Raw genomic sequence first — 57,671 nt, forward strand, 5'->3', positions numbered from 1 at the left:
CTCCATCCAGTCCATGGTAGCAGTACCCTCATGAGTATCACCAATCTTATAGTTAACACCGGTATAATATAAGATACGTTCTGTCAATGTAGTCTTACCGGCATCAATATGAGCCATAATACCGATATTTCTTGTTCTCTCTAATGGATATTCTCTTCCAGCCAAGATTTTTTCCTCCTATATTATACGCAATTAGAAACGGTAGTGGGCAAATGCCTTGTTTGCCTCTGCCATCTTGTGCATATCTTCTTTCTTCTTTACGGATGCGCCTGTGTTGTTGGCTGCATCAAGAATCTCATTGGCCAATCTTTCTTCCATCGTCTTCTCTCCTCTTTTACGAGAATAGGATGTAAGCCAGCGAAGCGCTAAAGCCTGTCTTCTGTCTGCTCTAACTTCGATTGGTACCTGGTAGGTTGCTCCACCGATACGTCTTGCCTTTACCTCAAGTACTGGCATGATGTTGTTCATAGCCTCTTCGAATACTTCGATTGCCGGCTTGTCGGATTTTGCTGCAACCCTGTCAAATGCTCCGTATACAATCTTCTGGGCTACGCCCTTCTTGCCATCCAGCATGATGTTGTTGACAAGCTTGGTAACCACTTTGTTATTGTATAACGGATCCGCTAATACGTCTCTTTTTTGAGTATGTCCTTTACGTGGCACGGTTCTTCCCTCCTTAAACATGTTTGTGTAATTGTAAATGTTACACTGATTAATTCATCGGTACTCACATGTGTCTTTCTAATGATACTGTGTAGTGCACAGGACATTGATCTATATCCTTGCAACTTACTTAATCATAGTTCTGTTTGTGACTACATCTTCTTAACTAATGAACTTATTTCTTAGCGTCTTTTGGTCTCTTAGCACCGTATTTAGAACGTGCCTGCCTTCTCTTGGCAACACCTGCTGTGTCAAGCGTACCTCTAACGATATGATATCTTGTACCTGGAAGGTCTTTTACTCTTCCTCCACGGATAAGAACAACGCTATGCTCCTGAAGGTTGTGTCCCTCTCCTGGAATGTAGCTTGTTACTTCGATACCGTTAGACAGACGTACTCTGGCGATCTTTCTAAGAGCTGAGTTCGGCTTCTTCGGTGTTGCAGTCTTAACTGCTGTACATACGCCTCTCTTCTGAGGAGCGGATTCGTTCGTACTTCTCTTTCTTAAAGAGTTGTACCCTTTCTGAAGCGCTGGAGCGGTAGACTTCTTTACAGATGTCTGACGTCCTTTTTTTACTAACTGGTTAAATGTTGGCATTCTCTTTCACCTCCTACGATTATAATAAGTTGCTCATTCATTTTACCATGAATATTGGTGCACAAAAATACGATGCATCTTCATGCACGCTAAATTAGTGTATTACGATTCTCTACGGTTGTCAAGTGGTTTCTTGGCAATTTTCTTCTATTTTCCGCGGTTTTCTGCATTGGAAGGCCCTTATGGCCAGACATGCCAGGATGATTCCTGCCGCAACCCCCGCGCTGTCTATCATCACGTCCCTGATCTGCCCGCTGCGCCCCGGCACGAACAGCTGATGGAATTCATCGCTGGCCGCATAAGCCGCCCCTATAAGAAAGCAGGCCAGCAGCTGGCGCTTCCATGGCTTCCTGATATCCATGATAGCGCCTGTAAGCAGGATTCCGAGAAGGGCATACTCCGAGGCATGGGCCGCCTTGCGGACCGGATAGTCAATCTTTGCCGCAAACGCCGCCTGCCTTTTTCCCGGCCATTCCTTATATTCTTTTATGACTGCCTTGCCAATCAGCATTCCCACAGACCTGCTCATCTCCTCCGAATCTTCCGCCACCTTGGCTGAAAATGAGAAAATGACGATCATCCACAGGAGCGCTGCCACTGCAAATATTTTTCTGCGCATAACTACCTTCTTATTATAATCCTAATACATCCGCAATCGCGCCCATCTCTTCCAGTGCCACGTCAATCAAGTCGTCCAGGCTTAAGCCGGTAAACTCGATTGCTTCCATATAATCCCTATTTGCTCCCGCCGCGAATCTTAGTTCATTAAAACGTTTCATCACGGACTTGTGCTTCACGCTGGCAATCTTCTTATCCGGATAGATCTGCGCCACCGCTTTGACGAACCCGCTCATGGGGTCTGCCGCCAGCACCGCGTACTGAAGGGTGGTCTTCGCCTTCATGCCGCTCTTTGGATTGTGGGCGCAGATGGCGTCAAAGAGAATCTTGTCGTCAATTCCTTCTTTCTTAAGTATCTCCACGGATGTGGGGCCGTGGACGCTCATGTCATGCTGCCAGTCGCACTGTTCCTCATCCAGGTCGTGCAGCAGCCCTACGATTCCCCAATACTCCACATCATCCGGAGCAAGCCTTTTGGCGAGGCCTCTCATAATCGCCTCGACCGCATAGGAATGGGTAATGTAGTTCTCGCCCTTCATATATTTCATCAATATCTCATGTGCCTGTTCTCTGTTCATCCTAACTTCCTCCTTTAAACATTCTTGCATATGTATGTTATTGTAGCACACATATTTTTGAATGTGAAGTTACAGAAAATGCAGAATTTGGCATTGCTTTTCCCCGCTTCCTTCCGTATAATCTTTAGAGGAATTACTGAAACTATACTTTTACATGAGAGGAACCTATTATGGAACTAACAATACATACCTTTATCATCGTATGCCCCCTTGTCTTCCTGGCCGGCATGGTAGACGCCATCGGAGGAGGCGGCGGGCTGATTTCCCTTCCCGCCTATCTAATCGCCGGATTGCCGCCCCATGCGGCTGTTGCCACCAATAAGATGTCGTCCCCATTTGGCACCGCGCTTGCCACCTACCGCTTCGCCCGTAATCATCTGATCAATGTAAAGCTGGCCGTCCCATCCGTGATCGCGGCAATCATCGGCTCCTTCATCGGCTCCCATGTCTCTTTGATGGTGCCGGAAAAGGTCATGGCCTATGTGCTGGTGGTGGTCCTTCCCTTGTCCGCGTTCCTGGTATTAAATAAGAAGCTTTTCAATGACAAAGGTTCCAATGAAGTTACCCTTGACAGGCGCACCTATCTGACCGCGGCCATAGCTGCCTTTATCATCGGCTGCTACGACGGCTTCTACGGACCCGGTACCGGCACCTTCCTGATCATCGCGTTTACCGTATTTGCCAGGCTAAGCATCAAGACTGCCAACGCGCAGGCAAAGGTGATCAATCTCACGACGAATATTACCTCCCTGATCATCTTCCTGCTCAATGGGCAGGTGATCATCTCTCTGGGACTTGCCGCCGCGGCCTGCAATATGCTGGGAGGCTATATCGGAGCAGGCCTGGTCATGAAGAACGGCGCCCGGATCGCCAAGCCCAGCATTCTGTTCGTGCTAGTTCTTCTCGGCTGCAAAGTGGCTGGATTCTATTAAGATGATTCTTCCGGAACTACGATCAGCTCCTTCGTAAAATGATTCAGCACTTCGCAGCCATCTTCCGTAATCAGTACCAGATCCTCAATCCGTACCCCCAGATTCTCCTGCGGCAGATAGATGCCCGGTTCCACCGAGAAGCACTGGCCCACTTTGATGATATCCTGGTTCACGGAAGATACATCTGGAAATTCATGATCTTCCAGGCCGATGGAATGGCCTGTCCTGTGGGTAAAGTATTTTCCATATCCTTTTTCTTCTATATAATTCCTGGCCGCCAGATCCACATCGCACATCCGGTTCCCCGGTCTTGCGGCCTCTATGCCGCGCCGGTTTGCTTCTACTACGATATCGTAGATTTCTTTGGCACGCTTCGAAACCTCCCCGATAAATACCGTTCTTGTCATATCTGAGGCATAATTGTCTTTAAATGCCCCAATATCCAGGATTACGCAGTCTCCCCTTTTGCCTTTCGAGTCATCCGTTACATGGTGGGGGTCGGCCGCACCTTTGCCGTAAGCCGTAATCGGGTCAAAGGACACGTCCTCGCACCCCAGTTCCTTATAGATCTGGCGCATCTTGGCGTCCAGTTCCCGCTCCGTAAGCCCCTTTGCCACCCATGGAATGATTCTCTCCATGGCAATGTCGTTAAGCCTGGAAGATTCCCGCATCCGTTCCTGCTCTTTCTCATCCTTTACCGCTCGGATATAGTCAACGATCGGCGAGCCGTTGACATACCGGCTTCCTCCGCCCAATTCCTGCAGACGCAGCAGGAATCTGGCGGGCCAGGTCTTATCGATCCCGATGGCCTTGTCCTTTTCCACAAATCTGCTTAGAATCTCCACGCCGTCTTCTACATCGTCATACCAGACCAGTTCCACTCCGAGATCTTCTTCCTGCGGAAACAGCCTGTTGATCACCAGCCTGTGATTCCCGTCAACATTTAAGTATAATGCCAGCAGGCGCTCCCCAGGGTGAATCCATTTCCCTATCAGGTAGAAGATCGCCACCGGATCCGACACGATCATCTGGGGTATCCCTTGCTCCTTCATTGACTCCAGCACTCTCGCCACTTTGTTCTGATCCATCATTCATCCCGCCTTTCCTTTTAAGCAGCGAAAATCGGCAGTAAGAATACCACCGATTTCCACTGATTCATTATTCTATTCTGCCTATAATCGGCAAATCTTATTCCATTTCCCGGTTATTTTATATCATCAATCGTCTTGGTATGGCAGCTGTGCACGCAACCGCTGCAGCCACAGCCGCATCCGCAGGACCCCCCTGCCTTTTTCTTCTTCCACATGCTTCGCAGGATGAGTACTACGATTGCAAGAATGATTCCTCCCAGGACAGTTGTTGATAGTATACCGCTGATTGCCGCTAATGCCATGTCTTTTCCTTCTTTCTCTTAACTATGCCTTCGCCTTTTTGGCTCGCACGCTTGATATATTTACATTCAGTGTGGCGCTCTCCTTATAGGGCCGCAGAAGCAGATACAGGAACCCTGCCAGTATAAGAACCGCTGCCACAGTGCCAGCTGTAAAACCGCCGCCGGCAAGGAGGCTTCCGAACTGGAATACGCATAAGGACACCGCATAAGCCAGAAGCGTCTGATATCCGATCGCGAACCAGAACCACTTGGCATTGTTCATCTCCCGCTTGATCGCGCCCATGGCCGCAAAGCAAGGCGCGCACAGAAGGTTGAATACGAGGAACGAATAGGCCGCCACAGCCGTCATGCTTGCCGCGAGGGTTCCCCATACTTCTGCCCCATCTTCCGCGACTTCCGCGAATCCATAGAGGATGCCAAAGGTTCCCACCACGTTCTCTTTTGCCACCAGCCCGGTGATCGCTGCCACCGCTGATTTCCAGTCTCCCCAGCCAAGCGGCGCAAAGATCCATGCAATCCCTCTTCCGATCGCCGCAAGGAAACCGTCGCTTAGGTCTTCCACCATGCCAAAGCGTCCGTCTGCCATGCCAAAATTGGAGGCAAACCAGATGAAGATGGTGGATAAAAGGATGATCGTTCCCGCCTTCTTAATGAAAGACCAGCCCCGTTCCCACATGCTTCTTAGCACGTTTCCTACGGTTGGCATATGGTAGGCCGGAAGTTCCATGACAAAGGGGGCCGGCTCTCCCGCAAACATCCTGGTCTTCTTCAGGATGATTCCCGAGCAGATGATTGCCGCGATGCCCACAAAGTATGCGCTAGGCGCAACCCAGGAGGCTCCGCCGAACAGCGCGCCCGCAATAAGGGCAATGATCGGCAGCTTGGCGCCGCATGGGATGAACGTGGTCGTCATAATGGTCATCTTGCGATCCCGATCGTTCTCAATCGTCCTGGATGCCATGATCCCCGGCACGCCGCACCCTGTGCCGATCAGCATCGGGATGAAGGACTTGCCGGACAGGCCGAACTTGCGGAAGATCCGGTCCATAATGAATGCAACTCTTGCCATATAGCCGCAGGCTTCCAGAAACGCCAGGAAGATAAACAGCACCAGCATCTGCGGAACGAATCCAAGCACCGCGCCCACGCCCGCTACAATCCCGTCAAGAATCAGGCTCTGAAGCCATCCCACGCAGTTGACGGCGTCAAGGGCGTTGCCGATGATAACGGGAATTCCCGGAACATCCCTTCCAAACAGGCGGAACCCATCTCCGAATAGCCCGTCATTGGCCCAGTCTGTCGCCCAAGTGCCTACCGTTGAGACGGACACGTAATATACGAGCCACATCACAGCCGCGAATATCGGAAGCGCAAGCCACCGGTTTGTAACAATTCTATCAATCTTATCCGATGTCGTCAACTTTTCTTTCCGCGCCTTTACAAGGCTGTCACGGATCACAGATGCTATGTAATTGTAACGCTCGTTCGTAATGATGCTCTCTGCATCGTCGTCATATTCCTTTTCCACGGCGGCGATGATGCCTTCTACTTCCGGCACACGTTTCAGCTGTTCCTCGATCTTGTCGTCCCGCTCAAACAGTTTGATCGCGTAAAACCGTTTCTGCTCCTCGGGGACTTCTGTCAGCATCGTCTCAATCTCATCCAGAGCCGCCTCCACCTCAGGAGCAAATTCATGCACCGGCGCAGCTACGCCGTTCGCCCTGGCAAGCCGCACCGCTTTGGACGCGGCCTCTTTGATGCCTTCTCCTTTAAGCGCTGATATAGATACCACTTCGCAGCCTAATTTCTCAGACAGTATCTTCGTATTAATCTGGTCGCCTGACTTTTTCACCACGTCCATCATGTTGACCGCCATGACTACTGGTATGCCAAGTTCCATCAGCTGGGTACTCAGATACAGATTGCGTTCCAGATTGGTTCCGTCCACGATATTCAATATCGCGTCGGGACGCTGTCCGATCAAATAGTTTCTCGCAACCACTTCTTCTAATGTGTATGGGGACAGGGAATAGATGCCCGGCAGGTCTGTCACCGTGACGTCCTTGTCGTCTTTTAGCCTTCCTTCCTTTTTCTCCACCGTTACCCCCGGCCAGTTTCCGACAAACTGATTGGATCCGGTGAGCGCGTTAAATAACGTAGTCTTTCCACTGTTCGGGTTGCCGGCAAGCGCTATCTTCACTCCCATTTTCATTCCTCCTGTAATCTCTTTACTGTACTTCGATCATCTGGGCATCCACTTTCCTCAAAGAAAGTTCATAGCCCCGCACCGTCACCTCTACCGGGTCTCCCAGAGGCGCTACCTTTCTGACGAATACCTGGGTTCCTTTTGTAATGCCCATATCCATAATTCTGCGTTTTACCGCCCCTTCGCCGTGCAGCTTTACGACAGATACGCTCTGGTTGCATTTAATGTCTTTCAATGTCCGCATCCTTACCGCTTCCTCCTATATCATGATCTTATTCGCAATCCCTTTGCTGACCGCGACTCTGGAGTCCTTCACCTGCACAATGATGTTCCCCTCATTGCTTGATACGACTCTCACTTCCTCGCCTGTTACAAACCCCAGATTCTCAAGGAACCGCTTCACGTCGTCCCGTCCCTTGATCCGCTTGATTTCAGCCGTCTCTCCAGAATTCAGCATTGTCAGTGGCATCATGATCACTCCTTATCTGTATTGATTTTGATTATCATTTACATTGGTATTATATGTCAATTGAGAACCGTTGTCAATAGTGTATTTTATAATTTTGTTGCAATACTCATCGAAAAGCAAGGGGAAGAAGCATAAAAACGCTTCTTCCCCTTGCTTTTGAGGTAAATATATTACGAAATAAATTTTAAGAAATTGTCATGATAAATCTTCTTGAGGATCTCCGGCGTCAGACCTAGCCCATGCATCAGGCGCTCTTTGCCCTCTGTAAAATAATAGCCGTCGGGAGAAAGGATATAATCCCCTTTCTCTTCCAGAAAACGGGTTGTCAGTTCAAGCCTTGACCGGCTTTCTTCTATAGATAAGGGAATCGGCTCCTCGTAGATCAGAGACCTTGCGCCGATGTCCGTTCCAAAGCAGATCCGATCCTGATACTTTGCGAAAAAGGCCTTCGCCTCCTCTTCCTGGTCGGAAAGGTTGTAGTATAACTCTATCCCAGGCGTTACATCCGTATGTACATTCGGATACCGGTCAAATATAGCGGCCAGCCTTCCCAAGTCTTTTGACAGGAAGAAGAAATGCGGAAACAGAATGCGAAGCCGTGGATGCCTCTTTAATACTTCCTGCATCTGCCTGTACTGATCCTCATTATTTACATAGGTTTCGTCATAAAACCATCCGGCTTTCCTGGCATATTCGGACACTTTGCTCTCATCCCAGAATTCTTCCGGGTCGTTCACATGCATGTATACCGGAATCTGCCGCTTCTCCAGCACGTCCCAATATTCCTCCCAGATCTCGTCGTCAAAATCCGGAATAGGGTATTCCTTGCGCACGTTGGGCTTTCCTTCCAGCATCTTGATGCCGTCGCAGCCCATTGTCATCAGACGGTCGATTTCGCTGGGAAGTGCTTCCGCCATCCGGCCAGAGGACAGGGAGAATATCCTTCTGTCCAGCCCTCCGAATATGTATACCGGCACGCTGCTTTGCCGCTTGAATGAGAAAGCATCCTCTTCCACCGGTATCTTTCCGCCTTTTGGAATGCACTGAAGCGCTACGCCGCTTAAGCCATAAGCCTCAATTATGTACCGCAGCCTCTCGGCCTCCAAACTGTCTGCATAGTGAATGTGTCCATCAATCATCTTAGTATTCCACCTCTACTGGAAGGCCTGTATCTGCGGATTCGTGGATAGCAATGATCGCCAGCGCCGTCTTTCTCGCGTCTTCCAGCGTCACCCGGAACTCTCTGCCGTCTACCAGGCGGTCCACGAAATCGCGGATGCTTTCATAGGACAGTCCCTTGCAGCGGTCGAATACCATATTGGATACAAGGATATCCGGCACGCTTGCCTTCTCTTCCGTCACCTCTTCAATCAGATTGTGGCTGGAAAGATCCAGGCTGATCATGCCTTCCGTGCACATGACGCTGCAGCGGAAATCATTGATATTGCGGTTGCCATTGGGCGTCACCCACCCGTTTTCCATATGGGCCACTCCGCCCTTCTCGAATTCGATGGTTGTCAGATAGATGTCCGGGGTATCCACGCCTAATTCCTTTAATATGCCTTCTTTTTTCACAGAATACACCCTTTTTACCTCGTCGTCAAACAGCCATCTGAGGGAATCCAGGCTGTGGCTTCCTAAGAACCACAGGATCGAAGATTTGGAGGCCCAGGACAGCATGTCTGTGGCCACCCACTTTACGTCGCTGTGACGGATATAAGCGGTATACGGCGTTCCCAGCTTGCCGGAGGAGATCTCCTGCTTTGCCGTGTTAAACGGCGGGTTCCAGCGGTTGTGCAGATCCACCATGCAGCGCACCTGGTTTCTGTTGACTGCCTCGCAGATCCTTGCGATATCTTCCTTCGTGGTTGCCAGCGGCTTCTCGATCAGTATATTCTTCTTTGCGTCCGCCATGGCCACCGCGATATCCGCATGGGCAAAGTCAGGGGTAACGATCGCAACCGCGTCCACTTCCTCATCCGCCGCCAGGTCATGGTAGTCCGTATATACTTTGCGGATGCCATATTTGTCGGCTATGGCCCGCGCTCTTTCTTCATTCATGTCGCAGATGGCCACCGGATCCGCAAACAGATGCTCCGCATAGATGGAGGCATGTGTCTCGCCCCAGGTTCCGGCACCTACGATGCCCATTCTAATCTGTTTCATTTCCATGACTATTCATCCTCTTTTCTTTCCATTATTGTTTCACTGCTCCGGCAGTCATTCCGCCCACCAGATGCTTCTGAAGCGCCAGGAACAATATGACTACAGGTATCGTGATCAGAACCGCCCCAGCCATAAGCGTTCCCCAGTTGGTAGCGTACTGCCCCTGGAAGCTGGCAATTCCGATTGGCAGCGTCCAGTTCTCATAACTCTTCATAAATGTGCTTGCAAACAGGTACTCATTCCATCCAGTGATGAAGGAGAACAGCCCCGTGGCTACCAGCCCCGGAATGGTAAGGGGCATGACCACGGTAGCGAAGCACCGGAATCTTCCGGCCCCGTCCACCTTTGCCGCCTCCTCAAGGGATACCGGTATGGAATCGAAGAAGCCCTTCATCATCCAGGTACAGAACGGAACGGAGAATGTGGCGTAAGCCATAACCAGTCCCATCCTGGTATCCAGAAGCTGCATGTTGCCCATGATAATATAAAGCGGTATGATCAGCAGCGATCCTGGAAGTACCTGGGTTGTCAGTATGATGTAGGAAAGCGCGTTCCTGCCCCGGAACCGGAATCTTGAGATTCCATAGCCTCCCAAAGTAGCGATTACCATGGAAAACAGCGTGGTAAGCAACGATACGATGACACTGTTCACCGTCCACTGCATGAAGTCGAACGTGGTGGACTTGGTGGTAAGCATCTCTTCATAGCCGTTAGCCGTCGGATTCTTCGGTACGAAGCTTGGCGTGCTGCTATACACTTCCTGCGCCGGCTTGAAGGAGGTGGATATCATCCAAACAAATGGAAATAGCGCGAATATGCATACGATGATCACCAGGATTACCGTTATTATTTTTCTGCCGTTTTTCTTTTTCATGCCTCATCCTCCCCCCGATTCACAACCTTGAAATAGAAGAATGTAAATACCAGCGATACCAGCAGCATGAGCATTCCTGCGGCAGCGGCCTTACCAAAGTCAAAGTACTTAAATCCAGTCTGCTGCACATAGATCGTCAGTAGCTCCGTCGCCCTCGACGGCCCGCCCTTGGTCAATACATAGGCGATCGCATAGTCTTTGATCGTCCAGATGATTAGCAGCAGGAATACGATAGTAGACACGGACTTGATGGATGGAACCGTAATGTAGCGTATCTTCTGGAACGTGGTTGCCCCATCAATATCGGCTGCCTCGTACAGGTCTGACGAGACGCTTTGCATGCCTGCCAGAAGCATGATCGCCACGAAGGGGAATCCCTTCCATATGTTGACAACCATTGCCGCCGGCAAGGCAACCGAGACATCCTGCAGATATGCGATGTTCTTCGACAGGATTCCCGCATTGTTCAGCAGGAAATTAATGATTCCATAGTCCTGGTCGTACATCAGAATCCAGACCAGGCATGCTACGACTTCCGGAATGGCCCATGGGATGATGATCAGCGCCCTGGCAAGGCCTCTTCCAAGAAATTTGGTATTCAAAAGCAATGCCGTTATGAATCCCAGCACATATCTTCCCAGCACGGTCACCACGATGTAGATCAGCGTTACCTTTACGGAATTGAAGAAATAATCATCCCCCAGCACTGCCTGATAGTTCTTAAGTCCCACAAAATAGTTTCCGGCTGAGGACGGCTTCGCTATGTAATAGTACTGGAAGCTCATGATCGCAGCCTTTACGATGGGAACGATGAGAAATACCAGGATGATCAGAAGCAGCGGTACCAGGAAGGCATAGGGCTCCATTTTCTTTTTAATTTTTCTCTTTTTACTTATGTTCATCTATGGACCACTCCCTGTGTAGTTTTCTTATTCCTGCCTGCTCATTACTTCCTCGATCTGCTTCTGCGCATTATCCATCTCGGTCTGTACGTCCGCCGCCTGCTCTGAGAACATCTTCTGCGCCGCATCCAGCATTACCTGGGAGATCTCTCCTAGCTGGGCAATATTCGGGTCTGCGATCAGTTCTGCGTAATTATTCTGCATGAAGCCTACGATGGCATATTCTAACTCATGGTTCTTGATGTACTCGTCGCTGGTGGAGTAATCGGTATTGCTTGGGATCATTCCGCAGTCCGCGATCAGCGCCTGGGCCTCATCCGTAGTCATCCACTCCAGGAATGCGTATGCTTCATCCGGATGCTCGCAGTTCTTGCTGATCATGGTTACCAGCGGATAGTTGGTCGGATTTGGCTTATAGGTCTCTCCCTCATAGGTCACATCAAACTGTGGAATGATTCCGATATCATCCATCAGGGACTCATCTCTTTCCTTGGACATTCCCACGAACCATGGGCCATCCATGTTGAACGGAACTTCGCCGTTCCAGAACATCTCTCTGGAATCCTTCTTATCGGTTACCAGCTTCGCAGCCTTGTCCTTCAGTATGAAGTCCTGCCACCACTGGGCTGCCCATACGTTTTCAGGCGCATTGACATTGACATTGTCCGCCGTATATGGCTCTGACTCTCCGTTCGGGAAGTACAGTCCGCCGGATACCGGCCTTGCGATCAGACGGCTCCACTCGCTTACGGTAAACGCGTGAGTTCCGGATACGACGCCCATGGCGTACTTGCCGTCTTTCGTGAACTTCGCGCATGCCTCACGGAAATCTTCCTGTGTCTTGATAGACTCTGGATCGACTCCTGCATCCTCAAGCATGGATTTGCGGTAGAAGATACCTGTGGTTCCCCATGCATAACTGGAGATCGCCAGCGTCTCCCCATTCACATCGCACATATCTTGTCCTACCAACTTACCCTTCAATTCATCGCTCATGTAGTCTGACAGATCGATGAACGTGCCATCCTCCCTGATGGCATGATAGGTGGAGATGTTCTCCGGATACACCTGGATCATGTCGCTTTCGTTGTTCGCCAGGATCTCTGTCGTGATGTTGTCCCAATATCCGTCGTATCCTGCGCCTAAGATCTCGATCTCAACGTCTGGATTTTTCTTGTTGTAAGCCTCCAGCAAGGCATCGATCGCTTTCTGGTGTGGCTCCTCTACATACACAGATGTAGAAAATGTAAGCTTGATCTTCCCGTCGTTCTTGGCCTCCCCCTTGTCTTCCTTTTTGCTGCCGCATGCAGATAATCCTGCAACCATAGCAACGCACAGCAGTACCGAGAGTAACCGCATTCTTTTTTTCATAACCTTTCCTCCTTTTCTAATAGGTTTCCTCTGATTAAAATTATATAAATTTCTACTTTTATATAAAATGTAAATTCCTCAGTTTGAGTGTGTTATTTTATGAGCATTTTACATTTTATCTGATAACTGGTTTTTTTCGCCCTCATCGTTTGATATTTTCTTAACATTTCCACATATCTATTGCACATCTCTCCCCGAATCATGTATACTTAGACGTGCGTAAGCACGCCTCCCGGAAGAGGCATGTATTACGGAAGGGAGGAGTTTTAATGTACAAAGTGATTATAATCGATGATGAGCCTTGGACAATTGTAGATATTGAGCAGACATTTGCACTAGATGATATGGGATTTGAGATTATTGACTCCTTCCGTACGCCGCAAAAAGCGCTGCCCGCAATCGTGGCAAAGAAGCCGGATCTTGTCATTACAGACATCCGGATGCCTGGCATGACCGGTCTTGAACTAATGCAAAAGGTCAGGCAGCAGCATATCAGCTGCGAATTCATCGTCGTCAGCGGATACAGCGATTTCTCCTACGCCAAGGAGGCGATTGCCTACGGAGTCGCCGGATATTGCCTGAAGCCTCTGAACCCCGACGAGACGGCCCTGTGCCTGAAAAGAGTCCGTGAATCCCTGGATAAGCGCGGCGCGGTCCCGGAACTTCCCACCTACATTGACAATAATTTCGAGAAAATATTGAACTATATGAACACTCATTTTTCGGAAAAAATTACCTTGAAATCTCTGGCCGCAGAGTTTGATATGAATCCCAATTACTGCTGCTCCCTATTCTCCAAATACTTGGACAAGACCTTCTCCCAGCATTTGACGGAACTGCGGATAAACGAGGCCCAGTCTCTCCTTAAGAACAGTTCCTATTCCCTGGAGCAGGTAGCCTCCCTGGTTGGCTATAGCGACTACTTCTACTTCAGCAAAGTCTTTAAAAAGCAGTGCACCTACTCCCCCAAGGAATATCGCAAACTATTCTCAGCCACAAAGGAGAGCAGCCAATGAAAAAATCCTTATCAAGCCAGTTTGTCGCCATTCTTCTGATCCCGCTCATCCTCATACTGGCAACCAATTACTATATTATCACAGAGATCCGCAGGGATCAGAGCCAGAGCCTGAAACGCTATTGCAGCACTACTCTCGACAACATCGAGATCAATATAGCCTCTATGGCAACCAGCATGAAGAAGACCTCCACCATGTTCTCTTCCAAGCAGGAGACCCAGTCCTATCTTCAAAGCGCCTCCACAGACACCCATCAGCTGCAGCGCCAGTCTTTCTCTGACTTGATCGGCATGTCCCAGTCCTATACGCCGGATCTGGTGGACATCATCGTATGGGATAAGAATTCGCCAACCAGCATGATCAGCTATATTCCCGCCGACATGGAGAACTTTACCGTAGAACGTTTTCGCAACTCTGCCATGAATAAGCAGAGTTACTTTGAGTTCTATATACAGCCTGCCACCCGCGAGCCTTTCCTGATGTATTTCAGCCCCGTTTTTATGACCACATTTTCTGAGGATTTTGGAAAATATATTGGGAACATCGCCATTATCTGTAAGACGGAGACCCTAAGCAAGCTGGTGAACTCCACTTCTGATATGCAACTGCAGATTAAGGATGAGGCAAGCCGAAAAATCTTGTATTCCAACAATTATACGCTGCCGAAGCAGGAGATTCCCAATCCTAAGACATATGAAGAGACGCTTCGCATTCCGAACACCAATCTGTCTGTGGATGGCACTGCATATGCCAGCCAGGTCAGCCTTCTCAATGACAGCCGGTCCGGCCCCCTTATACTGTTCGCCCTGCTGTCCTTATTCTACCTGGCTTATATTGCCTTTGCCGTGCACCACATTATAATCAGGCCTATCCATAAGCTGAATCAGGAAATCGAAGCTATCGATTATGAGCATGACAAGCCGCAGATACGTACTTCGCTCAAGAATGAGATCGGCTCCATCGCCTCCCATGTAAATACGCTACTAGAGAGAGTTTACTCTCTCAATCAGCACAACATCGCCTCCCAGGCAAGGCTGTATGAGATGGAGCTGAGCAAAAAGCAGACGCAGCTCTACGCCTATCAGAGCCAGATTAATCCACATTTCCTCTACAACATGCTCCAATGTATGAGAGGCATCTCACTGATGCACGGAATCCGGGAGGTCGCCCAGATCTGCACCAACATGGCAGACCTGTTCCGCTATTCTATCAAGGGAGCATTTCTGGTATACCTGGAAGACGAGCTGAGCATTATAGACAAGTATCTCTATATGATCCGGGTGCGTTTTCAGGATAAGATCACTTACAGCCTGGAGATTGCCGAGGATACGAAAAAGTGCAAGATACCCAAGATGATTCTGCAGCCATTGGTGGAGAACTCCATCTTCCATGGCCTGGAATCCATCGAAGATAATGGCTTCATCCATATACGGACCTTTCGGGAGGGGGACGGCCTGTTCATTACCATCCAGGATAATGGCATCGGGTTTGACGAAGTTACATTAAAAGAACTGGAGGAACTGCTGTCCCAGGATATTCCCAGCGACATCAATGCCACCTTCAACGAAGCCAAAGGCCTCGGCATCATCAATATCCACAATAAGATCCGCCTATATGAAGGGACAGAATATGGAATCAGCATTCTAAGCAGGCCGTCCGATACCTTGGTCACCATCCGCCTGAATGCCAGGCAGCCAGATGGCTCCTGATATTACAAAAGCCTCCAGGCAGTTCCTTGATCCAACTGCCTGGAGGCATAATATTTCCCTATATAGTCCAACCTGCTTCTAACAGTTTTCCTCGATAAAGCAGACCTTGTTCTTTTCCTTCTTTGCCTTGTACATGGCCTGGTCCGCCTTTCCCAGAATGTCTTTCATCACGCCGCTGTTATGAATCGCGCCTATGCTGACGGACAGTCTCAGTTCCGGATATCCCTCGAACGAAACCGATTCCACCGCCTCTCTTATATCCTCTATCCTTGTCTTCAGCACTTCTGCCGGAATCTCGCTGAATACGATAAAGAACTCATCTCCGCCGTAACGGATCACCGTATCCACCTTTCTCGTCGAGGACATCAGGATCTCTCCAATCTTCCTAAGCGCCAGGTCGCCAACCTCATGGCCGTACCTGTCGTTGACATATTTGAAATTGTCTACATCGACCAGCGCAAATCCATCGACCATGTGAATCATGCCTTTTACCTGCTCATCATAATACCGACGATTATAGGTACCCGTCAGGGAATCGGTATAAAGCCTGCTATTCAGGTTGGTAATGGTGTCTACAAATTCGTTCTTTCCATAAGCGTCAAATAGCGTCTCGTCCGTAACCTTTGTCACCATCTCAAGGGCATATGGCTCCTCGTCCACCTCAATGTACTTTGACATTACATAGTATACTTCATTATCTACAAACTCGTACTTTGCCATCTGCGACTTCTTGGCAAATGCCTTGGAGGATATACAGTTTTCGCATCTTCTATCCTTACGCCATACGGCATAGCATTCGTAAGGCTCCCTTGTGATCTCGCCATTGCTGTCGATGGAGCATTCGAGAGTCCTGGTCACATCTACCAGCCTTACAATGTCAAATACCAATTTCAATTCATCTATCAATAAAGATACTTCCTGCCTATTCATAGCCAGCTCCTTATCCTATCTATCATTCTCAGCCTTTTCCTAACGTACAGGTCTTAATTGTTATATTATATCCCACAAAGAGGCAAAAAGCAAGAAGGCCCCGGAATTCCTGCTGGCATCCGGGGCCTTCTATCGTCTTTATTCTTCTACTGTTTCGAGTTCTTCTTCTATTTCCACTTCCTCAATGTCCTCATCAAGAACGATGTCGTCATCCAGAGATAACTCCGTATCCAGCTTGATGTCACGGTATTTTCTCATACCAGTACCAGCCGGTATATGCTTACCGATGATGACGTTCTCTTTCAGGCCGATCAGCGGGTCAACCTTGCCCTTGATCGCTGCTTCCGTAAGAACCTTGGTGGTCTCCTGGAAGGATGCGGCTGACAAGAAGGAGTTGGTTGCCAGAGAGGCCTTGGTAATACCAAGCATGATCTGCTCTCCGGTTGCAGGCTCTTTTCCCTCTTTTTCAAGTTCATTATTTACATCTTCGAAGATCAGCCTGTCAACGTTCGTTCCCGGCAGGAACTCCGTATCTCCGGCTTCCTCGATGCGAACCTTCTTCAGCATCTGGCGCACGATAACCTCGATATGCTTATCATTGATCTCAACACCTTGCAGACGGTATACGCGCTGTACTTCCTGGATCATGTAATCCTGTACTGCCCGCAGTCCCTTGATCTTAAGGATGTCATGCGGATTAACGCTACCTTCGGTCAGCTCATCGCCGGCTTCCAGTTCCGCGCCGTCCTGAACCTTGATCCTGGAACCATAAGGAATCAGATATGCCTTAGATTCGCCCGTCTCATGGTTGGTTACGATAATTTCGCGCTTCTTCTTCGTATCATTAATATTGGCCGTTCCCGCAAACTCTGTGATAATCGCAAGTCCCTTCGGCTTTCTTGCCTCAAACAACTCTTCGACACGAGGAAGACCTTGTGTGATATCGTCACCGGCAACGCCTCCGGTATGGAACGTACGCATGGTCAGCTGGGTACCCGGCTCTCCGATAGACTGGGCAGCGATGATGCCGACAGCCTCTCCCACCTGTACCGGCTCTCCGGTCGCCATATTGGCTCCGTAGCACTTCGCGCAGACGCCGCTGTGGGATCTGCAGGTGAGGATGGTACGGATCTTGATCTTGGTCAATGGCTGGCCTTTTTCATCCACGCCCTTCTTCATAATGAGTTCCGCGCGCTTCGGCGTAACCATATGGTTTGCCTTCACCAGAACGTTTCCATCCTTATCTACGATATTCTCGCACAGGTAGCGTCCTGTAATACGCTCCTGCAGGCTTTCAATCTCTTCATTGCCATCCATGAATGCTTTTACATACATTCCCGGAAGTTCGGCTCCCTTTTCTACGCAGTCGACTTCATGGATGATCAGTTCCTGGGATACGTCAACCAGACGCCTGGTCAGGTATCCGGAATCGGCTGTACGCAGGGCCGTATCTGACAGACCTTTACGTGCGCCGTGGGCAGACATGAAGTACTCCAATACGTCAAGTCCTTCACGGAAGTTAGACTTGATCGGCAGCTCGATGGTACGTCCCGTCGTATCCGCCATAAGTCCACGCATTCCGGCAAGCTGCTTGATCTGCTTATCAGAACCACGGGCTCCGGAATCGGCCATCATGAAGATGTTGTTATACTTATCAAGACCGGACAGCAGCGCCTCAGTAAGGGCATCGTCCGTCGCTTTCCAGGTCTCTACGACCTCCTTATAACGCTCTTCCTCTGTTATCAGGCCACGCTTGAAGTTCTTCGTAATCTTATCCACCGTATCCTGCGCCTGCTGGATCATCTCCGGCTTCTGCGGAGGCACGGTCATATCAGAAATCGATACGGTCATGGCTGCTCTTGTAGAATACTTGTATCCAATGGCCTTTACCGCATCCAGCACTTCTGCCGTCGCTGTAGAGCCATGGGTATTGATAACTTTTTCAAGGATCTGCTTTAACTGTTTCTTGCCTACATGGAAATCGACTTCCAGAAGCAGCTTGTTCTCTTCCACTTCACGGTCTACAAATCCAAGATCCTGTGGAATGATCTCATTAAAAATGAATCTTCCCAGTGTAGACTCGATGGTTCCTGACACTTCTTCTCCGTCCGGCATAACCTTTGATACGCGCACCTTAATGCGTGAATGCAGGGTAATTGCCTCGTTCTCATAAGCAAGGATTGCTTCATTGACACTCTTGAATGCTTTTCCTTCTCCCTTTGCGCCAGGCCTTTCCTGCGTCAGATAATAGATTCCAAGTACCATATCCTGTGAAGGAACGGCAACCGGTCCGCCGTCTGACGGCTTCAGAAGGTTGTTCGGCGACAAGAGCAGGAAGCGGCATTCTGCCTGAGCCTCTACGGAAAGCGGAAGATGGACCGCCATCTGGTCTCCATCAAAGTCGGCATTGTAGGCCGTACATACCAATGGATGCAGCTTGATCGCCTTGCCTTCTACCAGGATCGGCTCAAATGCCTGGATTCCCAGCCTGTGGAGCGTAGGGGCACGGTTCAGCATAACCGGATGCTCCTTGATAACGTCTTCCAGCACATCCCATACTTCCGGCTGGAGTCTCTCTACCATCTTCTTGGCATTCTTAATATTGTGGGCGGTTCCATTCTGAACCAGCTCCTTCATAACGAATGGCTTAAACAGCTCGATCGCCATCTCTTTTGGAAGGCCGCACTGGTAGATCTTAAGTTCCGGCCCTACGACGATAACCGAACGTCCGGAATAGTCGACACGCTTTCCAAGCAGGTTCTGACGGAAACGTCCGGACTTTCCTTTCAGCATATCTGACAGGGACTTAAGCGCCCTGTTTCCAGGTCCGGTAACCGGACGGCCGCGGCGGCCGTTGTCGATCAGCGCGTCCACTGCCTCCTGCAGCATTCTCTTCTCGTTTCTTACGATAATGTCCGGAGCGCCTAATTCCAGCAGGCGTTTCAGACGGTTGTTCCTGTTAATGATCCTTCTGTACAGGTCGTTCAAGTCAGACGTCGCGAAACGTCCGCCGTCAAGCTGTACCATTGGACGCAGATCCGGCGGAATTACCGGGATCGCCGTCATGATCATCCACTCAGGCTTATTGCCTGATTCGCGGAAGGCTTCCACAACTTCCAGACGCTTCACGATTCTCGCGCGCTTCTGTCCGGTTGCTCCTTTAAGCCCTTCCTGCAATTCTGTATATTCTTTATCCAAGTCGATGGATTCCAGAAGTTCCTTAATAGACTCGGCACCCATTCCTACGCGGAAAGAGCTGCCCCATGCTTCTCTGGCCTCCTGGTATTCCTGCTCGGATAACACTTGCTTATACTGAAGGTCTGTCTCGCCCTTATCCAGTACGATATAGGACGCGAAATACAGCACCTTCTCCAAGGTTCTTGGGGAAAGATCCAGAATCAGTCCCATACGGCTTGGAATTCCCTTGAAGTACCAGATATGCGATACCGGAGCCGCAAGAGCAATGTGCCCCATACGCTCACGTCTCACGCTTGCTTTCGTGACTTCAACGCCGCAGCGGTCGCAGACTACGCCTTTATAGCGTATCTTCTTATACTTTCCACAGTGGCACTCCCAGTCTTTGCTAGGCCCGAATATCTTCTCGCAGAATAATCCGTCCTTTTCCGGCTTCAGGGTTCTATAGTTAATCGTCTCAGGCTTCGTGACTTCTCCTCTGGACCATTCCAGAATCTTCTCAGGTGATGCCAAACCGATCTTGATCGCATCAAAAGTCATTGGCTGATATGATTGTTCCTTATTGTTTTCTGGCATACTGGCACCCCTTCCTATTCTTCATCTGACAAATCATCTAATTCAAAATCATCATCATCGGTTTCTTCAAACTCAATCTCGAAGTCGTCCTCTTCCGGCTCTTCTTCCACATCCACAAGTTCTTCTCCCTGGAATTCCTGTTCCGTGTAGCCTTTTGCTCCCAGGTCGTCTTCCTGATGATATTTTCTGTCTCCCTCTATCAGTGAGCGGAAATCTGTCTCTCCCATGTCGACAGTCTCCATGATCTCTACTTCCGTATTATCATCTCTGAGCACGCGTACATCCAGTCCCAATGACTGCAGTTCTTTCAACAGCACCTTAAAGGATTCCGGGATTCCCGGCTCCGGTATATTCTCGCCCTTGATGATGGCTTCATAGGTCTTTACACGTCCGATAACGTCGTCAGACTTCACAGTCAGGATCTCCTGCAGCGTGTAGGATGCTCCATACGCCTCCAGGGCCCAAACTTCCATCTCTCCGAAACGCTGTCCGCCAAACTGGGCCTTTCCGCCTAATGGCTGCTGCGTTACCAGAGAGTATGGTCCTGTAGAACGCGCGTGAATCTTATCATCAACCAGATGATGCAGCTTCAGGTAGTGCATGTGTCCGATGGTAACCGGGCTGTCGAAATACTCGCCGGTACGTCCGTCGCGCAGGCGGACCTTGCCGTCTCTGGATATCGGAACGCCCTTCCACAGTTTCCTGTGCTCTCTATTGTCAGACAGATACTGAAGCACTTCCGGAAGCAGTTCTTCCTTATGTTTTGCTTCAAACTCTTCCCAGCTTAAGTTGACATAATCATTTGCCAGGTCAAGCGTATCCATAATATCATTCTCATCCGCCCCGTCAAATACAGGCGTGGCAATGTTGAATCCTAATGCTTTGGCAGCCAGTGACAGGTGGATCTCCAATACCTGCCCGATATTCATACGGGAAGGCACGCCAAGAGGGTTCAGCACGATATCTAACGGACGTCCATTCGGCAGGAACGGCATATCTTCCACCGGAAGCACGCGGGATACTACACCCTTGTTACCGTGACGTCCGGCCATCTTATCGCCGACAGAGATCTTTCTCTTCTGAGCAATATAGATACGTACTGCCTGGTTCACTCCTGGAGACAGTTCATCTCCGTTATCTCTAGTAAATACCTTTGCATCTACGACAATACCGTACTCTCCGTGAGGCACTTTAAGAGATGTATCCCTTACTTCCCGCGCCTTCTCGCCGAAGATCGCGCGAAGCAGCCTCTCCTCTGCGGTCAGTTCGGTCTCTCCCTTTGGAGTTACCTTTCCTACCAGGATATCGCCGGCGCGTACCTCTGCGCCAATACGGATGATTCCTCTCTCATCCAGGTTCTTAAGGGCATCATCGCCCACTCCCGGAATATCACGGGTAATCTCTTCTGGTCCCAGCTTGGTATCACGGGCTTCTGCCTCATATTCCTCGATATGCACGGAAGTATAGACATCTTCCTGCACCAGTCTCTCGCTTAACAGGACGGCATCCTCATAATTGTAGCCCTCCCACGTCATGAATCCGATCAGCGGGTTCTTTCCAAGCGCCATCTCGCCATTGGAAGTAGACGGACCGTCCGCGATCACGTCCCCTGCCTCAACCCGGTCGCCTTTGAATACGATCGGCCTCTGGTTGTAGCAGTTGCTCTGGTTGCTTCGAAGGAACTTGATCAGCTTATATCTCTTCAGATTGCCGTCATCCTGACGGATCGTAATCTCGGTGGACGTAGAACGCTCTACCACGCCGCCAGTTTCCGCGATCACGCATACGCCGGAGTCAACCGCAGACTTCTCTTCCATACCGGTCCCCACTACGGGAGCCTCCGTCATAAGAAGCGGCACTGCCTGACGCTGCATGTTGGATCCCATCAGCGCACGGTTGGCATCGTCATTTTCCAGGAAAGGAATCAGCGCCGTAGCTACTGAGAATACCATCTTCGGAGAAACGTCCATATAGTCGAACATTCTTCTCTCATATTCCTGGGTCTCATCACGGTAGCGGCCGGATACGTTCTTGTGGATAAAATGTCCTTCCGCATCCAGAGGCTCATTGGCCTGCGCCACGTGATAATTGTCTTCCTCATCGGCAGTCATGTATACGACTTCTTCCGTAACTACCGGGTTGGCCGGATCGTCATGGTTGATCTTGCGGTATGGCGCCTCGATAAAGCCATACTGGTTAATCCTTGCATAAGTAGCAAGGGAGTTGATAAGGCCGATGTTCGGCCCTTCAGGCGTCTCGATCGGGCACATTCTTCCGTAATGCGAATAGTGTACGTCACGTACCTCGAATCCGGCACGGTCTCTTGACAGACCGCCAGGGCCCAGGGCAGACAGACGTCTCTTATGGGTCAGTTCGCCAAGCGGGTTATTCTGGTCCATGAACTGCGACAGCTGGGAAGAGCCAAAGAACTCTTTTACAGCAGCCGTTACAGGCTTGATATTGATCAGCGACTGTGGAGAGATGCCTTCCAGATCCTGGGTCGTCATCCTCTCCCTAACCACTCTTTCCAGCCTGGAAAGACCGATTCTGTACTGATTCTGTAATAATTCTCCTACGGAGCGAATACGTCTGTTACCAAGGTGGTCGATATCGTCATCATTGCCAAGCCCATACTCCAGATGAATATTATAGTTAATGGACGCAAGGATATCCTCCTTCGTAATATGCTTTGGAATCAGGTCATGGATATCTCTCTTGATCGCATCCTTTAATTCGTCAATATCGCCGGCAGTCTCTTCCAGGATGCCAGCAAGAACCGGGTAATATACCAGTTCGGTAACCCCTACTTCCTTCGGGTCAACATCTACGATGGAGGTAATGTCAACCATCATGTTGGAAAGGACTTTGATATTTCTTTCTTCATCCTCTCTTTCAATCCACACATAAGGTACTGCCGCATTCTGGATCTGGTCTGCCAGTTCCCTGGTCACCTTCGTGCCAGCCTCGGCAATTACCTCTCCCGTCAGAGGGCTTGCAACGTCTTCTGCAAGAATCTGGCCTGTGATACGGTTCTTAAGCGCCAGCTTCTTATTAAATTTATATCTTCCTACTTTCGCGAGGTCATAACGTCTAGGATCGAAGAACATGCTGGTAATCAGGCTCTCCGCACTGTCTACTGCCAGAGGCTCGCCCGGGCGGATCTTCTTATATAGTTCCAGAAGACCTTCCTGATAATTGGTCGCCGCATCCTTCTCAAAACTTGCGATGATCTTCGGCTCTTCGCCAAAGAGTTCAACAATCTCCGGATTCGTGCCAAATCCCATAGCACGGATCAATACCGTGATCGGCACCTTCCTTGTTCTATCTACACGTACATAAAAAACGTCATTGGAATCCGTCTCATATTCCAGCCATGCTCCACGGTTCGGAATCACAGTCGATGAATACAGTTTCTTACCTACCTTATCATGCGCGATCGCATAGTAAATGCCCGGCGAACGAACTAGCTGGCTTACGATTACACGCTCTGCCCCGTTAATTACGAAAGTGCCGGTGCTGGTCATCAGCGGCAGATCGCCCATGAATATTTCATGCTCATTGATTTCGTCTGTTTCTTTGTTGTGAAGTCTTACTCTCACCTTAAGTGGCGCAGCGTAAGTCGCATCACGTTCTTTACACTCTTCAATCGTGTACTTCACGTCATCCTCGCACAAAGTAAAATCAACAAATTCCAGGCTTAAGTGACCACTGTAGTCAGCAATCGGGGAAATATCATCAAATACTTCTTTTAACCCCTCATCCAGAAACCACTGGTAAGAGTCCTTCTGGACCTCAATCAGGTTCGGCATCTGAAGAACTTCTTTTTGTCTGGAATAGCTCATGCGTGAACTTTTTCCGCTTTTGATGGGACGAATTCTGTTTTTCTCCATATTGACGTTTCACTCCTCATATATTTTTTGGTTGGGCTACGAGATGCCCATAACAAATTGCCTAAATCACCGGAAACAGCCCGAAAGAGCCGATTCCTTGCGATATCATGGCATAAGTTTCCACAATAGCGCATTTTTTACTATATCACATAGAATTCGGGCTTGTCAACAGCTAATATAAATTTTTATTCATATCTTCCACTTCTACTTTTTTCCATTTTTCTTCCTTTCATAAGAGTCTTGCCACGAACGCCTCAATTCATCCCGATCTTCTGTTTATGAATCCATATTTTATCTTGTAAATCATTCCGTTATGGCCGCAACAATTATATTAATATAGAAGAAACAGATTTCATATTTTCTGAATATCTATATGATTCTAGAAACGGAATCCATTTAGGCTTGGTACCGGCACGATCCCCTTCTTGCCAGGCTCATGCGTTCCCAGAGATGCCTCTTCCTGCTCTCTTGCAAGTTCCGGGTTCTCCGGCTCCCCTTTCTTCCTTTGCGGTGTCCCGGATATATCCAGCTGGCAGTTTTCTTCTTGCTCCGCTTCCTTCCCTGCCGCCTCCAGCAGCTGGGAATACCTCTCCGTACTCATTACCACCATAGAGCCGTATCCATTCTTCGTCAGATGGACCACTTCTCCCTTCTTCACCATCTTTTCAATCTCCGTAAATTTATTCCTCAAATCCGATATGGGCCTGATGTTGATCATACAAATCCCTCCTTTTCTTTTTCTTATTTTATCATAATTATGATAAAATTTCCATAGAAACAAGTCAACATCTCCACTATTTCCTTGCACGCCCGGACATTCGTTTGATTTTATCCTCTGCGATCTTCTCATTCCATGAATAGTTTTTCCGACACTGCTTAGACTAATTTCGTCGATTTGCTACTATTTTTGTAACTATTTGGTTGCATATTCAAATACGGCAGACGTCCTTCTAGTAACATATTTAGGAGGTGGATATCATCATGAAATTTCAACGGATAGAAGATTTGAGAATTGACCATGACCTGACCCAGAATGACATAGCCAAGATCCTGTCCTGCCAGCGCGAAGTATATCGCCGCTACGAGAAAGGATCCCGCCAGATACCTGTTGATTACTTGATAAAACTGGCAAATTATTACGGCTGCAGCACCGATTACATTCTCGGGCTGACAGACCGCAAGACACCATATCCTAAATAGAGAAAGGCTGCCATGCCTGCCGGTTCAGCACCAGCGGCACAGCAGCCTTTTTCAGCCTTCTGTCAATTCCTTATAATTGCAATAATTATGCTCTCTTTTTACGCTTTATTATAGCCAGTATCACGGCAGCTGCCTCATCGAGGGCGGCTTTGCATCGCTTACGATTATGATATTGCTGGAAATCACCTTTTCGTCAGCACGGTTGATACCGCTGCCTTCCAGCCATTGTATTTCTTCTTGCGCGTTTCGCCGTCCATTCCAGGAGCGTACTTTACCCGGTTCAGCCTGCCAAAGACGGACTCATCCCACACGCCAAGAGCCAGGCCTGCGGCATAGGCAGGACCGATTCCGGATAATTCCTCGCTGTCTGGCACCTGAACCGCCACGTCCGCGATGTCGCTTTGGAACTGCATCAGATATTCATTCTTCGTGGGGCCGCCATCCACGCGCAGTTCTCCTAGGCGCACCCCTGCATCCTCGCACATGGCTTTTACGATATCCGTGATCTGATAGGCGATGCACTCCACGCCTGCCCGGACCACTTCCGCTTTCCCTGTAGTTCTGGTCATCCCCACGATGGCCGCCGTTGCCCGGCTGTCCCAGTAGGGGGCGCCAAGACCCGAGAATGCCGGTATCAGATACAATTCGTCATCCTGGATTGCTTCTCTTGCCAGAGTTCCCGTCTCTCCCGGAGACTCGATCAGCTTCAGGTCATCCTTAAGCCAGGTGATGACCGCGCCCGTATAGTTCAAGTTGCCTTCCAGCACATAGTTCACTTTTCCGCCCATGCTCCACGCCAGGGAAGTTACCACTCCGTGGGTGCTGAGCACCGGCTTCTCTCCGATATTCATCATAATGGACGAGCCCGTCCCGTAAGTGGACTTCGTCATGCCCGGCTTAAGGCATCCCTGGCCGAACAAAGAACCATGAGAATCCCCCAGCACGCCGTGGATTGGAACTTTCTTTGGAAGCACGCCTTCAAAGTCCGTCTCTCCAAACTCGGAATCCGAATCACACACCTGGGCCATATTGGCGGGATCAATGCCGAACCAGGCACAGATCTCTTCGTCCCACTTCAATTCAAATATGTTAAACAACTGAGTCCTGGACGCGTTAGAATAATCCGTCTTATAAGACTTTCCGCCGGTCAGCTTGTAGACCAGCCAGCTGTCAATGGTTCCGTGGCAGATCTCTCCCCGACAGGCTTTCTCTCTGGCGCCCTCCACGTTCTCCAGGAGCCATGCGATCTTGGAGGCCGGAAAATACGGTGACAGATTCATGCCCGTCTTCCTGCGGATGTTCTCCGCCTTCCCCTGCCGCTCCACACGCTCGCAGATATCCGCCGCCCGCGCGCACTGCCATACGATGGCATCTGCCAGGGGCTCTCCCGTAATCCGGTCCCAGGCAAGGGACGTCTCCCGCTGATTGCTGATGCCAACGCCTATGATCCCAGATCCGTCAATATCTTTCGTCAGCCGGGCTACCACATCGATTACATTCTCATAGATCTCGACCGGGTTATGGGACACCCAGCCTTTTTCATTAATGATCTGCTCATGGGGCTTATCCGTCCTCTTGATCAGGCTTCCGCCTTCATCGAACAGCAGCGCCTTCGTACCCTGGGTACTCTGGTCGATGCTGATTATATATTTCTCCGCCATCCTCTTACTCCTTCTTTATCAAGAAGCAGCCTACAACCGGGCATTTAGCACCTCATCCCTCAGCGGAATGGAGGCAGTCGCCCCCTGGCGGGACACCGCGATCGCAGATGCCTTTGCCGCCAGAGCCAGGCCATCCTGCACCGGCATTCCATCGATCACCGACGAAATAAAGTATCCGGTAAAGGTATCCCCCGCCGCAGTCGTATCTACTGCCTTTACTTTATAGATCCCCTGACGATACTGCTCCTCCTTATACTGATATACAGAGCCTTCGCCGCCAAGGGTCAGAACCACTTTCGCCTCCGGATAGATCTCCCTTAATCGTTCCAATATCCTATCCGTCTGCGTCTCGCCTGTCACCTGTCCGCCCTCGATCTCATTCAGCAGGAACATGGCTATCTTCCCAAAGTCGCAAGCATCCAGAGCGTCGTCATAAGGCGATGGATTCAGAATGATCATCATTCCTTTTTCATATGCGCAGTCTATGATATAGTCCAGCATATTAATCTCATTCTGGAGAAGCAGGATATCTCCTTTCTCAAAATGAGCCAGCACCTCATCCACATACTCTTTCGTAATGCTTCGGTTCGCTCCGCCATAGAGCAGAATGCAATTCTGCCCATTCTTATCCACCTGGATGATCGTATGGCCGGATTTGCCCGGTATGCTCTTAATATAGTCTGCATTGACTCCGCCTTCCTTGCAGGCCTTAAGCAGGATGTCTCCTTCTTCCCCTATCATTCCGGCATGATAGACGTCAACTCCGGCCTTTGCAAGGGCGATGGACTGGTTCAGCCCCTTGCCTCCGCAGAAGGTGTTCATCCCCGAAGATGCCAGCGTCTCTCCCGGCGCCACCATATGGTCAACCGAATACACATAATCCAGATTCAATGATCCAAAATTCAATACTTTCATACCGCAATTCCTCCTGAATTCCCCGTCCGGGCATACTTTTCTCTCATCTTACTATACCTATGCCGGGAAAGCAACGCCAGCCCTAAGGATAATATTCGGATAAGGCGTGAATTCTCCCGTACGGATCGCGAACTTGAGATTCTTAGACCTGTCCTTTAATTCTAAGTGGCTGATCATCTCCGACTCCACGTCCGGCAGTTTCTCCTTTATATAAGCAAGAAGTTCCGGGTTCTTTTCCCTGATCTCCTCCGCCAGCGTATAGAATTCCACCTCCGTCTCATCAAGCACCGCATCCATTACCTGCCTAAAAGACGGAACTCCTCCGCAAAGAGCCAGATCCACGATCTCGACGCCTTTCGGGATGGGCATGCCCCCGTCCGCGATCATAAATGTATCCTTATGGCCCAGCCCCGCAATCAGCCCGGAAAGCTGCGCATTGATGATGCCTCTTTTCTTCATACGATCCACCTGCCCTTATATCTTGCAGCCTTTCGGCCGATTATTTATTTTCATTGCGTGCCTGGAGAGCCATCTTGGCCTGCAGGTTTCTCTGTACCTGGTCAATGATTACGGCGATGATGATTACAAGGCCCCTGATGATCTTCTGCCAGAACTCGGTTACGCCGCACATGGTCATGCCATCGTTGATGACGCCGATTACGAATGCGCCGACGATCGTTCCGCCGATGGTTCCCACGCCGCCTGCCATAGAAGTCCCGCCAAGGACAGATGCCGCGATGGCGTTCATTTCCCAGGACTCTCCCGTCTTAGGCGTAGCGGATACCAGCTGGGAGGTAGCGATAATGCCTACAATAGCAGAGCAGAAGCCAGAGAATGCATAGACCCAGATCTTTACCCGGTCGACTTTGATACCCGACAATTTGGATGCTCTCTCGTTGCCGCCGATGGACAGCACATGCCAGCCAAACGGAGTCTTCTTTAAGATAAGTCCGGCAATCACCGCAATGATCGCGAGAATCAGCACGCCGCATGGAATCGAAGTTCCGCCAAGGTTACGTCCGAAGATCTCGAATCCTGTATTTCCCAGCCCCTCATAGCCGGACAGTTCTGAGAATGTGGCGCCGTTGGAACGAATATTGGCGAATCCTCTCCAGATATACATAGTGCCCAGGGTAGCAATGAACGGCGCTACGTTGAACTTTGTAATAACGATGCCATTGATCATGCCCATCAGCGCTCCCAGAAGAACGGTGATCAGGACGATCATCGGAACGCTGAAATATAAGGTCACGCCGAACACCTTAAGCGTGAGACCCTGCTGGATAAGGCCGCCCGCGATCATGCCTGCAAGTCCTGCCACAGAGCCTACGGAAAGGTCGATGCCTCCGGTAATGATGACATAAGTCATGCCGATCGCAAGGATGCCATACAGTGCCACGTGCTTGGCCACAGTAAGTAGCGCGCCTGCACTTAAGAAATTATCTGCCGTAATACTGAAGAAAATAAGCAGAACAATTAATACGATAAATGTACGCCCCTTCAAGAGGGTCATCGCTAATTTATTATTTCCTGATTTTTGTTTCGCTGCCATAATCTAACTCTCCTTTTCCTCTATATGATGGCCCTTGTAAGAAGCCAGTACCAATGTATCCTGCTGAATCTCATCGCCAAAGAATTCGCCCGTCTTGATGCCATTTGACAACACGATAACCCGGTCTGCGATGGATACGATTTCCTGCAATTCGGAAGAAATCACAATGATCGACAACCCTTCTTCCGCATATTTATTAATGATATCGAATACCTCGGTCTTGGCTCCGATATCGATACCGCGACTTGGCTCATCCATCAGCAGAATCTTAGGCTCCGTCAGGATTCCCTTCCCGATGACTACTTTCTGCTGGTTACCACCTGACAAGGAAAGAATCGGCAGTTTCTTATCTGCCACTTTGATCTGTATATCCTTGATTTCCTGATCCACTTTCTCGGCCTCTTTCTTGCTGTCAAGGAAAGGCCCCTTCTTGTATCTCTTAAGCGCGGACAGCGCGCAGTTCTTTTCAATATCCAGAGTCTGTACCAGTCCCTGCATCTGCCTGTCTTCCGGGATTAACGCGAAGCCGCTGTCAATCTGCTGGGAGATGGACTTGATATGAAGTTCCTTCCCTTCCATAAGGATCTGTCCGGTATGCTCCGGGTGCAGGCCCATCAGGCATTCGAACACTTCGCTTCGCCCAGCTCCCATAAGTCCGTAGATTCCAAGCACTTCGCCCTTCTTTAATTCGAAGTTCAGGTGGTCCACCAGGTAGCCGCCGCCTGCCTTTGGAAGGCATAGGTCTTTTACTTCCAGGACATTTTCCACCTTGCTCCAGTCTACTTCCCGATCCCGCTTCGGATAGGACTTGGCTCCTCCGGTCATCTGATGCACGATCCATGGCACGTCAATATCCTTGACATCCGCATCTGCCACATACTTGCCATCCCGAAGGATCGTCACATGATCGCCGATCTCCATGATCTCTTCCAGCCTGTGGGAAATATATACGATTGAGATTCCGGCCGCGGTAAGCTCTCTCATAATCTTGAAGAGAACCTTGACTTCCTGCTGGCTCAGAGACGAGGTCGGCTCATCCATGATCAGCACCTTCAGGTCATCCTCCACCAGATTTCTGGCAATCTCGATCATCTGCTGCTGCCCGACTCTAAGTTCTCCCACCTTCGCATTCAGGTCAAGCGGATGCTCCAGCCTCTCAAGGACCTTCTTGGCTCCATCCATATGTACCTTGTTATCCAGGACGACCTTGCCCTTGGTCTTCTCCTTGTTCATATAGATGTTCTGGTACACGTTCAGGTTTGGGAACAGGCTCAGTTCCTGGTGGATGATGCCGATTCCGTGCTTCCTTGCCTCTGTCGTATTCTTGAAGAATACTTCCTTATCCCCGATATACATCTTGCCTTCATTCGGCTGTTCGATTCCGGCAATCATCTTCATCAGGGTGGATTTGCCGGCGCCATTCTCTCCGATCAGCACGTTAACCTTGCCTCTTAGCAGGTCAAAAGATACTTCGTCAAGAGCCTTTGTACCGGGATAGATCTTGCTTATCTTTTCTGCATGGAGAAATACATCATCCCTGCATTTATATGTTTCGCCCATAGTCTATATCTCCTTCTTTGCTTGGCAGTCCGTTACTTTGCTTCCAGTACCACAGGCGTAATCAGCACATCCGAACTTCCGCTGGATACCGTAAATGCTCCCACAAACGAAATCGTCTTTCCCTGCAGGGATTCCGGCTTCGCCGGCTCGACAACATCCTTGGCCACGATCTCGTTAATACTCTGGGATACCGCCGCCCACTGTTCCTGATTCTTGTAATCTCCAAATTTGATAAAGCTAAGCGTGTCACGGATGGATGATCCTTTGTATACCGGCCCGATCTGGATCTTGACGGATTCCGTCCCGCTATATCCCTCCAGCTTGACGGACATGTATCCTGCCTGGGACTGGGTATTGACTTCTTCCACGGTTCCGGTACCTTTTACCGCATAGCTGAGTTCCCCGGACTTGCCCATGGAATAGCTTCCGTATTCTTCTGCCAGCGCGGTCAGATCTCCATTGGACTGTTCCAGGAATTCTTTTAAGTCCACAGCCTTTTCATTGAGTTCCGGAAGCGCCGATTCTTCCCATATGGCTGCAACGTCGTCCCCGGCGTTAAATTCGACGTCTCCGGTATATTTTCCTTCTTCTCCGATCTTGATTACCTTTACGATCCCGCATCCGGTAAGGAGCGTGGATGCTGCAAGTGTAAATGCAAGTGCGAGTGCTATCATACGCTTTTTCATAGCGGCCTCCTTCATATCCTTTATTCGCGAAACATCCTCTTAGGGATGTTTGTCTTCATCTTCATTTAATACTTTTACATAAAAGAGTCGTTTTTATATACAGGGAAGCGCTTTTTGCGCCTCCCTGCATTGTGTCATTGCAAATTATTCCGTGTAAACAAATCCTGCCAGCTTGTCTACGTTCTCAGACGTAATCGCGATACAGTCAACCAGCTGTTTTTCATCCACGCCTGTAGATCCTTCTTTGAGGTACTGGTCAGCCTGCTCTACTGCCATCTCAGCGATTACCGCGAACTGCTGAAGCGCTGTTCCGGTAGCGTCTCCGGATTTGATCAGGGCTGCCGCCTCGTCGGAACCGTCAACGCCGATAACCGGAAGTTTCTTGCCTGCTGCCTGGAGTGCCGCGCACACGCCCTCTAACATAGTGTCATTGCCGCAGATAACGCCTTCGATGTCCGGATTAGCCTGAAGCATAGCTTCCATTTTATCATAAGCTTCCGTCTTTTCCCAGTTTGCCGTCTGCTTCGCAACCATTTCCATATCCGGATACTGGTCGATCACTTCATGGAAGGCTGAAGAACGTACGCCTGCGTTGGTGTCAGACTCTTTTCCTAACAGTTCTACATATTTCCCTTTTTCACCCATTGCTTCTACGAACTTCTCAGCGATAGCCTTTGCTCCCTGGTAGTTGTTTGCTACGATCTGGGAAATAGCAACGCCTTCTTCATTGATCTCGCGGTCGATCAGGAATGTCGGGATTCCTGCTTCTCTTGCCTTCTTCACTGCTTCTACCGTCGCATCCGCGCCTGCATTGTCGCAGATGATGGCTGCCGCCTTGTCGGCAATCGCGCTGTCGAACAGCTCGGTCTGCTTGGTCGGGTCGTCATCGTGGGATACTGCTTTTACTTCATATCCCAGTTCTTCTGCTTTCGCGGAAGCGGTATCAACCTCTGCCTTGAAAGCCGGGTTGGATACGGAAGGAGTGATGATGTACATGATGTTAGAGCCGCCGCCCTTTAACACTTTGTCATCCTTCTTGTCATCTGCCTTATCCTCTGTCTTCTTGTCCTCTGCCTTTTTGTCATCTCCTTTGGAGCCGCATCCGACTGCCATCGCTCCAACCATTGCTACTGTAAGCAATACGGCCAATACTTTTTTGAAACCTTTCATTTTTCCGTTCCTCCTTATGTTTTTCAAAGTATTAAATTTCTATATTAACAGGTAGGCCCTGCCAATATCCTTTATTTCAATGCTTCGGCTGCCTTCCTGGCAATCCCTTCGGCATTCAGCCCGTAATAGTCAAATACTTCTCTGGATGATCCAGTAATCACCGGTTCGTCCGGAAGAGACATGTTAACTACCTTTCTTGGGCATTCGCTTCCTACTACCTGGCTTACCATGGAGCCCAGGCCGCCGAACGGCGCGTGTTCTTCTACGGTGACCACTGCCTTTGAATGGGAAGCCGTCTTGACGATGGTTTCTTTATCCAGAGGCTTAATGCAGTACATATCTACAACCGCTGCGCTGATTCCCTGTTCCTTAAGAAGGGCCGCCGCTTCTACCGCAGGCTTTACCATCTCTCCGCAGGCAATGATCGCTACATCCGTTCCTTCCGTCACGACGGTTGCCTTATCCATTGTAAACGGAACGTTGCCTTCCTCATAGATGTCATCCACAGCGTTTCTTCCAACCCGGATATAGGCCGGCTTATCATCCCCGAGCAATTCCTTGACCAGGCACTCCGTCTGGAGCCTGTCGCTTGGAAGATATACTCTCATATTCGGCACGGCAGCCATTGCCGCAATATCCTGGGCGGAATGATGGCTCATTCCCAGCGCCCCATAGCTTACGCCGCCGCTGATGCCGATCAGTTTTACATTTGTATTGGAGTATGCCACATCGACTTTGCACTGCTCATAGCTTCTGGTTGACAGGAAGCATGCCGGAGACACCGCATAAGGCTTCTTCCCGCATTTGGCCAGGCCAGCGGAGATGCTTACCAGATTCTGCTCCGCGATGCCCGTCTCTACGAACTGCTCTGGATATTCGCTGGCAAATGGCGCAAAGGATGCGCTTCCTCTTGAGTCGCTGCAAAGCGCTACAATGTCCTGATCCGTTTTCGCCGCCTCCATCAACACTTCACATATTACCTGTTTATTTGCTATCTTACCCACAAAGCGCCGCCTCCTTTCTATCTGCGAGATCTTTCCTGATCTGCGCCAGTTCCTCTCCACTTGGAACTTTGTGGTGCCAGTTTGCTTTGTCCTCCATTACGGAAGAGCCTTTTCCTTTCACCGTATTGGCAATCAGCACAGAGGGCCTGCCCTTTACCGTCTTTGCCGTATCGAATGCTACTTTGAGCTGGTCTATATCATTGCCATCCGCTACATCGATGACGTTCCAGCCAAATGCCCCAAATCTTTCGTGAAGGTCATCATGAGCCATCACGTCCTCGGTCCGTCCGGATATCTGCAGGCGGTTTCTGTCGACTACCGCGCACAGATTGTCAAGCTTGTAGTGGCTTGCCGCCATGGCGCCTTCCCATACGGAGCCTTCTGCCAGCTCGCCGTCGCCCATTACCGTATAGACTCTGTAGTCCCTGTCATCCATCTTCCCCGCAAGCGCCATTCCCACGCTGACCGGAAGGCCATGCCCCAGAGAGCCGGAGTTCATCTCGATTCCCGGAAGTTTGTTGTTGGGATGTCCGATAAACTTGGAGCCGAATTTGCTGAACTTGGCGATCACATCCTTGATATCAAAGAATCCCTTTGCTGCCAGGACCGCATAGTACGCTTCCACGGAATGCCCTTTGCTCATGATGAACTTGTCGCGGTCCGGGTCATCTGCATTCAGCGGGCTTATATTCATCTGATCAAAATAAATCTCTGTCAGTATCTCCATGACGCTCATGTCTCCGCCGATATGTCCGGCTTTCCCTTCCACAATCATGTCGATTACATTTTCTCTTAATTCGTAAGCGAGTGCTTTCATATTCTCCATAATCATTCTCCTCTTAGATATGCTTTTACATCTTCTTCAATCGGGTCATACAGGTCCGGCTTCACGCCGATATATTTGCACGCCTCATACAGGACAGGAACCACGTCCTTGTGGATTCCCACGCAGTGATGAATGTATGGGCCCTCCACGATCTTGGCCTCCAGGCGCTTGATATTGTCAACCTCCACCCAAAGATAGGTGCCCATTCCCTTCGGTCCGTCCACGCCTTTGGCATTGCCAAGGAGCAGGGAGTAATCCCCGTTGTCCCCGTCGAATCTGCACAGGGTCACGTCTCCGTGCTTTGCCTCTGCCGTAAGGCTTCCCGGATGGTCAAAGGCCAGCGGGTAGGTAAGCTTTGGCTTTTCCTGGGCAACGGATATCGGCCATGGGCCGCAGTGCTGCAGCAGTTCCCCGTTCTCAATATCCGGATGGCGGATAGTCCAGTCAGCGAAGAAGCCTCTCTTCTCTCCCATTCCAGCCGCCTCTACCAGCAGCGCGGTAATGGCTCCGTGAATATCCGTCTCGCATACGACCGGGATTCCCTTTTCATTGAGGATCGCGTTGGCCGCGCAAGGCATGATGCCAAGTTCTGTCTGAAGCGCATTCCAGCATTGGATCGCTCCTGCCTGGCAGCCATACTTGTCGATCAGCTGTTCCATGGCGACCGCAAGGGCAGCCACATTCTCCACTTCGTCGTCCTTGATCTTTACTTCCATGTTTTCACGGATGTACGCGACCATTTCCGCAACCTTGGCTCCCTCTTCCTTGACCGCCTTTACTTCTTCTGTAAGTTCCGTCATCGGGATCGGAGACAACTGGATATTGAACTTCTCCAGAAGTTCACCTTCATTACACATCGTGGTCCAGAAGTCAAACGGCCTGGTCGAGATCTGAAGGATCCGGATATTGCGGAATGTCTTTACCACGTTGCACACCGCCAGAAAGTCCCTTAATCCTCTTTCAAATACCGGGTCATTCAATCTGCAGTTTGTCATATATGTAAATGGTATCTGGAATCTTCTTAATACTTTTCCGGTTGCAAACAGTCCGCACTGCGTATCCCTGAGCCTCACCCCGTTCTCATCCGGCCTCTCATCCAGCGGCCCCCACAGAAGGACTGGCACGTTCAGCTCTTTTGCAAGTCTTGCGCAGACATATTCTGTACCAAAGTTACAGTGCGGAAGGAACAACCCGTCAACGCCCGCCTCCTTAAACTTCGCCGCAATCTTTTTCACGTCATTGTCATCGTAAAGAAGCCCTTCTTCGTTGATATCATCAATATCAACAAAGTCAATTCCCAGTTCTTTCAGCCTGTCTGCCGTCAATCCTCTGTACTTGATCGCGTCCGGCGCGCTGAAGATGCTTCTCCTTGTGGGTGCATACCCTAATTTGATAGTTGCCATTTTACTTCCTCCATCCTTTCTTGCCTCTTGGCTTCCTCTATATCTAAGTTCCTGACACTTCCTCTTACGAGAAAATCCGTGCCAACCTGTATCTTCATCTTTACCTGTCTTCCGGAATATCGGATATGGTCCAGAGCCCTTCTTACCGCCACCTCTCCCATCTCCTGCTTGTGTACATGGATTGTAGTAAGTCCCGGGGTAGATACGGCCCCAAAACGGATATCGTCGAATCCCACGATAGAGATCTGATCCGGTATTTTGATTCCTTTTTCCTCCAGGGCTCTCATAGCCCCAAGCGCAATCACGTCATTATCGGCGAAGTATGCGGTGGGCAATGCCGGTTTCCCTTCCAGATAGGCTTTCATATCTTCGTATGCCGCCTCCAGCGTCGTTCCGAGAGTCACTACATATTCCGGCGCTTCTGAAAGGCCATGCCTTCCAAGCGTGCGGTAATATCCATATTCCCTGTACTGGAAGGCCTTGATCCGGTAATCTCCTCGCAGATATCCGATGCTCTTATGTCCATTCTCAACCAGATATTCCACCGCGTTGCAAGCAGCGTCCGTATTGTTGATCAGCACCCCGTCAAAGGCCATCTCTTCGCACCATCCATCCAGCACGATCATATATCCTTTGTAATCCATAAAGGGCTGATAGTCTTCTTCCATCATCTCGGTACCCAGGAGTATCATCAGCGAATTGGTGTCTTCAAGCACTTCCTTAAGCCTCTCCTGAAACGCGTCATCTTCATAATTCAGATGGCTGAAGGCCGTCTCATACCCCAGTTCCTTCGCCTGCCGCTCCACGCCTTCTATCATGGCAGGAAATATCAGGCTGTCATCTATGATGCGTCCATTCTTCCTGTAGGTTACGAATTTTATCTTTGTTATGGTCTTTTCCGTCTGGTATCCCAGTTCCTCTGCTACTTTGAATATCTTTCTTGAAGTTTCTTCATTCACACCCTTCTTGCGATTCAAAGCATTGGAGACAGTCGCCGGAGAAAAGCCCGTCATCTGGCTTATCTGTTTTATACTGGCCTTCACTTTTTCACCGCCCCTAACTCTTTATGCCCTTATTATAAACATTTATATAAATATTTCAATAGTATTTTAATAAATAGTTTTGTTTTATTTACATTTTGTTTAATTATAATAGTTTTGCGCTTCTCATTTTGGCTATTATTTACAATTGATACATTCTGTATTTACATTTTGTTCACATTCTCACTCTGTTTTAGTTAAATGTTTATGTAAATATTTATATAAACATTTAACTAAATAAGTATAAAAAGGCGCAAAAAAAGAAGCGCCCTTTCTTTTGGCGCTTCCAGTTTACCCAGCACTAGGCCAGACCGTTCCATATTATATTTTTCTTACGCTTCCTCTTTCCACAAAATCCGTACAGACTTGTATCTTCATCCTTACTTTCTTAGGATCCTCGATCGCCAGTGCCAATTCCCTCACGGCCGTCTCTCCCATCTCCCGCTTATAAACGTTGATCGTCGTAAGCGGCGGGTCCGAGATGGCCCCGAACGAAATATTGTCAAACCCTATGATAGACACATCCTCAGGTATCCCGTATCCATACTCCTTAAGCGCCCGCATCGCGCCTATGGCTATCGTATCATTATCCGCGAAATAAGCAGTCGGTATCACCGGCGTCTCATCCAGATATCGCTTCATTCCTTCATAGGCAGTCTCAATCCGGGTACCCACCGTCGCGATATACTCCGGCCTTACGGGAAGCCCATATCTTTCCATAACTCTTTTGAATCCAATCTCCCTGTACCGGAATGCCTGTATCCGGAAGTCTCCCTGGATGTATCCGATGTCCTTATGTCCCTTGCCTGCCAGATATTCCACCGCCTTTGCAGCCGAATCCGTGTTGCTTATCAGCACGCTGTCAAAAAAGTACCGGTCGCTCCACCCGTCCAGCAGGATTATCTTATTCTTAGCGTGAGTAAACGGCTCGAAATCCTCCTCCAGCATCTCCGTTCCCAGAAGAACCACGGCACTCTCCGTATCCGAAAGAATCTCATTGATCTGCATCTGGTACTGGGCGTCATTGATATCCACATGGCAGAACACCGTCTCATATCCCATGCTCTTCGCCTGATGCTCCACGCCTTCGATCACCGCCGGATGGAAGGGGCTGTCATCAATAATCAGCCCGTTCCTCCGGAAAATGACGAACCGGATCTTCTTAATCTTCTCCTCCATCCGGTACCCCAGTTCCTCCGCTACCCTGAATATTTTCTCCGACGTCTCCGCATTCACTCCCCGCTTATGGTTCAGCGCATTCGAAACCGTCGCTGGAGAAAAACCAGTGATTTCACTTATTTTCCGTATACTAACCTTCATAATAACCGACCTTCCATTTGCTCTGCCTATAATATATCACATATTATTTTAAAAATGAAGGCAACTTTTTGCGCAATCATTTTTCCGCGATTTTTTTGCAAGAAGAAAGCGCCTCGCGGCGCTTCCTTCTCTTTTGCTCTGGCCAATCCTAGGGGGATTAAGCATTTCTTCTTTTCTTCGTCATCATTACGATTCCCGCCAGAGATACCAGTCCCAGAAGAGCATAGAGCCCTGCCATGGCAGTGTCTCCCGTCTTTGCGATCTTCTTGGCATTCTCAGCGGCAATCTGCTTCTCGATCTCCTGCGCCGTCTTCAGCAGTTCTTCATAAGTCTTGCCGCCATTGGCAACAAGCACTGCGTTGATGGCATCTTTCTCGTCCTGGGACATCTTATCCCAAGCTTCCTTGCCGGACAGTATCTGCTGGTAATTCTGCCTGGTGGCCTCCTTATAGATCTGGCCGTCCTGTCCCGTCAGATACTTCTTGATGAAGCTGTCGCTATTTTCCTTGATCTCTCCGGAAAGTTTCAGCAGATCTTCATAAGACTTGCCGCCATTGGCGATCAGCGCCGCATTGATGGCGTCTTTTTCTGCCTGCGACTTCTTGTCCCAATCCGCTTTTCCGGACAAAATCTGCTCATAGTTCTTGGCTGTGGCTTCTTTGTACATCTGTCCATCTTCGCCTGTCAGATAGTTCTTTACAAACTTATCTGCTTCTTCTTTCACAAACGTCTCGCAAGCAAGCACATAATCATCATAGGTCGCGATCGCGCCGTCAGTGCCCGCCTCGATCAAGGCATTCGCCTTCGCTTTCTGTTCGTCCGTCATCTCTGCCCAAGACTCTTTTCCCGCAAGAATCTGATCTGCGTTATTGCTATTGATTTCTTTATACAGCCCGTCTTTCCCCGTTGTAAATGCATTTACAAAATCCTGTGCAACCGCATCGTCCAAGGTATCCAAAAATGCCGCTTCGGCATTGTCAAGCGCCGCAAGAACAGCGTCTTCATCCGCTGCGTTGTCGATCGCTACTTTTGCTTCGTCCGCCTCGTCGTCTATCTCAGCCTTCAATGCCGCTTTTTCCTCGCTGCTCAGGTCTTTAAGAGCATCAATGCCCTTCTTCGCTTCCTTCGCCGCTTCCATAACGCCATCTTCCGCTACTGCCTTCGCCTCTGCAAACGCAATCGCCGCCTGTCCATTCTGGACCGCATGATTGATTCCATTTGCATCCGCCGCCGCATTGACCGCGTTTTTTGCCGCCTCTGCCGCATTGTCTACCTCGGCCTTTTTCATGTTCTTCTCAGCTTTTGTCAGATTGCCAAGCTTATCGATCTCTTCTTTGGCCGCTTTTGCGTTTGCCGCGATGCTATCCATGGCCTCCGCCTTGGACTGGATCAGCGTCATATCCGCGCTGCCCTGCTGCTTCGCGCTTTCAACCGCGGAAGGAGACGCCGCATTATTCACTGCGTCTTTCGCTTTGTTTGCAGCCGCCGTAATCTCATCTTTTTTGGTCTGTTTTTCTGCTGGTGTCAGGTTGTCAAGATTGTCGATTGCATTAATTGCCGCCTGCGTATCCACGTCTATCGCGTCCGCTGCATCCTTCTTTAACTTGGCAGCATTATCCGCCGCCTGCTTCTTCGCGGCATCCACAACAGCTTTTACCTGCGCATCTGTAGCAGCGCCATTGAGCTGTCCTTTGAACGTGGCTTTCTCCGCATCCGTCAGGAACTCCAGCCCGTCAATCGCAGGAACCGCCGCTTCCGGCACGACTTTAGTGATCATCGCTCCGCCTACGTTAAATCCAACGGTAGCATCGCCATTTTCCACATCAACCATCTGGTCTGTAAAACTATAGTCGCCAACCGTATAATTGGCGCCTCCCACTGCGACCTGGACAGTAAAATTATCCTTCCCCACGGTTCCGGATGCCGGAAGGCCGCTTGCACTCACCGTTACATCGTCCGCTGTAAATGTCGAACTGCCCACATCATAAACACTATATGGGCCAACCCCCGTGACAGCGCCGCCGGAACACCAATATCTCCAGCCATCAGTGGTATAGTAGATCGCCCCGGTACTGCAGCCGTCAAACTGCGAATCCGCATTCAGCACCGCGACCGGATACCCCGCCCCATTTGCATTGGTTATCTGCCCGCCTGTTATTGCCAGTTTCACGCTCAGCGTGCTCGGGAATCCAAGGCTTGCATAGTTCGGATTTGCCAGCCCTGAATTGGTGCTGATATAGATTGTATCATTTACATTGAAGGTTCTGTTGTTATTCACGCTGATGCCGTGATAGAACATTCCAGTGCCAGTCCCGTTTTCAGCCGCCTTTACATCTGTTGTCCCAGTAAATGGCGCAAATGCAAATGCCATGCACGCAGCGGTAGCAATTGCAGCAATTAATTTACCCTTTTTCATTTTCGTTACTCCTCTCATAATAAAAAAATCCCCTATTTCAATTTCCTATCTGTCTCCTGCGTTCTGCTCTTAAAATTCCCTCCCTTGGCCCGCAAAACTAAAACAGGCTGTATACATATATTATTAAACCAGAAATCAACAGGCTTTCCTTGTGTTTTACCAAAAGGGTCAGAAAATTACCGTTTTCACTACATCTTGTGTCAAAATTTCCGCCATCTACTATCCGTAGCCCAAAAGGCGCAAAAAAAGAAGAGGCACCCCCTGCGGGAATTCCTCTTCTTCATACATTCTGCAGATATCTAATCTTAAATTATTTAAGGTTAACCTCTGCTCCTTCGCCTTCAAGCTTAGCCTTGATTTCCTCAGCCTCAGCCTTAGATGCAGCTTCTTTGATTACCTTCGGAGCGCTGTCAACTAATTCTTTTGCTTCTTTCAGTCCAAGGCCTGTTACTTCACGAACAACCTTGATAACCTTAACCTTAGAAGAGCCTGCGGATACTAATTCTACGTCGAACTCATCCTTCTCTTCTGCTGCTGCGCCTGCATCTGCGCCTGCTGCTGCAACGACTACGCCTGCTGCTGCAGATACACCAAATTCTTCTTCACATGCTTTTACTAAGTCATTTAATTCTAATACTGATAATTCTTTGATTGCATCAATAAATTCAGCTGTTGTTAATTTTGCCATTTTATGATCCTCCATTTAATATTATTTTAATTGCAGCGGGTTATTCTACTCCGCCGGTGTTTCTTCAGTTGCCGCTTCTTCTGCAGGGGCTGCTTCTTCTACTGCTGCCTCTTCCGCAGGGGCTGCCGCTTCGCAGTTCTCTGCTCCGCCCTGCTCTGCGATCTGGTTAAGAACACGAGCAAGATTGGTAATTGGTGACTGCATGCTTCCAAGCAATTTGGCCAGCAATTCTTCTCTTGACGGAATCTTTGACAGTTCTGTCAGGCCGTCAACATCGTATACCGTGCCTTCAATCACGCCTGCTTTTAACTCAAGGGCTTTTGCATCTTTTGCGAACTTGCAAAGGATTCTTGCCGGAGCCGTAGCATCGTCTTTAGAGATCGCGATAGCGCTTGGTCCTTCCAAGTGTTCTTCTAAAGCCGCTAATTCAGTTCCTTCAAAAGCTCTCTTCATCATTGTGTTTTTACAAACTTTGTAGACGATTCCAGCATCCCTTAACTGTTTACGCAGTTCTGTATCCTGAGCAACAGTAAGTCCGCGGTAGTCAACTAATACAACGCTTGCTGCATCTTTGACATCTTCTGCAATAGCCTGTACGATTGGTTGTTTCAATTCAACTTTTGCCACGAATGGTGCACCTCCTTATAGTATTTGTCCGACTGCGTAAGGAAATAAGTGCTATACGCTAAAAAGCCTCTATATCCAAAGACATAGAGGCATTGTAATTCATAAAAACAGAATCCAACTTTCCTCGGCAGGCGTTTGTCTACTTACGCTTACGCACCTGCTGTCTTCGGCAGTCATCGTGGGATATTATATCATCACGCAGATTCCTTGTCAATACTTTTATATATTCTTGCTATTCTATTTCGCCCAAAACCGCATATGATGGATCATTCTTATCATCGCGGCTGGTATTATACATTTCAAGATCTTTATAATGGGAAATGATGCGGGTGTTATCTCCTGCAACCGTCCTCTTTACGATCAGCCACTTGCCATCACGGCATTCCCAGTTATCAATGTCCCGGCACCTGGCCTCTACCGTAAATGTCTTGCCTTCTTTGCCCGGCATCTTGCAGGCGGCATACATGTAAGTCTCGCTGACCGCTTTATCGCCATCCACCTTGATCAGGATATTCGTCATCATATGATGGGTACAGATCATATGCCTGTGCTGCTCCAGCATATTATCAATAAATCCTCTTCCCGTTCCTCTGTAAGTAGGGCCATAGTCTACCTGGCTGTCCTCGGCAAATACAGAATACCCCAGTTCATTGTCAATTCGGTCAAGCGCGCGGCAGTAAACGTAGATCTGATCCCTTATCGCTTCTTTTGCCAGCAGTGTCTTAATCTCATCCATTCCTTTTTGCTCCTTTTCTTTTTTCGCGTTCCGCTGATATCTGTCCTCAGTATACAATCCCGGCGGACTTATACAAAGTCATATCCGCCTCACTTTCACGCAGCGGCAAGGACAAAAAGTTATCAATTTATTACACTGACGCCAATAATTACATTTTTACCAAAAAAATACATTTATTACTATATATTCCACTTTTTCTCTCATTACTGTATGTTAAAATAAACACAAAATGTTTAGGAGGAAGATAAGATGAATGTCGCTATTGTTGATGATTCTCTTATAGACAGACAGCACTTGTACCACGGTCTGGAGCGTTATTGCCGCGAACATAAGGTACATATGAAAATAGAGCAGTTCGACAACGGAACCGACTTTTTAAATACATTCAATGCCAATGTTTATAACCTTGTATTTCTGGATATATTTCTGAACGAGATCGATGGCATGCAGGTCGCCAAATCCATATTCGATCAAGACCCACAGTGTCTGATTATATTTACAACTTCCAGCAAAGAGCACGCGGTTACGGCTTTTCGACTGCATGCTCTTGATTATCTTCTGAAGCCTTTTTCCTATGAATATCTGGAAGAGGCAATGCTCAGATACGAGCGCGCTTCCAAACGCTTCGAGCACTACATCGAACTGAAAGAAGGGCGGCACTACACCCGCATACTGCTGTCTGATATCATTTATACCGATTATTATAATCACTATATCCAAATACACACGCCCTACCGGACAGTCCGCTCTTATATGTCTTTTAAGGATTTTTCGCCTATGCTGGAGGCGTATCCCCAATTTTTATGCTGTTACCGCAACTGCATGGTGAATCTGGATCACATTGCATCCATGGATGTCAATGATTTCGTACTTACAAACGGGGAGAGGATTCCTATATTGCGGGCACGCAGAAAAGAGATCCGCCAGGCGTATGCCAACTATATATTCACCTATGTGACCGAAGGAGATAAACATGAATCTTGAAAGTCTGTCCAGTTCGCTGCTTTTTATCGGGCCCTGTATTATCGTGCTGTATTTTACATTTTCGGACCGGCTTAAAGCGCCCACATTACTAACGGTAGCATCCGGCATTGCCATATTCGTCTTAATAGACATAGCGCTTACCTATATCTATATGACAACTCCCCTCACCGCCTTTACAATGGCTTTACTGGCGATCTCAGGGGTAATGGCAGGCGTATTTATCTTTAACGCTGTTTCTACTTACAGTTTTGCCCAATGCCTATTTGCCGTTACGATTGTGAAATGCTATTCCAATGCCGTATACCTATTATCCGCCCAGGCAGAGTACATCTTAGGACATGCGCCTTCAAAAATGCCCACTTTGTTTCACCTGGCACTGACATTTGCGATCATGCTGCTAACCCTGCCGCTTATCTTGCTGTTTTTCAGGAAGCTTCTCAGGCCAGCGCTTGATCGCACGGAACACCTTCCCTTTTGGAATTTATTATGGGGCATACCCGTGTGCAGCACATTTTTTTATTCCCTGACGGTATTCCCTATATTCAACAGCAGCAGCCCCAGTCCCAAAGCCGATATCTACCTGATCCCTTTGCTTTGGATCATCCTGACCTTCTCTACCTATCTCATCATCTTTAAGATGATCGTAGAGACCACCAGAAATGCCGAACTGACCGAAGAATTACACCTGACCGAAACACATTTTGACGCCTATAAAAGACAGATCGTACTGCTCCAGCAGAAAATCGACGAGACCAGCCGCATCCGGCACGACTTCCGGCACACGCTGATTGCCCTTAAGGCTTATATTTCCAACAATGACTTAAGCGGAATGGAAGACTACATCAACAATTATCTATGTCATCTGGATTCTATCAGCCCTACCAGCTACTGCCAGAATCCCGTGATCAATACGATCGTCTCCTACTTCGCCGACATTGCCCGCGACCATGGCATCAGCGTCTCCATCTCCATACGCCTGGACGATGCCTTTCCCTTCTCCGACATCGACACATGCATCATTCTCGGCAATCTTCTGGAAAATGCTCTCGAGGCCTGCATGCGCCAGACCGAAGGCGAGAAATACCTTCACCTGGATATCTGCATGCATCACGAAAGCACGCTGGCTATCATCGTAGAGAACAGTTACGCCGGTCAAGTGCGCAAGAAGGAGGGCGTCTTCCTTTCCTCCAAGGCAGAAAGAAGAGTCGGGATCGGGATTGCCTCCGTCCGGCAAGTCGCCAGGAAATACAACGGAATCTGCCAGTTTGATTACACGTCCCGGACATTCAAAGCCTCCATCCTTCTTAACGCCATAGACAACGGAAAAGAGACAGCATAGCCGAATCGCTATGCTGTCTCTTATTATTCATCTAATATGCAATTACATAACCTTAATTGGGTTAATCTTAACGCCAGGTCCCATTGTAGAAGTAAGCGTCACGCTCTTTAAGAACTGACCCTTTACAGCGGATGGCCTTGCCTTGTTGATTGCATCAATAAGCGTCTGGAAGTTGTCCGTAAGCTGTTCTTCGGTAAATGAAGCCTTACCTACTGGCACATGGATAATGTTTGTCTTATCAAGTCTGTACTCAATCTTACCGGCTTTGATGTCCTGGATTGCCTTTGTCACGTCCATAGTTACCGTTCCGGCCTTCGGGTTCGGCATTAATCCCTTAGGTCCGAGAACACGTCCAAGACGTCCAACGACACCCATCATATCCGGCGTAGCTACTACTACGTCGAATTCAAACCAGTTCTCATTCTGGATCTTTGGAATCAGTTCTTCTCCGCCTACGTAATCTGCTCCTGCCGCTTTAGCCTCATCAGCCTTTGCGTCCTTTGCAAATACTAAGATACGGACTTTCTTGCCTGTTCCGTGCGGAAGTACGACCGCGCCACGGATCTGCTGGTCAGCGTGACGTCCGTCACATCCAGTTCTGATATGAGCCTCGATTGTCTCATCAAATTTTGCTACTGCAGTCTTTTTAACTAATGACACTGCTTCCGCAACATCGTAGAGCGTTCCTCTGTCAATTGCCTTTGCAGCCTCAACATATTTCTTTCCTCTTTTCATTCTAAAAAACCTCCTTGTGGTAATGTCGGGATAACCCTCCCACTTTCTATCGTTTACAATTTACTCTAGTCTTCAACCTTTACGCCCATGCTGCGGCATGTTCCGGCGATCATGCTCATTGCTGCTTCAACGTTGGCTGCATTCAGGTCTGGCATCTTCAGTTCAGCGATTTCCTGAAGCTGAGCCTTTGTGATTGTCGCAACCTTTGTCTTGTTCGGAACGCCTGAACCAGACTTGATGTTGCAGGCCTTCTTGATCAGGACTGCTGCCGGCGGCGTCTTTGTGATGAAGCTGAAGCTTCTGTCATTGTAAACCGTGATTACAACAGGAATAATCATATCTCCCTGATCTGCAGTCTTAGCGTTGAACTGCTTTGTAAATTCAACGATATTTACACCGTGCTGACCAAGTGCAGGTCCAACCGGTGGTGCTGGTGTTGCTTTTCCTGCAGGGATCTGTAACTTAATATAACCTTCTACTTTTTTTGCCATTTCAATTACCTCCTTGTGGTGCCTTCGGGAACGTCTGCGTCCCTCCCACTACCTGTTACATTTTCTTGACTTCTGCGAAACCAATTTCAACCGGCGTTTCGCGGCCGAATAGTTCAACATTGATGGTAAGGCTCTGCTTCTGTATATTCATAGACTGGATAACGCCAACCGTATCTGCCCATGCACCGGCAATAACCTGAACCGTGTCGCCTTCTTTAAAGTCAACGACAATGTTCTCCTGCCTGATCCCAAGCGGCGCCATCTCTGCATCCGTCAGCGGAACCGGCTTAGAGCCTGGTCCTACGAATCCCGTTACGCCTCTTGTATTACGGACAACATACCATGTATCATCATTCATGATCATATGAATCAGCACATAGCCCGGAAACATCTTCTTCTGTGTCGCCTTCTGAACGCCGTTCTTCATCTCTACGACATCTTGCATCGGAACGCGGACTTCCAGAATCTGATCTTCCAAATGTCTGTTTTCAATTGTCTTATCAATGTTGGCTTTTACTTTGTTTTCATACCCGGAATAGGTATGAACTACGTACCATTTTGCCTCTGACATAAACTCACCTTTCTTGCCCGCAGTTTATCAGTTCTATTTTACTAATAAATCCACTCCGTACTGGGCAATAAAATCAACGATCGCTATGATTATTCCCAGAACTACGGACACGGAAACAACTGCCGTCGTCTGTTTTGCAAGTGTCATCTTATCTGGCCAAATGATTTTCTTAAATTCTCTGTTAAGACCTTTGAACCAGCTTTTCTTCTGAGTCTTATCGCTCATGACATCCACTCCTTTACGGCGACTATTTTGTCTCTTTGTGCAATGTGTGTGACTTGCAGAACTTACAGTACTTCTTAGTCTCCATGCGCTCAGGATGTGTTTTCTTATCCTTTGTCATGTTGTAGTTACGCTGCTTGCATTCTGTACATTCCAATGTGATTCTTGTACGCACAACTTCCACCTCGCTTCATGTTTCTTGTGTTAACATTGTTACTTGGTAGCTTGCGAGGCTACCCAAATTTTAGGCATAAAAAAAAGACCTACTTCCATTCGCTAGGATAGTGTATCACAGAAAGCCGGAAAATGCAAGTCCTTTTCTTCATATTGCGCCTGCGGCCAGGACCGCAGGCGCGCGGATCATCTTCTTACTTTAATAGATTCAATGCGTTCTTATAGAAGATGCATTCCCTTGCCTCTTCCGATAGATTGGCCCGCCGGATGCGGTAGATCTCAAGTTCTGTGTTAAGCCATGGGAAATGAGACCCGAACAGCAGCCGGTCATATCCAAGGCGGTTCGGAATATTCTCTATTCCTTCATCCGAATAATCCCCCGAAGTCTCGATCAGCAGGTTGGGATGCCGGTCCATCACGTAATCGACATCCGTCAGCGCATAGCCGCTGCTGTCAAACTGCCCGCCGTGGGACATGATAAACTTAAGTTCCGGGAATTTTTCCGCAAGGCTGGCCACCTGGAAGCAGTGGGAAAGCCATGGATACCCTGTCTCAATTAAGACAGGCAGGCCGTATTCCTCGCATATCTCCATAAAAGGATACACCTTCTTGTCATTAATCGCAAACGTCTCTTCCCAGGGGTGCAGAAGCAGGCCTTTCAGTTCCAGGTCCTCCACCGATTCCCGCAATATCTTCTCAGAATCCTTGCCAAGGTTCGGGTCGATCCTGCAGAAGCCTTTTAGTTTTCCGGAATGCTTCCTCTGCAAGTCCGAAATATATTCATTCTGCCGTTCGAAGAAAGGATCAATCGTCTTGACCGGGCAGATCACCGATACATCCACCTGATTCTCCTCCATATTCTTCAGGATGTCTTCTTCCGTGCTCTCCTGGCCCAGCATGGACTCGCCCACGTATGTATGAAAATCAACAATCATCTTATTTCCTCCAATCCCATCACGCGAACCGCGTTCTGATACAGAACCTTTTCCAATTCTTCTTCTGACAGACCAGCCAGCAGTACCTTTTTAAGTTCTACCATCGGATCGCAGCACGGCGCGTCTGTACCGAAGAAGATACGCTCTGCTCCCAATTCGTCCACAAGCCATCTTATTTCCTTGACCAGCGGCACCTCCGAAGTATCTATATAAATGTTCTTATACTTCTTCGCCACCTCGATGGCATCCCTGTTGTGGGCGTAGCCGCCCATATGCGCCAGTATAATGACGGTGTCCGGGCATTGGGCCGCCAGTTCGCCGATCTGAAGGGGAAGGCACATCATCTCGTCGCCGCAGTGGAACAGCACCGGCAGTCCCAGTTCGCCCGCCTTCCTGCAAAGGCGGACCGTAAGTTCCCCGTATGGATGAAGCGTATAATGGGCAGGATGCAACTTTACTCCACGAACCGGATATTTTCTGCAGCTGTCTTCCAGGAAATCGATCGCTTCCTGCCCAAACCAGGGATCCATCCGCAGAAACATCATGAACCGCTCTTTGTATGGCTCGATGGAATCCCACAGCCGCATGCCGCATGTCATGTCCGGCCCGGGAAGGTTCAGATAGGCGCTTACGACAGCCTTCTCAATCCCAGCCTCATCCATAAGCGTTATCAATTTTTCCGCTGTATCATACCAGTTCAGCGGCTCGCACACATCCACATGGGCATGCATATCTATGATTCTCATAAGTTTTTCCTCCTTATTATTCCCTGATCAGACAAACAGGTTGCAAGTGCAGTCTTCATACTGGCTGATGCACTTGCTATATATATCGTCAACGTACGGCATCAGAACGTCATTGGCCTTGACCGTGCCTATGTACCTCTCCTTGAAGTCCCTTGTCATATCCTGCAGTTCCTCTATCAGCGCCTCTTCATCTACATGCAGGAGCTTCCTGTCCTCCATCAGAATCCTGCCCGCTGCGATCACGGTTTCCACATCGCTTCCATCTTCGCAGTAAGCCAGGTGCTTATAGATATCATTCAGAGGGGTAAATGCCTCCGACTTCAAGTTGATAATATTGATATCTGCATCTTTTCCCGCCTCCAGGCTTCCAATCTCGTCCGCCCTTCTCAAGCTGCGGGCAGGCGTACGGATTGCCATCTTCAATATAGACTTGGCATCCAGCCAGGTCTTATAATCCGCGTCCATTACCTTCTGCAGCAGAGCAGCGAATTTTACCGTCTCGAATATGCTGTAGCCGTCATTGCTGCTCATGCCGTCTGTTCCCAGCACTACATTCACCTTATTTCGTACCATCTTGCGAAGCGGCATGATTCCGCTGCCGAGTTTCAGATTGCTGACCGGATTGTGGGCCACGGAAGCGCCCGCCTCTCCGATCATCCGCATATCCTCCTCATCCATCCATACTCCATGTATAATGGTCAGGCGATCCGTCAGAAATCCCAGATCCCGGATGTGCTTTACGATAGACTTGCCGTAGAATTCCGGGCCCGTAGCGCGCTGCATCCTGGTTTCCAGGATATGCGTATGCATCGGCAGATCGTACTTTTCGGCTATTTTAAGTCCTCTCATAAGGTACTCGTCCGTACACCGCTGGGGGGCTGATGTAGAGAAGACTACCTTCATCCCATCTTTCCTGTCCCATCTTCGGATAACTTCTTCATAGATCTCGATCATCTCCTCCGGATCCGGGTGGGATGACAGCAGTTCATGATATTTAGCGGGGATGCATTCCCTTGTATATGGAAGCTTATCCATAAACTTCCGGTCTCCCATGTTGACCGCGATATTGCCCTTTAATCCAACATCCTTATAGGCCTGAAATACCTGGTCGTATCCTTCCACCGTTGCCTTGGGGCATTCTGATACGTCATCCTGCACGCATGTGATCCCCTTCTTCACCATCTCCATTGCTCCGATCATGGTGCGAAGGTATATGAGGCGGGGCGCAAACGGCCCGTACTGAAGCGGCGGGCAGCTGTACAGCATCCATGGCTCAAGAGGCATGTTGTCAAACAGGCCCCGGAACATATTCTCATCTGAATGTAGATGAGAATTGACCAGGCCTGGCATCACCAGCTTGCCAGTGCAGTCGATCACCTTGTCAGCCTTCTCTTCAAGCCCCTTTCCTATTTTCGCTATCTTTCGCCCTTCGATAAGTAGATCGGCATGTTCCAGTATTTCATCTTCATCATTAAATGTCAGTATTTTTGCGTTTTTCAGCAATATCTTCATCTTCATTTCCTCCTACGAAAATAATTTATATGCATAGGCCTCCATGCAAAGAGGCATCAGATCATCCATCGTCTCCAGGTCATTATATAGCAGTTCCTTGATCTTCCCCAATCGGTTGATCAGCGTGTTCCTGTGGATATACAACGCTTTGGCAGTCTCGCTGACATTGAACTTATACTCAAGAAAGCCCAGCAATGTCCGCGCAAGCTCTGTATTATTCTCCTTGTCGTATTCCTGCAGGTACTGTATATTATCACAGCATCGCCCTTTCGTCTTTACCGGATACTGAAGCAGATAATCATAGAATTCTAATTGGTTATAAGCAAAGATCTTCTCTTTCAGCCCCAGTTTTTCTCCGATATCGATCGCTTTCTCCGCCTCTTGATAGGACCTTCTTATTCCTGCAAAGTCCTGGCTGCTTTTTCCTATGCCTGCCAGCACATCCATCCCTTCTTTCAGGGCGTTCATCTTCCGTATGATTGTTTCTGCCAGTTTTTTCGCCGCGTTACATATAAAGGGATTGCTTTTTGCCTGGCCTGCGAAAAGATAGATGATGAACTTGCGGTCGCGGCTTAAGATATAAGGCTCGAAGTTGCGAAGTTCTCTGCAATTGCGGATGCATCCGTCTATAATCCCCCTGTAGTCAGTATTGTAGTCGAATCCTGTCCGTATCTGCAGAAGCACCATGACCCGCTTCTTCTCAAAAGGCATTTCTATCTCCCGCAGTATATTCTTTAATTCCCCGTCGTCGAACTGACGCAGCCCATTCAGATATTCATATAGATCTTTGTGGTACGAATCCTCAAATTCATATCTGTCCTCCTGCCTTGATCTGGCCTGCTCCAGCGCCATGCTTAAGATCTTGATGCAGCGTTCGATAATGAACTTTTCTTCCTTATCCAGATCCCCCACATCTTCCAGCACAAGCAGGAGCGCGTTGGATTCTGCCCCGGGAATGGTAACCGTATATCCTTTTCTCTGGGTCTGGTCAGGGAATAGGAAGACGCTTTCATTGGTCTGCGAGGAGTGCAGCCGTTTTATCTCGCTGTCCTTGATGCACAGTTTCTTGTCATTCATCCTTTTGGCCGCATATACGCACTTATAATCGCTGTCCATAAGGATGACCGTTCGTTTCAGGAATTCCGCGATCCGGTAGACAATTTCCATCGTTCCCCGCTTGGAAAAGAAGATATCTGATATGTCTTCTATTAATTTCTGCTCTCTCACCCTGCTTCTGTAACTCAGATCATAGATGTGGTTATAGATTGCCTGGCAGACCTCGGATAGAGAATAATAAAATGGCAGTTCAAGAAGCGGAAGCCCCGCCTTTGCGGCCTCGCTGACCATGATCTCCGGGAGTTCCTGCAGATAGTCCCTGATCTTGACTCCCAGCCCGGCACAGCCGGCTTCTTTTAATTCATGGATGATTCTCTTCTGAGCCTGCGCGTCATCCACAAGAAAATAGCCGGATGTAATCACCAGTTCATCCTGCTTTACCCACCGAATGGCATCCGGATTATCCAGCACGCTTACGCCATCAAACCGGGCGTTTGGCAGATCATCGCAAGCAACACATTTTATATTTTTCAACCCGCTGGCTGTTATTAGCCATTCTAAACTAGTTTTCATCGACTCACCTGCAAATATAGCATCCTTGCGGCGCCGGCTCTTTTACCATCACGCCTCGTAGATATGTCCTTTCTACGGCTCCCTGAAAACAGGAATTTTTATACACGCTACTCTTTACTTTCGTTTTCATCTGCGCTTCTCCAAAGACCGTCTTTTTTGTAGGATCCAGTATTGCCAGGTCGGCATCCTTTCCCAGCGCAATGCTTCCTTTCCTTTTATCAATTCCCATTAAGCCGGCCGGCTTATACGAAAATATCTGCGCAATACGCTCCAGGCTGATCCTTCCTTTGCAGTACCCTTCGGAATATAGTACCAGCAGAGTGCACTGGATTCCGGATATGCCTGCCCACGCGTCATCGGGTCCATCTGCCTCAGACTTATACGTGCTGGGAGAATGGTCAGAAGAAATAATATCAATATTGCCGCCTTCCAGTTCCTTCCATAACGCAGCCTTGTTCTCCTCATCCCGGATTGGCGGCGCGCACTTTAACAGTGCTCCCTTTTCTATATAATCTTCCTGTGAAAACATCAGATAATGCGGACAGGTTTCGCAGGTCAGCCTTGCTCCCTGCCTTCTTGCCTCCTGGATGATCGGGATGCTCTTGGCGCTGCTTATATGGGCTATATGCACTCTGGCTCCTGTAAGCCGGGCAAATAGGGCACATTTTGCCACTGCCTCCATCTCGCTTACCTCTGGGCGCATCCTGCCAAGATGCTCCCACCTGCTGCTCCCCTTATATTTCTTCGTATAGTATTGGTTTATCGCTTCATTTTCCGCATGGATGATAATGGGAAAGTCTTCCGCTGCAGCCATGCGCATGGCCTCCAGCAGGATTGGATCCGTGACCTGCGCAAAATCTTTGGCCCCGCTGTCGCACAGGAATGCCTTAAGCCCTGCCGCGCCTTCCTTTAGCATATCCGGGATGGAAGCCAGATTATCTGTGGCAAGGCCGCCCCACGCCATATAATCGGTATAGGAATTTCCCTCGATTCTCTCAAGCTTCATCCGCAGGGTATCTCCGTTTACGGTAGCAGGTACATTATCTATTGGCATGTCTGCCACTGTAGTGATTCCTCCTTCCGCTGCCGCCAGAGATCCATGCCGCCAGTCTTCCATCTCTTCCGCGCCCAGATCGTCCATATGGACATGCACATCTATTCCTCCAGGAAAGATATACCGTCCCGGAACCTCTAATGTATCTTTTGCTTCTCCAAGCATTCCCGGCAGGGATAGGCCTGCTATCCTTCCATTTCTGATGCCTATATCCAGCTGCTGTTTTCCATCCGGGGTAATAACGCAGCCTCTCTTAATCGCCAAATCATACATAACTATCTACTCTTCCGGTAACATCTTACCTTGTCTGCAAAACGTTTAATTTTCTCTGCATCCCAGCGCAGCAGGCTTCCCGGCTTTGTTTCTTTGAGCATCAGGGAACTGCTTACCACCGCGCCTTCGCAATGATCCAGTATCTCGTATATATTATCTTCGTTGACGGAGCCGCCTACCAGCACCGGCTTTCCCAGTTCCATCTCTTGCGCTGTCTTTAGATACCGCAAGGTCTCCTGATAACTATGCCCGGTAAGTATGAGGCCATCCGCGCCTATGTGGCTTGCCCAGTCAATCGCCATATCTATCGGTACTCCGGGCATGGGAATCCCTTCCCTGTCATGCACGTCTGCGAGTATCTTCACCGGAGAGTTCAGCATCGCGCGGTACTGCACTGCCGTCTCCCCAACGCCTGTGCGGATTCCTTCCGCCTTATACATCGTTCCCGCAAATACCTTGATTCGCACAAAGTCTGCCCCCGCAGCCGTAGCCGCCGCGATAGGCGCCTCGCCGTCATGCGACTGCATGATCATTCCCAGCCGAATGTCCGGCATCTCCATCTTCACCATCTTGGCGAGAGAGGCCATCAGGGCGATCGTCTCCGGCATGGCGGGACCCAGATTCAGATTTTCATCCTGGATATATACAGTATCGATTCCATTGTCATAATGAACCTTAACGTTGGTCATGACATATTCTTCTATCTCCGCAATCGACTGGGACGGGTTATTCCTTCCGTAGTACGGAAGATGCACTGCCCCGATAATGATTGGCTCTTTCGTATATCTCATTCTTTTCCCTCCATGGTATAGCACACGACTTCCTTTAGGCGCTTCTCGGCCATCTCTCTGCTTACATGGAGTGCAGGCTCGATCCCAAAATCTTCTATTATAAAGGAAGAAGATACTGTCCCGTATTTCGCTGCCGTCACAAGATCATGGGTCTTGCTGTATCCAACCAGGAATCCGCCGCAGAAACTGTCTCCAGCTCCTGTTGGGTCCTTGACTGTATCTGAGTGATATGCATTCACAAATATAATTTCTTTATTTACATATACCAGGCAGCCTCTTTTCCCGATCTTGATCACTACATTCCTTGCTCCAAGCTGCATCATCCTTTCTGCGGCCTCCGCCATAGGAATATCGCCGAAGATGCCCTTCACCTCTACTTCGCTTGGGATGACTACATCTACCAGGCTGAATAGCTCCGGCAATTTGTCAATGCATTCCGGCTTCATATAGTCGCTTCCTGTATCAAGCACGATGATCCCATCCGGATTCTTCTCTCTGAAGTATTTGGCATAGCCTAACTGCCTGTCGTAGTGGCGCGCTGCCAGGAAGACGTCAGCATCCGAATAACTGTCCGGTATGTCGCTGACGGTAGGCGCGAATATCTCATGCGCCATCGTCACCATCTCGGGCGTCATCACCGGAAATCCCGCTATCAGTTCCCCGCTCTGCTCATCCTCATTAAAGGTTACCTCCCTGCGCTCTCCATTCTCATCGTAGATCATTCCCGCAAACATCATATGACGCATCGGTACATCTTTGATCCCTGTCGTGTCAATTCCCCGCTCTTCCAGCATCCGGATCCATTCCTGCGGAATGTCCGTTCCTTTTCTGGAGACCACTCCTACTTCTCCATCGTGCCAGATTGAGATTCCTGCAGTTCCAAACGCGGCGTTTCCGCCAAAAACATTTAATTTTTTTATGCCCACCGTATTAATGATATTGTCAATACCGAGGCAGCCAACAGCTACATAATCCATATGCCAGCGCTCCTATTCCCCTAATTTTTTCCTTGCTTCTTTTTCCTGCTCGACGGAAAGGTAATATCCGAATAGCTGAAGCGGAACGGCGTATACGAAGTTTGCAAAACACTCTTTTGCTTCCGGCAGTATTACCGCTTCGTCAGCCTCCTGTATCAGTGCTTCTTCGTTGTCTGACGTAAGCACGTAGATGCTTCCTCCCAGTTCCTTTCCTGCCCATATGGTCTCCAGGGCCCTCTGGTCAGAATATCCCGGGGGCGCGATCAGGAACAGCGGATCGCCCTTCTTCAGGGTATTATAGTGATGGAATTCTTCCAGCAGGACCGGCATTGCATAGACCGGCGTCGCTTCCTTGACTTTTGCGGATCCATATTCCGCACATGTGAAGAATGGACCGCCGCCGCAGAAAAAGAACATCTTTTTGCTATATAATCTTTCTGCCATTCCTTTCATCTTTTCTTCCGTCATATGAATGGCCTGTTCCATCAATTCTGGAATCTTGTCAAACTCCTTCTCATAGTAATCCACTTTCTCCGGATCAATTCCCAGCGTTTTCCCCAGTTCTAACCCCAGCCTCACGACAGCTGCCATGGCAGATGTGGATGACTGGGTAGGCCAGCCTTTTCTTGACGCATGAATGATGATGCCAGCCGTGGCGGCCTTCATAAGCGGAGAGTCCGGCGTATTCGACAGCGCAAGCGTCTGTGCCCCGCGCGCCCTGGCCGCCAGCAGAGCCTCGACTACTCTTACAGTCCTGCCGCTGGAAGACAGCGTGATCACCAGCGTCTCTTCATTCACCGCCCCGCTATTATAATAGGCAAAATCCAATGCGTCCTCTTCCTTGCATGGAATGCCCAGCAACGACTCCAGGAAGAACCTGACGCCACGAAGCGCCGCTACCGAATCCCCGCAGCCAATCATATAGATCTGCCGGATCTTCTTCTTTCCCAAAAGCCCTGCCACCTTCCTGATGGCGGCATCTTCCTTGTCTAGCGTCTCGCGTATCTTATCCGGCTGTCCCAGCAATTCCTCATACGTATAGGAATTCCGCTTCAGCCTTCGCTCATCCAGCGGATCATCGCCAGCGACTACTTTCCATGTATTATCCCCTTCTTCTTCGTAAAGATTCCTAAGCAAAGCACGATCTGCTTCGCTAAGAATGGAATCCTCCCTTAATAATGGCGGCATAATCTTACAATTCATATTCTGTTTCTCTCCTTGCTAATGCTTCTATTAGTTGTTCATTGGTTGTGATCTCTTCGCCCAGAGAAAGCTCCCTGGCAAACCTGACTGCATACGGCGTCTTAAGCATCGCCTTCTGAAGCACTTCCTCGTCATGGAATACCTCTTTCGGCGATCCTTCCTTGATAATCTTCTTTTTTGCCATTACGACAATCCTGTCAAAGGTATTGATCGCAAATTCAATATCATGCGTAATGGTGATTACCGTCTTTCCCAGATCCTGCAGGCCGCGGATAATCTTATCCAGGCTCAGAAGCCCCACGCGGTCCTGCCCTGCTGTCGGCTCATCAAAGATATAGACTTCCGGATCAGAAGCAATGACCGCTGCGATGGCCACAAATTTCCTTATGGACAGCGGAAGAGAAAATGGATTCTCATCCTTGGCATCTGCAAGCCCCGTCATCTCAAGCGCCTTGCGGCATCTTGCCTGTACTTCCTCATCCGGCAGCTTCAAGGCTGTCTTCGGGCCAAACTCTACTTCCTCCTGCACGGTCGCATGAAACAGCTGGTCGTCCGGATTCTGGAATACATACCCGACCTCTCTGGATATCTGGGCAGTCGTATAATCCTTCGTATTCTTGTCGCCTACCATGACCGTCCCCTTGGTGGGGCGGCGCATATTATTCATCATTCTTACCGTAGTCGTCTTGCCTGCGCCATTCTGGCCAAGTATGGCTACCCTTTCTCCCTGCCTGATAGAAAGAGAAATATCGGACACGGCTTCATACCCGTTCTTATATGTAAACGATACGTGGTCTAATAAAATATCTCCCATAATATTTCCTCTCTACACATTTCTTAATAGTCTCATTGCCTCATCATAGGTGACCGGAATATTGTCGTAGCATCTCCCTTTTTTCCTCAGCTCATTAAATATGACGCTGATCTGGGGAAGCTGGATGCCATGCTCTTCCAGGCTTCTATCTGCCAGCACCTTTTCCGTAGGCCCTGTTACGATATTCATGCCGTCTTCCAGCACGATGATCTCATCCGCATATTCCGCTAAAAGATCCATCTTGTGCTCTACCAGAAGGATGGTCTTCCCATCCTCCTTGAGCCGCTCGATGATTTTAAATATGCTCTCGGTTCCTTCCGGATCCAGCTGA

General features: G+C 49.1%; 56 protein-coding genes and 1 other annotated feature (2 of these 57 cut by a window edge). Of the genes, 6 read left to right on the forward strand and 50 right to left on the reverse strand.

The annotated features are described in order from the left end of the window. The 5 genes from fusA to K0036_RS17210 all read right to left on the reverse strand — a co-directional run. Positions 1-165: the 5' end (the start) of an elongation factor G gene (fusA, locus tag K0036_RS17190; protein ID WP_025641768.1), read on the reverse strand. 1,953 nt of this gene lie to the left of the window's left edge; only the first 165 of its 2,118 coding nucleotides appear in the window; its start codon is at positions 163-165; the stop codon falls past the left edge of the window. 27 nt (positions 166-192) lie between these two features. Next, complete coding sequence (rpsG, locus tag K0036_RS17195) at positions 193-663, reverse strand: 30S ribosomal protein S7 (protein WP_025641766.1); 471 nt, start codon at positions 661-663, stop codon at positions 193-195. A gap of 175 nt (positions 664-838) precedes the next feature. Beyond that, positions 839-1,261, reverse strand: a complete 423-nt coding sequence (gene rpsL / locus K0036_RS17200) for a 30S ribosomal protein S12 (RefSeq protein WP_009249607.1) — start codon at positions 1,259-1,261, stop codon at positions 839-841. Positions 1,262-1,382: 121 nt separating this feature from the next. Then, positions 1,383-1,880 (reverse strand): VanZ family protein, encoded by a 498-nt coding sequence (locus tag K0036_RS17205; protein WP_025641764.1) that lies wholly within the window; start codon positions 1,878-1,880, stop codon positions 1,383-1,385. 13 nt (positions 1,881-1,893) lie between these two features. Further along, positions 1,894-2,457, reverse strand: coding sequence for an HD domain-containing protein (locus K0036_RS17210; protein ID WP_025641762.1), 564 nt, complete (start codon positions 2,455-2,457; stop codon positions 1,894-1,896). A gap of 170 nt (positions 2,458-2,627) precedes the next feature. Here K0036_RS17210 and K0036_RS17215 point away from each other — a divergent pair, with 170 nt between their 5' ends. Continuing rightward, positions 2,628-3,389, forward strand: coding sequence for a sulfite exporter TauE/SafE family protein (locus tag K0036_RS17215; protein ID WP_025641760.1), 762 nt, complete (start codon positions 2,628-2,630; stop codon positions 3,387-3,389). On the opposite strand, the gene K0036_RS17220 is transcribed toward K0036_RS17215, so the two are convergent. The 10 genes from K0036_RS17220 to K0036_RS17265 form a co-directional block, all read right to left on the reverse strand. Further along, the gene (locus K0036_RS17220; RefSeq protein WP_025641758.1) at positions 3,386-4,477 is read right to left on the reverse strand and encodes a M24 family metallopeptidase; all 1,092 of its coding nucleotides are present in this window, start codon (positions 4,475-4,477) and stop codon (positions 3,386-3,388) included. The genes K0036_RS17215 and K0036_RS17220 overlap by 4 nt on opposite strands. 116 nt (positions 4,478-4,593) lie before the next feature. After that, entirely contained in the window at positions 4,594-4,782 is a 189-nt protein-coding gene (locus K0036_RS17225; RefSeq protein ID WP_025641756.1) for a FeoB-associated Cys-rich membrane protein, read from the reverse strand. Between the two features lie 22 nt (positions 4,783-4,804). Further along, a complete protein-coding gene (gene feoB / locus K0036_RS17230; RefSeq protein ID WP_025641754.1) occupies positions 4,805-6,988 on the reverse strand; it encodes a ferrous iron transport protein B in 2,184 nt (727 codons plus the stop codon). A 22-nt stretch (positions 6,989-7,010) separates the two neighbouring features. Then, positions 7,011-7,232: a FeoA family protein gene (locus K0036_RS17235; protein ID WP_220430262.1), complete on the reverse strand. Its 222-nt coding sequence runs from the start codon at positions 7,230-7,232 to the stop codon at positions 7,011-7,013. A 15-nt stretch (positions 7,233-7,247) separates the two neighbouring features. Further along, entirely contained in the window at positions 7,248-7,460 is a 213-nt protein-coding gene (locus tag K0036_RS17240) for a FeoA family protein (protein ID WP_004606387.1), read from the reverse strand. Between the two features lie 167 nt (positions 7,461-7,627). Next, a complete protein-coding gene (locus K0036_RS17245; protein ID WP_173694126.1) occupies positions 7,628-8,596 on the reverse strand; it encodes an amidohydrolase family protein in 969 nt (322 codons plus the stop codon). Between the two features lies 1 nt (position 8,597). Further along, positions 8,598-9,629, reverse strand: a complete 1,032-nt coding sequence (locus K0036_RS17250) for a Gfo/Idh/MocA family protein (RefSeq protein WP_004606389.1) — start codon at positions 9,627-9,629, stop codon at positions 8,598-8,600. A gap of 25 nt (positions 9,630-9,654) precedes the next feature. Next, a complete protein-coding gene (locus tag K0036_RS17255) occupies positions 9,655-10,497 on the reverse strand; it encodes a carbohydrate ABC transporter permease (RefSeq protein WP_220430263.1) in 843 nt (280 codons plus the stop codon). Continuing rightward, positions 10,494-11,399, reverse strand: a complete 906-nt coding sequence (locus K0036_RS17260) for a carbohydrate ABC transporter permease (protein ID WP_025641739.1) — start codon at positions 11,397-11,399, stop codon at positions 10,494-10,496. The genes K0036_RS17255 and K0036_RS17260 overlap by 4 nt, the downstream gene beginning before the upstream one ends. Positions 11,400-11,426: 27 nt before the next feature. Further along, entirely contained in the window at positions 11,427-12,770 is a 1,344-nt protein-coding gene (locus K0036_RS17265; protein WP_025641738.1) for an ABC transporter substrate-binding protein, read from the reverse strand. A gap of 269 nt (positions 12,771-13,039) precedes the next feature. Between K0036_RS17265 and K0036_RS17270 the strand changes: the two genes are divergently transcribed. Both K0036_RS17270 and K0036_RS17275 read left to right on the forward strand, forming a co-directional pair. After that, positions 13,040-13,786 (forward strand): response regulator transcription factor, encoded by a 747-nt coding sequence (locus tag K0036_RS17270; RefSeq protein ID WP_025641737.1) that lies wholly within the window; start codon positions 13,040-13,042, stop codon positions 13,784-13,786. Then, positions 13,783-15,495, forward strand: a complete 1,713-nt coding sequence (locus K0036_RS17275) for a sensor histidine kinase (RefSeq protein ID WP_220430264.1) — start codon at positions 13,783-13,785, stop codon at positions 15,493-15,495. Before K0036_RS17270 ends, K0036_RS17275 begins: the two co-directional genes overlap by 4 nt. 78 nt (positions 15,496-15,573) lie before the next feature. On the opposite strand, the gene K0036_RS17280 is transcribed toward K0036_RS17275, so the two are convergent. The 4 genes from K0036_RS17280 to K0036_RS19445 all read right to left on the reverse strand — a co-directional run bounded on the left by K0036_RS17280 (position 15,574) and on the right by K0036_RS19445 (position 24,804). Continuing rightward, the gene (locus K0036_RS17280) at positions 15,574-16,425 is read right to left on the reverse strand and encodes a GGDEF domain-containing protein (RefSeq protein ID WP_220430265.1); all 852 of its coding nucleotides are present in this window, start codon (positions 16,423-16,425) and stop codon (positions 15,574-15,576) included. A gap of 138 nt (positions 16,426-16,563) precedes the next feature. After that, on the reverse strand, positions 16,564-20,196 hold the full coding sequence (rpoC, locus tag K0036_RS17285) for a DNA-directed RNA polymerase subunit beta' (protein WP_025641733.1): 3,633 nt from the start codon (positions 20,194-20,196) through the stop codon (positions 16,564-16,566). A 14-nt stretch (positions 20,197-20,210) separates the two neighbouring features. Continuing rightward, the gene (locus tag K0036_RS17290; RefSeq protein WP_025641730.1) at positions 20,211-24,086 is read right to left on the reverse strand and encodes a DNA-directed RNA polymerase subunit beta; all 3,876 of its coding nucleotides are present in this window, start codon (positions 24,084-24,086) and stop codon (positions 20,211-20,213) included. 379 nt (positions 24,087-24,465) lie between these two features. After that, positions 24,466-24,804: a type II toxin-antitoxin system prevent-host-death family antitoxin gene (locus K0036_RS19445; protein ID WP_173694120.1), complete on the reverse strand. Its 339-nt coding sequence runs from the start codon at positions 24,802-24,804 to the stop codon at positions 24,466-24,468. A 263-nt stretch (positions 24,805-25,067) separates the two neighbouring features. On the opposite strand from K0036_RS19445, the gene K0036_RS17300 reads away from it, so the two are divergent. Further along, positions 25,068-25,286 (forward strand): helix-turn-helix domain-containing protein, encoded by a 219-nt coding sequence (locus K0036_RS17300; RefSeq protein ID WP_004606398.1) that lies wholly within the window; start codon positions 25,068-25,070, stop codon positions 25,284-25,286. A gap of 182 nt (positions 25,287-25,468) precedes the next feature. Here the strand turns inward: K0036_RS17300 and K0036_RS17305 are convergent, their stop codons facing one another. The 16 genes from K0036_RS17305 to K0036_RS17380 all read right to left on the reverse strand — a co-directional run bounded on the left by K0036_RS17305 (position 25,469) and on the right by K0036_RS17380 (position 42,890). Continuing rightward, positions 25,469-26,947 carry an FGGY-family carbohydrate kinase gene (locus K0036_RS17305; RefSeq protein WP_220430266.1) on the reverse strand — a complete coding sequence of 493 codons (1,479 nt, stop codon included), beginning with the start codon at positions 26,945-26,947 and terminating at the stop codon, positions 25,469-25,471. Between the two features lie 30 nt (positions 26,948-26,977). Further along, on the reverse strand, positions 26,978-27,862 hold the full coding sequence (locus K0036_RS17310; RefSeq protein WP_025641725.1) for a ribokinase: 885 nt from the start codon (positions 27,860-27,862) through the stop codon (positions 26,978-26,980). 57 nt (positions 27,863-27,919) lie between these two features. Continuing rightward, a complete protein-coding gene (gene rbsD / locus K0036_RS17315) occupies positions 27,920-28,321 on the reverse strand; it encodes a D-ribose pyranase (protein WP_025641723.1) in 402 nt (133 codons plus the stop codon). 40 nt (positions 28,322-28,361) lie between these two features. Then, positions 28,362-29,414 carry an ABC transporter permease gene (locus K0036_RS17320; protein ID WP_025641721.1) on the reverse strand — a complete coding sequence of 351 codons (1,053 nt, stop codon included), beginning with the start codon at positions 29,412-29,414 and terminating at the stop codon, positions 28,362-28,364. Positions 29,415-29,417: 3 nt separating this feature from the next. Then, complete coding sequence (locus K0036_RS17325; RefSeq protein WP_220430267.1) at positions 29,418-30,974, reverse strand: sugar ABC transporter ATP-binding protein; 1,557 nt, start codon at positions 30,972-30,974, stop codon at positions 29,418-29,420. Positions 30,975-31,006: 32 nt separating this feature from the next. Further along, positions 31,007-31,660, reverse strand: coding sequence for a DUF2291 domain-containing protein (locus K0036_RS17330; RefSeq protein ID WP_025641717.1), 654 nt, complete (start codon positions 31,658-31,660; stop codon positions 31,007-31,009). A gap of 144 nt (positions 31,661-31,804) precedes the next feature. Further along, positions 31,805-32,830: a D-ribose ABC transporter substrate-binding protein gene (locus K0036_RS17335; protein ID WP_025641715.1), complete on the reverse strand. Its 1,026-nt coding sequence runs from the start codon at positions 32,828-32,830 to the stop codon at positions 31,805-31,807. Positions 32,831-32,901: 71 nt separating this feature from the next. Further along, positions 32,902-33,834, reverse strand: a complete 933-nt coding sequence (locus K0036_RS17340; protein ID WP_220430268.1) for a transketolase family protein — start codon at positions 33,832-33,834, stop codon at positions 32,902-32,904. Continuing rightward, entirely contained in the window at positions 33,827-34,660 is an 834-nt protein-coding gene (locus K0036_RS17345) for a transketolase (protein ID WP_220430269.1), read from the reverse strand. Before K0036_RS17345 ends, K0036_RS17340 begins: the two co-directional genes overlap by 8 nt. Positions 34,661-34,662: 2 nt before the next feature. Then, the gene (locus K0036_RS17350) at positions 34,663-36,063 is read right to left on the reverse strand and encodes an L-fucose/L-arabinose isomerase family protein (RefSeq protein ID WP_220430270.1); all 1,401 of its coding nucleotides are present in this window, start codon (positions 36,061-36,063) and stop codon (positions 34,663-34,665) included. After that, positions 36,045-37,106 carry a LacI family DNA-binding transcriptional regulator gene (locus K0036_RS17355; RefSeq protein ID WP_025641708.1) on the reverse strand — a complete coding sequence of 354 codons (1,062 nt, stop codon included), beginning with the start codon at positions 37,104-37,106 and terminating at the stop codon, positions 36,045-36,047. Before K0036_RS17355 ends, K0036_RS17350 begins: the two co-directional genes overlap by 19 nt. A 318-nt stretch (positions 37,107-37,424) precedes the next feature. After that, the gene (locus K0036_RS17360; protein WP_220430271.1) at positions 37,425-38,423 is read right to left on the reverse strand and encodes a LacI family DNA-binding transcriptional regulator; all 999 of its coding nucleotides are present in this window, start codon (positions 38,421-38,423) and stop codon (positions 37,425-37,427) included. Positions 38,424-38,580: 157 nt separating this feature from the next. Continuing rightward, entirely contained in the window at positions 38,581-40,839 is a 2,259-nt protein-coding gene (locus tag K0036_RS17365) for a DUF1542 domain-containing protein (RefSeq protein ID WP_220430272.1), read from the reverse strand. A 310-nt stretch (positions 40,840-41,149) separates the two neighbouring features. After that, on the reverse strand, positions 41,150-41,527 hold the full coding sequence (rplL, locus tag K0036_RS17370) for a 50S ribosomal protein L7/L12 (RefSeq protein WP_009249515.1): 378 nt from the start codon (positions 41,525-41,527) through the stop codon (positions 41,150-41,152). 45 nt (positions 41,528-41,572) lie between these two features. Further along, positions 41,573-42,154, reverse strand: a complete 582-nt coding sequence (rplJ, locus tag K0036_RS17375) for a 50S ribosomal protein L10 (protein WP_025641703.1) — start codon at positions 42,152-42,154, stop codon at positions 41,573-41,575. Between the two features lie 50 nt (positions 42,155-42,204). After that, positions 42,205-42,342: a sequence feature (ribosomal protein L10 leader region), on the reverse strand. A 44-nt stretch (positions 42,343-42,386) separates the two neighbouring features. Beyond that, on the reverse strand, positions 42,387-42,890 hold the full coding sequence (locus K0036_RS17380; RefSeq protein WP_009249517.1) for a nuclear transport factor 2 family protein: 504 nt from the start codon (positions 42,888-42,890) through the stop codon (positions 42,387-42,389). Positions 42,891-43,139: 249 nt separating this feature from the next. Here K0036_RS17380 and K0036_RS17385 point away from each other — a divergent pair, with 249 nt between their 5' ends. Together K0036_RS17385 and K0036_RS17390 are read left to right on the forward strand one after the other, a co-directional pair. Next, on the forward strand, positions 43,140-43,874 hold the full coding sequence (locus K0036_RS17385) for a LytR/AlgR family response regulator transcription factor (protein ID WP_220430273.1): 735 nt from the start codon (positions 43,140-43,142) through the stop codon (positions 43,872-43,874). Beyond that, the gene (locus K0036_RS17390) at positions 43,864-45,213 is read left to right on the forward strand and encodes an ATP-binding protein (protein ID WP_025641695.1); all 1,350 of its coding nucleotides are present in this window, start codon (positions 43,864-43,866) and stop codon (positions 45,211-45,213) included. Before K0036_RS17385 ends, K0036_RS17390 begins: the two co-directional genes overlap by 11 nt. Before the next feature lie 42 nt (positions 45,214-45,255). On the opposite strand, the gene rplA is transcribed toward K0036_RS17390, so the two are convergent. The 15 genes from rplA to K0036_RS17465 form a co-directional block, all read right to left on the reverse strand. Continuing rightward, a complete protein-coding gene (gene rplA / locus K0036_RS17395) occupies positions 45,256-45,948 on the reverse strand; it encodes a 50S ribosomal protein L1 (protein ID WP_004606415.1) in 693 nt (230 codons plus the stop codon). Between the two features lie 65 nt (positions 45,949-46,013). Next, on the reverse strand, positions 46,014-46,439 hold the full coding sequence (rplK, locus tag K0036_RS17400; protein WP_025641693.1) for a 50S ribosomal protein L11: 426 nt from the start codon (positions 46,437-46,439) through the stop codon (positions 46,014-46,016). Between the two features lie 55 nt (positions 46,440-46,494). After that, positions 46,495-47,010 carry a transcription termination/antitermination protein NusG gene (gene nusG / locus K0036_RS17405; protein WP_025641691.1) on the reverse strand — a complete coding sequence of 172 codons (516 nt, stop codon included), beginning with the start codon at positions 47,008-47,010 and terminating at the stop codon, positions 46,495-46,497. Positions 47,011-47,043: 33 nt separating this feature from the next. Continuing rightward, positions 47,044-47,235, reverse strand: coding sequence for a preprotein translocase subunit SecE (secE, locus tag K0036_RS17410; RefSeq protein ID WP_004606418.1), 192 nt, complete (start codon positions 47,233-47,235; stop codon positions 47,044-47,046). 22 nt (positions 47,236-47,257) lie between these two features. Beyond that, the gene (gene rpmG, locus K0036_RS17415) at positions 47,258-47,407 is read right to left on the reverse strand and encodes a 50S ribosomal protein L33 (protein WP_005332089.1); all 150 of its coding nucleotides are present in this window, start codon (positions 47,405-47,407) and stop codon (positions 47,258-47,260) included. A gap of 193 nt (positions 47,408-47,600) precedes the next feature. Next, on the reverse strand, positions 47,601-48,341 hold the full coding sequence (locus K0036_RS17420) for an amidohydrolase family protein (protein ID WP_220430274.1): 741 nt from the start codon (positions 48,339-48,341) through the stop codon (positions 47,601-47,603). After that, entirely contained in the window at positions 48,338-49,087 is a 750-nt protein-coding gene (locus K0036_RS17425; protein WP_025641686.1) for an amidohydrolase family protein, read from the reverse strand. The genes K0036_RS17420 and K0036_RS17425 overlap by 4 nt, the downstream gene beginning before the upstream one ends. 27 nt (positions 49,088-49,114) lie before the next feature. Then, positions 49,115-50,599, reverse strand: coding sequence for an amidohydrolase family protein (locus K0036_RS17430; protein ID WP_220430275.1), 1,485 nt, complete (start codon positions 50,597-50,599; stop codon positions 49,115-49,117). Positions 50,600-50,611: 12 nt separating this feature from the next. Then, complete coding sequence (locus tag K0036_RS17435; RefSeq protein ID WP_025641682.1) at positions 50,612-52,228, reverse strand: PucR family transcriptional regulator; 1,617 nt, start codon at positions 52,226-52,228, stop codon at positions 50,612-50,614. A 4-nt stretch (positions 52,229-52,232) separates the two neighbouring features. Next, positions 52,233-53,555 carry an allantoinase AllB gene (gene allB, locus K0036_RS17440; RefSeq protein ID WP_220430276.1) on the reverse strand — a complete coding sequence of 441 codons (1,323 nt, stop codon included), beginning with the start codon at positions 53,553-53,555 and terminating at the stop codon, positions 52,233-52,235. Positions 53,556-53,557: 2 nt separating this feature from the next. Then, on the reverse strand, positions 53,558-54,346 hold the full coding sequence (locus K0036_RS17445; RefSeq protein WP_220430277.1) for a BtpA/SgcQ family protein: 789 nt from the start codon (positions 54,344-54,346) through the stop codon (positions 53,558-53,560). Further along, positions 54,343-55,323, reverse strand: coding sequence for a carbohydrate kinase family protein (locus K0036_RS17450; protein ID WP_220430278.1), 981 nt, complete (start codon positions 55,321-55,323; stop codon positions 54,343-54,345). The genes K0036_RS17445 and K0036_RS17450 overlap by 4 nt, the downstream gene beginning before the upstream one ends. A 12-nt stretch (positions 55,324-55,335) precedes the next feature. After that, positions 55,336-56,526, reverse strand: coding sequence for an SIS domain-containing protein (locus K0036_RS17455; protein WP_025641671.1), 1,191 nt, complete (start codon positions 56,524-56,526; stop codon positions 55,336-55,338). Then, complete coding sequence (locus tag K0036_RS17460) at positions 56,516-57,340, reverse strand: energy-coupling factor ABC transporter ATP-binding protein (RefSeq protein ID WP_025641669.1); 825 nt, start codon at positions 57,338-57,340, stop codon at positions 56,516-56,518. The genes K0036_RS17455 and K0036_RS17460 overlap by 11 nt, the downstream gene beginning before the upstream one ends. Before the next feature lie 12 nt (positions 57,341-57,352). Next, positions 57,353-57,671 carry the 3' end of an energy-coupling factor ABC transporter ATP-binding protein gene (locus K0036_RS17465; RefSeq protein WP_025641666.1) on the reverse strand. 527 nt of this gene lie beyond the right edge of the window, so the window shows 319 of its 846 coding nt (coding positions 528-846); its start codon lies beyond the right edge, outside the window; it ends in the stop codon at positions 57,353-57,355.

It is taken from the genome of [Clostridium] scindens (assembly GCF_019597925.1).
GTDB lineage: Bacteria > Bacillota > Clostridia > Lachnospirales > Lachnospiraceae > Clostridium_AP.

Excerpts from the sequence above, each read along its gene's own strand:
- K0036_RS17455 (WP_025641671.1), bottom strand. The coding sequence starts at position 56,526 with ATGAATTGTAAGATTATGCCGCCATTATTAAGGGAGGATTCCATTCTT.
- K0036_RS17450 (WP_220430278.1), bottom strand. The coding sequence starts at position 55,323 with ATGGATTATGTAGCTGTTGGCTGCCTCGGTATTGACAATATCATTAAT.
- K0036_RS17360 (WP_220430271.1), bottom strand. The coding sequence starts at position 38,423 with ATGAAGGTTAGTATACGGAAAATAAGTGAAATCACTGGTTTTTCTCCA.
- nusG (WP_025641691.1), bottom strand. The coding sequence starts at position 47,010 with ATGTCAGAGGCAAAATGGTACGTAGTTCATACCTATTCCGGGTATGAA.
- K0036_RS17270 (WP_025641737.1), top strand. The coding sequence starts at position 13,040 with ATGTACAAAGTGATTATAATCGATGATGAGCCTTGGACAATTGTAGAT.
- K0036_RS17235 (WP_220430262.1), bottom strand. The coding sequence starts at position 7,232 with ATGCGGACATTGAAAGACATTAAATGCAACCAGAGCGTATCTGTCGTA.
- K0036_RS17420 (WP_220430274.1), bottom strand. The coding sequence starts at position 48,341 with ATGATTGTTGATTTTCATACATACGTGGGCGAGTCCATGCTGGGCCAG.
- K0036_RS17320 (WP_025641721.1), bottom strand. The coding sequence starts at position 29,414 with ATGGCAGCGAAACAAAAATCAGGAAATAATAAATTAGCGATGACCCTC.
- rplK (WP_025641693.1), bottom strand. The coding sequence starts at position 46,439 with ATGGCAAAAAAAGTAGAAGGTTATATTAAGTTACAGATCCCTGCAGGA.
- K0036_RS17300 (WP_004606398.1), top strand. The coding sequence starts at position 25,068 with ATGAAATTTCAACGGATAGAAGATTTGAGAATTGACCATGACCTGACC.
- K0036_RS17425 (WP_025641686.1), bottom strand. The coding sequence starts at position 49,087 with ATGAGAATCATAGATATGCATGCCCATGTGGATGTGTGCGAGCCGCTG.
- K0036_RS17445 (WP_220430277.1), bottom strand. The coding sequence starts at position 54,346 with ATGAGATATACGAAAGAGCCAATCATTATCGGGGCAGTGCATCTTCCG.
- K0036_RS17430 (WP_220430275.1), bottom strand. The coding sequence starts at position 50,599 with ATGAAGATATTGCTGAAAAACGCAAAAATACTGACATTTAATGATGAA.
- K0036_RS17205 (WP_025641764.1), bottom strand. The coding sequence starts at position 1,880 with ATGCGCAGAAAAATATTTGCAGTGGCAGCGCTCCTGTGGATGATCGTC.
- K0036_RS17260 (WP_025641739.1), bottom strand. The coding sequence starts at position 11,399 with ATGAACATAAGTAAAAAGAGAAAAATTAAAAAGAAAATGGAGCCCTAT.
- K0036_RS17290 (WP_025641730.1), bottom strand. The coding sequence starts at position 24,086 with ATGGAGAAAAACAGAATTCGTCCCATCAAAAGCGGAAAAAGTTCACGC.
- K0036_RS17220 (WP_025641758.1), bottom strand. The coding sequence starts at position 4,477 with ATGGATCAGAACAAAGTGGCGAGAGTGCTGGAGTCAATGAAGGAGCAA.
- rplA (WP_004606415.1), bottom strand. The coding sequence starts at position 45,948 with ATGAAAAGAGGAAAGAAATATGTTGAGGCTGCAAAGGCAATTGACAGA.
- K0036_RS17250 (WP_004606389.1), bottom strand. The coding sequence starts at position 9,629 with ATGGAAATGAAACAGATTAGAATGGGCATCGTAGGTGCCGGAACCTGG.
- K0036_RS17240 (WP_004606387.1), bottom strand. The coding sequence starts at position 7,460 with ATGATGCCACTGACAATGCTGAATTCTGGAGAGACGGCTGAAATCAAG.
- K0036_RS19445 (WP_173694120.1), bottom strand. The coding sequence starts at position 24,804 with ATGATCAACATCAGGCCCATATCGGATTTGAGGAATAAATTTACGGAG.
- K0036_RS17365 (WP_220430272.1), bottom strand. The coding sequence starts at position 40,839 with ATGAAAAAGGGTAAATTAATTGCTGCAATTGCTACCGCTGCGTGCATG.
- secE (WP_004606418.1), bottom strand. The coding sequence starts at position 47,235 with ATGAGCGATAAGACTCAGAAGAAAAGCTGGTTCAAAGGTCTTAACAGA.
- feoB (WP_025641754.1), bottom strand. The coding sequence starts at position 6,988 with ATGGGAGTGAAGATAGCGCTTGCCGGCAACCCGAACAGTGGAAAGACT.
- rplL (WP_009249515.1), bottom strand. The coding sequence starts at position 41,527 with ATGGCAAAATTAACAACAGCTGAATTTATTGATGCAATCAAAGAATTA.
- K0036_RS17280 (WP_220430265.1), bottom strand. The coding sequence starts at position 16,425 with ATGAATAGGCAGGAAGTATCTTTATTGATAGATGAATTGAAATTGGTA.
- K0036_RS17335 (WP_025641715.1), bottom strand. The coding sequence starts at position 32,830 with ATGAAAGGTTTCAAAAAAGTATTGGCCGTATTGCTTACAGTAGCAATG.
- K0036_RS17265 (WP_025641738.1), bottom strand. The coding sequence starts at position 12,770 with ATGAAAAAAAGAATGCGGTTACTCTCGGTACTGCTGTGCGTTGCTATG.
- K0036_RS17275 (WP_220430264.1), top strand. The coding sequence starts at position 13,783 with ATGAAAAAATCCTTATCAAGCCAGTTTGTCGCCATTCTTCTGATCCCG.
- rpsL (WP_009249607.1), bottom strand. The coding sequence starts at position 1,261 with ATGCCAACATTTAACCAGTTAGTAAAAAAAGGACGTCAGACATCTGTA.
- K0036_RS17210 (WP_025641762.1), bottom strand. The coding sequence starts at position 2,457 with ATGAACAGAGAACAGGCACATGAGATATTGATGAAATATATGAAGGGC.
- K0036_RS17215 (WP_025641760.1), top strand. The coding sequence starts at position 2,628 with ATGGAACTAACAATACATACCTTTATCATCGTATGCCCCCTTGTCTTC.
- K0036_RS17325 (WP_220430267.1), bottom strand. The coding sequence starts at position 30,974 with ATGGGCGAAACATATAAATGCAGGGATGATGTATTTCTCCATGCAGAA.
- K0036_RS17225 (WP_025641756.1), bottom strand. The coding sequence starts at position 4,782 with ATGGCATTAGCGGCAATCAGCGGTATACTATCAACAACTGTCCTGGGA.
- K0036_RS17245 (WP_173694126.1), bottom strand. The coding sequence starts at position 8,596 with ATGATTGATGGACACATTCACTATGCAGACAGTTTGGAGGCCGAGAGG.
- K0036_RS17255 (WP_220430263.1), bottom strand. The coding sequence starts at position 10,497 with ATGAAAAAGAAAAACGGCAGAAAAATAATAACGGTAATCCTGGTGATC.
- K0036_RS17330 (WP_025641717.1), bottom strand. The coding sequence starts at position 31,660 with ATGAAAAAGCGTATGATAGCACTCGCACTTGCATTTACACTTGCAGCA.
- rpoC (WP_025641733.1), bottom strand. The coding sequence starts at position 20,196 with ATGCCAGAAAACAATAAGGAACAATCATATCAGCCAATGACTTTTGAT.
- K0036_RS17385 (WP_220430273.1), top strand. The coding sequence starts at position 43,140 with ATGAATGTCGCTATTGTTGATGATTCTCTTATAGACAGACAGCACTTG.
- K0036_RS17380 (WP_009249517.1), bottom strand. The coding sequence starts at position 42,890 with ATGGATGAGATTAAGACACTGCTGGCAAAAGAAGCGATAAGGGATCAG.
- rbsD (WP_025641723.1), bottom strand. The coding sequence starts at position 28,321 with ATGAAGAAAAGAGGCATCATCAATGCGCAGCTTTCCGGGCTGATTGCG.
- K0036_RS17435 (WP_025641682.1), bottom strand. The coding sequence starts at position 52,228 with ATGAAAACTAGTTTAGAATGGCTAATAACAGCCAGCGGGTTGAAAAAT.
- K0036_RS17305 (WP_220430266.1), bottom strand. The coding sequence starts at position 26,947 with ATGGCGGAGAAATATATAATCAGCATCGACCAGAGTACCCAGGGTACG.
- allB (WP_220430276.1), bottom strand. The coding sequence starts at position 53,555 with ATGTATGATTTGGCGATTAAGAGAGGCTGCGTTATTACCCCGGATGGA.
- K0036_RS17390 (WP_025641695.1), top strand. The coding sequence starts at position 43,864 with ATGAATCTTGAAAGTCTGTCCAGTTCGCTGCTTTTTATCGGGCCCTGT.
- K0036_RS17460 (WP_025641669.1), bottom strand. The coding sequence starts at position 57,340 with ATGGGAGATATTTTATTAGACCACGTATCGTTTACATATAAGAACGGG.
- K0036_RS17310 (WP_025641725.1), bottom strand. The coding sequence starts at position 27,862 with ATGAAAGTATTGAATTTTGGATCATTGAATCTGGATTATGTGTATTCG.
- K0036_RS17345 (WP_220430269.1), bottom strand. The coding sequence starts at position 34,660 with ATGGAGAATATGAAAGCACTCGCTTACGAATTAAGAGAAAATGTAATC.
- K0036_RS17350 (WP_220430270.1), bottom strand. The coding sequence starts at position 36,063 with ATGGCAACTATCAAATTAGGGTATGCACCCACAAGGAGAAGCATCTTC.